This window comes from Burkholderia arboris (genome assembly GCF_902499125.1).
Classification (GTDB): Bacteria; Pseudomonadota; Gammaproteobacteria; order Burkholderiales; family Burkholderiaceae; genus Burkholderia; species Burkholderia arboris.
In genome coordinates this window covers 114,741-172,411 of sequence record NZ_CABVPX010000009.1, presented here as the reverse complement: position 1 = coordinate 172,411, position 57,671 = coordinate 114,741, and the positions used below count along the sequence as shown (strand labels likewise).

45 protein-coding genes and 1 pseudogene (1 of these 46 only partly in view) are annotated in these 57,671 nt (G+C 65.7%); 19 read left to right on the top strand and 27 right to left on the bottom strand.

Going from position 1 to position 57,671, the window contains the following annotated elements:
- Nucleotides 1-254: 254 nt before the first annotated feature.
- The 5 genes from BLA15945_RS13710 to BLA15945_RS13690 all read right to left on the bottom strand — a co-directional run bounded on the left by BLA15945_RS13710 (nucleotide 255) and on the right by BLA15945_RS13690 (nucleotide 6,626).
- Nucleotides 255-425 (bottom strand): hypothetical protein, encoded by a 171-nt coding sequence (locus BLA15945_RS13710; protein ID WP_174992629.1) that lies wholly within the window; start codon nucleotides 423-425, stop codon nucleotides 255-257.
- Between the two features lie 127 nt (nucleotides 426-552).
- Nucleotides 553-3,591, bottom strand: coding sequence for an ATP-binding response regulator (locus BLA15945_RS13705; RefSeq protein WP_174992628.1), 3,039 nt, complete (start codon nucleotides 3,589-3,591; stop codon nucleotides 553-555).
- 363 nt (nucleotides 3,592-3,954) lie between these two features.
- A complete protein-coding gene (locus BLA15945_RS13700; protein ID WP_174992627.1) occupies nucleotides 3,955-4,971 on the bottom strand; it encodes a hypothetical protein in 1,017 nt (338 codons plus the stop codon).
- 118 nt (nucleotides 4,972-5,089) lie between these two features.
- A complete protein-coding gene (locus BLA15945_RS13695; protein WP_059237867.1) occupies nucleotides 5,090-5,917 on the bottom strand; it encodes a hypothetical protein in 828 nt (275 codons plus the stop codon).
- Between the two features lie 121 nt (nucleotides 5,918-6,038).
- Nucleotides 6,039-6,626 (bottom strand): tetratricopeptide repeat protein, encoded by a 588-nt coding sequence (locus BLA15945_RS13690; protein ID WP_059237868.1) that lies wholly within the window; start codon nucleotides 6,624-6,626, stop codon nucleotides 6,039-6,041.
- A 362-nt stretch (nucleotides 6,627-6,988) separates the two neighbouring features.
- Here BLA15945_RS13690 and BLA15945_RS13685 point away from each other — a divergent pair, with 362 nt between their 5' ends.
- From BLA15945_RS13685 to atsR, 3 genes are read left to right on the top strand one after another with little or no spacing between them, the layout of a single operon-like run.
- Nucleotides 6,989-7,861, top strand: coding sequence for a response regulator (locus tag BLA15945_RS13685; protein WP_059237869.1), 873 nt, complete (start codon nucleotides 6,989-6,991; stop codon nucleotides 7,859-7,861).
- Nucleotides 7,862-7,916: 55 nt separating this feature from the next.
- Nucleotides 7,917-8,420: a molybdopterin-dependent oxidoreductase gene (locus BLA15945_RS13680; RefSeq protein ID WP_059237870.1), complete on the top strand. Its 504-nt coding sequence runs from the start codon at nucleotides 7,917-7,919 to the stop codon at nucleotides 8,418-8,420.
- Nucleotide 8,421: 1 nt separating this feature from the next.
- A complete protein-coding gene (atsR, locus tag BLA15945_RS13675) occupies nucleotides 8,422-10,242 on the top strand; it encodes a hybrid sensor histidine kinase/response regulator AtsR (RefSeq protein WP_059237871.1) in 1,821 nt (606 codons plus the stop codon).
- Nucleotides 10,243-10,285: 43 nt separating this feature from the next.
- Here atsR and BLA15945_RS13670 read toward each other — a convergent pair whose 3' ends face one another.
- Together BLA15945_RS13670 and BLA15945_RS13665 are read right to left on the bottom strand one after the other, a co-directional pair.
- Nucleotides 10,286-10,705, bottom strand: a complete 420-nt coding sequence (locus tag BLA15945_RS13670; RefSeq protein ID WP_174992626.1) for a secondary thiamine-phosphate synthase enzyme YjbQ — start codon at nucleotides 10,703-10,705, stop codon at nucleotides 10,286-10,288.
- A 10-nt stretch (nucleotides 10,706-10,715) separates the two neighbouring features.
- Nucleotides 10,716-11,042: a thioredoxin family protein gene (locus BLA15945_RS13665; protein WP_059237873.1), complete on the bottom strand. Its 327-nt coding sequence runs from the start codon at nucleotides 11,040-11,042 to the stop codon at nucleotides 10,716-10,718.
- Between the two features lie 228 nt (nucleotides 11,043-11,270).
- Here BLA15945_RS13665 and BLA15945_RS13660 point away from each other — a divergent pair, with 228 nt between their 5' ends.
- Both BLA15945_RS13660 and BLA15945_RS13655 read left to right on the top strand, forming a co-directional pair.
- On the top strand, nucleotides 11,271-11,972 hold the full coding sequence (locus BLA15945_RS13660) for a flavin reductase family protein (RefSeq protein WP_174992625.1): 702 nt from the start codon (nucleotides 11,271-11,273) through the stop codon (nucleotides 11,970-11,972).
- 22 nt (nucleotides 11,973-11,994) lie between these two features.
- Nucleotides 11,995-13,428 carry an MFS transporter gene (locus BLA15945_RS13655; RefSeq protein ID WP_174992624.1) on the top strand — a complete coding sequence of 478 codons (1,434 nt, stop codon included), beginning with the start codon at nucleotides 11,995-11,997 and terminating at the stop codon, nucleotides 13,426-13,428.
- Between the two features lie 99 nt (nucleotides 13,429-13,527).
- On the opposite strand, the gene BLA15945_RS13650 is transcribed toward BLA15945_RS13655, so the two are convergent.
- Together BLA15945_RS13650 and BLA15945_RS13645 are read right to left on the bottom strand one after the other, a co-directional pair.
- On the bottom strand, nucleotides 13,528-14,901 hold the full coding sequence (locus BLA15945_RS13650; protein WP_233464211.1) for an APC family permease: 1,374 nt from the start codon (nucleotides 14,899-14,901) through the stop codon (nucleotides 13,528-13,530).
- 102 nt (nucleotides 14,902-15,003) lie between these two features.
- Entirely contained in the window at nucleotides 15,004-16,563 is a 1,560-nt protein-coding gene (locus BLA15945_RS13645) for a carboxylesterase/lipase family protein (RefSeq protein WP_233464210.1), read from the bottom strand.
- A 174-nt stretch (nucleotides 16,564-16,737) separates the two neighbouring features.
- Here BLA15945_RS13645 and BLA15945_RS13640 point away from each other — a divergent pair, with 174 nt between their 5' ends.
- The 4 genes from BLA15945_RS13640 (at nucleotide 16,738) to BLA15945_RS13625 (ending at nucleotide 19,706) form a co-directional block, all read left to right on the top strand.
- The gene (locus BLA15945_RS13640) at nucleotides 16,738-17,289 is read left to right on the top strand and encodes a TetR/AcrR family transcriptional regulator (RefSeq protein ID WP_059237878.1); all 552 of its coding nucleotides are present in this window, start codon (nucleotides 16,738-16,740) and stop codon (nucleotides 17,287-17,289) included.
- A 367-nt stretch (nucleotides 17,290-17,656) separates the two neighbouring features.
- Nucleotides 17,657-17,989 carry a DUF2322 family protein gene (locus BLA15945_RS13635; RefSeq protein WP_059237879.1) on the top strand — a complete coding sequence of 111 codons (333 nt, stop codon included), beginning with the start codon at nucleotides 17,657-17,659 and terminating at the stop codon, nucleotides 17,987-17,989.
- A gap of 70 nt (nucleotides 17,990-18,059) precedes the next feature.
- The gene (locus tag BLA15945_RS13630) at nucleotides 18,060-18,929 is read left to right on the top strand and encodes a PASTA domain-containing protein (RefSeq protein ID WP_174992622.1); all 870 of its coding nucleotides are present in this window, start codon (nucleotides 18,060-18,062) and stop codon (nucleotides 18,927-18,929) included.
- 144 nt (nucleotides 18,930-19,073) lie between these two features.
- Nucleotides 19,074-19,706 carry a LysE family translocator gene (locus tag BLA15945_RS13625; protein WP_059237880.1) on the top strand — a complete coding sequence of 211 codons (633 nt, stop codon included), beginning with the start codon at nucleotides 19,074-19,076 and terminating at the stop codon, nucleotides 19,704-19,706.
- A 30-nt stretch (nucleotides 19,707-19,736) separates the two neighbouring features.
- Here the strand turns inward: BLA15945_RS13625 and BLA15945_RS13620 are convergent, their stop codons facing one another.
- The 3 genes and pseudogenes from BLA15945_RS13620 to BLA15945_RS13610 form a co-directional block, all read right to left on the bottom strand.
- The gene (locus BLA15945_RS13620; protein WP_059237881.1) at nucleotides 19,737-20,417 is read right to left on the bottom strand and encodes a YebB family permuted papain-like enzyme; all 681 of its coding nucleotides are present in this window, start codon (nucleotides 20,415-20,417) and stop codon (nucleotides 19,737-19,739) included.
- Nucleotides 20,418-20,542: 125 nt separating this feature from the next.
- Nucleotides 20,543-21,103 (bottom strand): annotated as a pseudogene (locus BLA15945_RS13615) (hypothetical protein); the annotation flags it as partial.
- 227 nt (nucleotides 21,104-21,330) lie between these two features.
- Complete coding sequence (locus BLA15945_RS13610; protein WP_059237883.1) at nucleotides 21,331-21,789, bottom strand: Lrp/AsnC family transcriptional regulator; 459 nt, start codon at nucleotides 21,787-21,789, stop codon at nucleotides 21,331-21,333.
- A gap of 125 nt (nucleotides 21,790-21,914) precedes the next feature.
- Between BLA15945_RS13610 and BLA15945_RS13605 the strand changes: the two genes are divergently transcribed.
- The 3 genes from BLA15945_RS13605 (at nucleotide 21,915) to surE (ending at nucleotide 23,930) form a co-directional block, all read left to right on the top strand.
- The gene (locus tag BLA15945_RS13605) at nucleotides 21,915-22,649 is read left to right on the top strand and encodes an AzlC family ABC transporter permease (protein ID WP_059237884.1); all 735 of its coding nucleotides are present in this window, start codon (nucleotides 21,915-21,917) and stop codon (nucleotides 22,647-22,649) included.
- Nucleotides 22,642-22,950 carry an AzlD family protein gene (locus BLA15945_RS13600; protein ID WP_059237885.1) on the top strand — a complete coding sequence of 103 codons (309 nt, stop codon included), beginning with the start codon at nucleotides 22,642-22,644 and terminating at the stop codon, nucleotides 22,948-22,950. The genes BLA15945_RS13605 and BLA15945_RS13600 overlap by 8 nt, the downstream gene beginning before the upstream one ends.
- A gap of 200 nt (nucleotides 22,951-23,150) precedes the next feature.
- Nucleotides 23,151-23,930, top strand: a complete 780-nt coding sequence (gene surE / locus BLA15945_RS13595; protein ID WP_174992621.1) for a 5'/3'-nucleotidase SurE — start codon at nucleotides 23,151-23,153, stop codon at nucleotides 23,928-23,930.
- 67 nt (nucleotides 23,931-23,997) lie between these two features.
- Here the strand turns inward: surE and BLA15945_RS13590 are convergent, their stop codons facing one another.
- From BLA15945_RS13590 to BLA15945_RS13580, 3 genes are read right to left on the bottom strand one after another with little or no spacing between them, the layout of a single operon-like run.
- A complete protein-coding gene (locus BLA15945_RS13590; protein ID WP_174992620.1) occupies nucleotides 23,998-24,819 on the bottom strand; it encodes an SDR family NAD(P)-dependent oxidoreductase in 822 nt (273 codons plus the stop codon).
- Nucleotides 24,820-24,833: 14 nt separating this feature from the next.
- A complete protein-coding gene (locus tag BLA15945_RS13585; protein WP_174992679.1) occupies nucleotides 24,834-26,075 on the bottom strand; it encodes an MFS transporter in 1,242 nt (413 codons plus the stop codon).
- Nucleotides 26,076-26,079: 4 nt separating this feature from the next.
- Entirely contained in the window at nucleotides 26,080-26,820 is a 741-nt protein-coding gene (locus BLA15945_RS13580) for an MBL fold metallo-hydrolase (protein WP_174992619.1), read from the bottom strand.
- Between the two features lie 73 nt (nucleotides 26,821-26,893).
- On the opposite strand from BLA15945_RS13580, the gene BLA15945_RS13575 reads away from it, so the two are divergent.
- A complete protein-coding gene (locus BLA15945_RS13575; protein ID WP_174992618.1) occupies nucleotides 26,894-27,568 on the top strand; it encodes an ArsR/SmtB family transcription factor in 675 nt (224 codons plus the stop codon).
- Between the two features lie 37 nt (nucleotides 27,569-27,605).
- Here BLA15945_RS13575 and BLA15945_RS13570 read toward each other — a convergent pair whose 3' ends face one another.
- The 4 genes from BLA15945_RS13570 to BLA15945_RS13555 all read right to left on the bottom strand — a co-directional run bounded on the left by BLA15945_RS13570 (nucleotide 27,606) and on the right by BLA15945_RS13555 (nucleotide 34,946).
- Nucleotides 27,606-30,272, bottom strand: coding sequence for a GH92 family glycosyl hydrolase (locus BLA15945_RS13570; RefSeq protein WP_174992617.1), 2,667 nt, complete (start codon nucleotides 30,270-30,272; stop codon nucleotides 27,606-27,608).
- A 64-nt stretch (nucleotides 30,273-30,336) separates the two neighbouring features.
- Nucleotides 30,337-32,808 (bottom strand): GH92 family glycosyl hydrolase, encoded by a 2,472-nt coding sequence (locus tag BLA15945_RS13565; protein WP_174992616.1) that lies wholly within the window; start codon nucleotides 32,806-32,808, stop codon nucleotides 30,337-30,339.
- A gap of 329 nt (nucleotides 32,809-33,137) precedes the next feature.
- A complete protein-coding gene (locus tag BLA15945_RS13560) occupies nucleotides 33,138-33,605 on the bottom strand; it encodes a cupin domain-containing protein (RefSeq protein WP_174992678.1) in 468 nt (155 codons plus the stop codon).
- 117 nt (nucleotides 33,606-33,722) lie between these two features.
- Nucleotides 33,723-34,946, bottom strand: a complete 1,224-nt coding sequence (locus BLA15945_RS13555) for a Zn-dependent hydrolase (RefSeq protein WP_059237893.1) — start codon at nucleotides 34,944-34,946, stop codon at nucleotides 33,723-33,725.
- Between the two features lie 144 nt (nucleotides 34,947-35,090).
- Here BLA15945_RS13555 and BLA15945_RS13550 point away from each other — a divergent pair, with 144 nt between their 5' ends.
- Nucleotides 35,091-36,008, top strand: coding sequence for a LysR family transcriptional regulator (locus tag BLA15945_RS13550; RefSeq protein ID WP_174992615.1), 918 nt, complete (start codon nucleotides 35,091-35,093; stop codon nucleotides 36,006-36,008).
- A gap of 3 nt (nucleotides 36,009-36,011) precedes the next feature.
- On the opposite strand, the gene BLA15945_RS13545 is transcribed toward BLA15945_RS13550, so the two are convergent.
- The 6 genes from BLA15945_RS13545 to BLA15945_RS13520 all read right to left on the bottom strand — a co-directional run bounded on the left by BLA15945_RS13545 (nucleotide 36,012) and on the right by BLA15945_RS13520 (nucleotide 50,971).
- Entirely contained in the window at nucleotides 36,012-37,364 is a 1,353-nt protein-coding gene (locus tag BLA15945_RS13545; protein WP_174992614.1) for a pyridoxal phosphate-dependent decarboxylase family protein, read from the bottom strand.
- Nucleotides 37,365-37,384: 20 nt separating this feature from the next.
- The gene (locus BLA15945_RS13540; RefSeq protein ID WP_174992613.1) at nucleotides 37,385-37,684 is read right to left on the bottom strand and encodes an ArsR/SmtB family transcription factor; all 300 of its coding nucleotides are present in this window, start codon (nucleotides 37,682-37,684) and stop codon (nucleotides 37,385-37,387) included.
- A 272-nt stretch (nucleotides 37,685-37,956) separates the two neighbouring features.
- Nucleotides 37,957-39,696, bottom strand: a complete 1,740-nt coding sequence (locus BLA15945_RS13535) for a ShlB/FhaC/HecB family hemolysin secretion/activation protein (RefSeq protein ID WP_174992612.1) — start codon at nucleotides 39,694-39,696, stop codon at nucleotides 37,957-37,959.
- 547 nt (nucleotides 39,697-40,243) lie between these two features.
- Nucleotides 40,244-40,522, bottom strand: a complete 279-nt coding sequence (locus BLA15945_RS13530; RefSeq protein ID WP_174992611.1) for a hypothetical protein — start codon at nucleotides 40,520-40,522, stop codon at nucleotides 40,244-40,246.
- A 9-nt stretch (nucleotides 40,523-40,531) separates the two neighbouring features.
- Nucleotides 40,532-49,672 (bottom strand): hemagglutinin repeat-containing protein, encoded by a 9,141-nt coding sequence (locus tag BLA15945_RS13525; RefSeq protein ID WP_174992610.1) that lies wholly within the window; start codon nucleotides 49,670-49,672, stop codon nucleotides 40,532-40,534.
- 411 nt (nucleotides 49,673-50,083) lie between these two features.
- On the bottom strand, nucleotides 50,084-50,971 hold the full coding sequence (locus BLA15945_RS13520) for a LysR family transcriptional regulator (protein ID WP_174992609.1): 888 nt from the start codon (nucleotides 50,969-50,971) through the stop codon (nucleotides 50,084-50,086).
- A gap of 127 nt (nucleotides 50,972-51,098) precedes the next feature.
- Between BLA15945_RS13520 and BLA15945_RS13515 the strand changes: the two genes are divergently transcribed.
- Both BLA15945_RS13515 and BLA15945_RS13510 read left to right on the top strand, forming a co-directional pair.
- Nucleotides 51,099-52,136: an aldo/keto reductase gene (locus tag BLA15945_RS13515; RefSeq protein WP_059237898.1), complete on the top strand. Its 1,038-nt coding sequence runs from the start codon at nucleotides 51,099-51,101 to the stop codon at nucleotides 52,134-52,136.
- A gap of 296 nt (nucleotides 52,137-52,432) precedes the next feature.
- A complete protein-coding gene (locus BLA15945_RS13510) occupies nucleotides 52,433-52,909 on the top strand; it encodes a GNAT family N-acetyltransferase (RefSeq protein WP_059237899.1) in 477 nt (158 codons plus the stop codon).
- An 18-nt stretch (nucleotides 52,910-52,927) separates the two neighbouring features.
- On the opposite strand, the gene BLA15945_RS13505 is transcribed toward BLA15945_RS13510, so the two are convergent.
- Complete coding sequence (locus BLA15945_RS13505) at nucleotides 52,928-53,653, bottom strand: class I SAM-dependent methyltransferase (RefSeq protein WP_059237900.1); 726 nt, start codon at nucleotides 53,651-53,653, stop codon at nucleotides 52,928-52,930.
- A 190-nt stretch (nucleotides 53,654-53,843) separates the two neighbouring features.
- Between BLA15945_RS13505 and BLA15945_RS13500 the strand changes: the two genes are divergently transcribed.
- The 3 genes from BLA15945_RS13500 (at nucleotide 53,844) to BLA15945_RS13490 (ending at nucleotide 57,034) form a co-directional block, all read left to right on the top strand.
- Nucleotides 53,844-54,845, top strand: coding sequence for a hypothetical protein (locus tag BLA15945_RS13500; RefSeq protein WP_059237901.1), 1,002 nt, complete (start codon nucleotides 53,844-53,846; stop codon nucleotides 54,843-54,845).
- A 221-nt stretch (nucleotides 54,846-55,066) separates the two neighbouring features.
- Nucleotides 55,067-55,657, top strand: a complete 591-nt coding sequence (locus tag BLA15945_RS13495; RefSeq protein ID WP_059237902.1) for a DUF4410 domain-containing protein — start codon at nucleotides 55,067-55,069, stop codon at nucleotides 55,655-55,657.
- Nucleotides 55,658-56,224: 567 nt separating this feature from the next.
- Nucleotides 56,225-57,034, top strand: coding sequence for a TlpA family protein disulfide reductase (locus tag BLA15945_RS13490; RefSeq protein ID WP_059237903.1), 810 nt, complete (start codon nucleotides 56,225-56,227; stop codon nucleotides 57,032-57,034).
- Nucleotides 57,035-57,073: 39 nt separating this feature from the next.
- Here the strand turns inward: BLA15945_RS13490 and BLA15945_RS13485 are convergent, their stop codons facing one another.
- On the bottom strand, nucleotides 57,074-57,671 hold the 3' portion of the coding sequence (locus BLA15945_RS13485) for a LysR substrate-binding domain-containing protein (protein ID WP_174992608.1). It continues 320 nt past the right edge of the window; 598 of the gene's 918 nt are visible here — the last part of the coding sequence; its start codon lies off the right edge, out of view; the stop codon is at nucleotides 57,074-57,076.

Sequence of the window (57,671 nt, the reverse complement as noted above, 5' to 3'; positions counted from 1 at the left end):
GCGCCATCGCGTCGATGGCTGGCCGTGATCGGCACACCGGACAAAAGGTGACTCAATTTTAAGATAAATCCCGTTTCGCCTCTCCATCGGCACCATCCCCGTGGCGATCAGGCATTCGATGCACCCCCACACCCCGCGCGCATGACGCATTCGCACGACTTCTTCGCACGATTCGCCGAACCTCGCAATTGGTCCGGCGCCGCTACTGGATACCGCGACGGCACCCGAGCCCCATCGCGCCCCATCGCGATCGGCTATCGACCATCCGGATTGACGGGCAGGTCTTGCGCGTGGCCATCCGCTCTGCTTTTCCATTCGCTGATCGCGCGCCGCTTCTGTGCCGGCGACATCAACAAAAACTCGTTCATCGACGTCAGAAATTCCCGGCGGGATTTCTCCGGGAGCGCGGCAAACTCAAGCAGCATTGTGAATGTCTTCCTCGCATGGCGCACGACCTTCCCCTCCAAGGTTGATTGGAAATCTGCCGCGCGACATGCGCCGGCATCCTGCCTTCTTTTTCTTGACCCGCACTCGCACGCCTGCGGTCGATCGTTATTCGTCGCACCACGCTGTTGCGTGATCGGCCGGCCCCGTTGGCCCGGAAACCGCGCGCGCCGAAGCGGCACCGCGCTGCCACACCGGCGCGAGCGCGCCGCGCAAGCGTGCGAGCGTCACGGGTTTCGTCAGGACGCGCCGCACGCCTGCCGCCACGCAACGGCGCATGCTTTCGGGCGTCAGGTGCGACGTCACGACCAATACGTCGCAACCGGCGGCGGCGGCGCGCGCGGCCTCGGCCAGTTCATACGCGCGCATGTCGGGCAGATCCGCGCCGATCAACAACACGTCCCAGCCGCCGCCCATCAACGCTTCAAGCGCCGCGTGTCCGGCCCTCACTTCGGCCACCATGCAGCCGAGCGCATGCAGTTGCTCGCGGAAAATCGAGCCGTCGACGGCTTCGTCGTTTGCCACCAGCACGCGCGGCCCGCGGCCGGCGCCCGGCCGCTCGCCGGACGACGAAGCGTCGAGCGAGCCTTCGCCGGCTGGCGGTCCGCCCTGCGTCAGCACCGCGCGCAGGCCGCCGAGCGCGTAGCTCGACACGCGTACGGTAGCGCCCGCGCGGTACGGTTCGAGCGGCCCGTCGCGCGTGGCGAGAATCAGCGGCGTACAGCCGCGCAGGCTGTCCAGGTCCGCCTGCGACCATGCATCGGCATCGCCGAACAACACGATCGGCCCGCGCCACGCGGCGTCGCGCGGCAGGTTCGACGGGCTGTCGTACACGACGACGTCGAATCCCCACGCATCCAGGTGCGGCCACGCGAAATCGCGCCACTCGGGTTGCGCGGCGATCAGCGTCAGCGTGCCTACCCGGCAGCCGCGCGGCCGGCCGAGCGCGACGACCGTCGCACCAAGCGGCAGGCGCACCGCGAAGCAACTGCCGACGCCAACCTCGCTCGCCACCAAGATGCGGCCGCCCATCGCGGTGACCAGCCGGTCGCACAGCGCGAGCCCGAGCCCCGTGCCGCCGTAGCGGCGCGTGATCGACGTGTCGACCTGCGAGAACACCTTGAACAGCTTGTGCCGATGCTCGGCCGCGATGCCGATCCCCGTATCCTCGACCTCGATGGACAGCTCCGGCGCGCCTCGGCCGTTGGCGACGACGGCCACGCGCACGCTCACGCGGCCCGTGTCGGTAAACTTGATCGCGTTGTTCAGCAGATTGGCGAGCACCTGCGCGAGCCGCGTCGGGTCGCCGCGCATCCGCTGCGTGACGCACGCACGAAATTCGCAGAACAGCTGCAGCCCTTTTGCCTTCGCGATCGGCGCGAACGCGTTCAGTTCGCGCTCGACCGTCGCGATCACGTCGAATTCGATCGACTCGACCTGCATCGCGCCCGCCTCGATCTTCGAGAAATCGAGAATGTCGCTGACGAGCGCGAGCAGGTTCGTCGCCGACGAGCGCAGCGTGCGAATGCGGCCGTGCTGGGCCGCGTCGAGCGCCGAGCGTTCGAGCAACTCGAGGTTGCCGAGGATCACGTTCAGCGGCGTGCGGATCTCGTGGCTCGTCGCCGCGAGGAACGACGATTTCGCTGCATTGGCCGAATCGGCCGCACGCACGGCCTCTTCGAGTCGCTGCGTGAGTTGCCGCTTCGCGGTGGTGTCGGCGACCGCGGCAATCAGCACGTCCGCGCCCTGGTAACGCGCGCCGCACGCAATGAATTCGAAATGCGGGTGCGCGGCTTCATCGTCGCCCAGCACGAGATCATCATGCAGCACGCCGCCCTCGTCGCCGCTCGCGACATGCGCTTGCCACGCGGCAGCCACCTGATTCGACAGCGCGTGATAGTCGCCGCCGATCCGCGTGACCATGTCCGTCAACGCAGGGCTCGCGAGCAGGAAATGTCCGTCGTCACGCGCGATCAGCCCGAGCCCGATCGGCGCCATCTCGATCACGCTGCGGCACAGCGCCTCGCTGTCGAACACGCGCTGCGAGCGCGCGTAGAGCGGCGCGAATTCGCGCCGGTGAAAGCGCAGCAGCAACCCCCACATGACCGCGAGCGTGAGCAGCGTTGCCGCCACCAGCGTGCCGGCCGAACGGGCGACGCCGGCCGCAACGTCGCCCCACGACAACGCATACGCGAACGTCCAGCCCGTCGATTCGAGCGTGCCGTGGAACAACAGGAAACCGTCGCGGAACACCGGCGAGCCCGCCGACGCACGGCCCCGCCACGGGGCGAGTTCCAGCAGGCGCGCAACGCGGCCGGCGTCGCCCGCGGCGGGATCCATCGCGACGAGCCGGCCATCGGCCGTCGTGATGTAGAACGCACCTTCGGGACGATAATCGGCCAGCCACGACAGCAGGTAATCGGGCGGGTATTCGGTCGCGAGCACGGCAAACGTGCCGCCGTCGTCATGTGCCTCGGCCGCGATCCGGATGCGCGGCTGCCCCGATACGGGATCGGCGAACGGCGCCAGCCAGCGCACCTGCGGACGGGCATCGACGACACCCGGATACGTACGCCCGAAATCGATATGCAGCGCGTCGAGCACGCGTGCGCGCGCGTCGGGCGACACCAGCGCGGGATCGTCGCGGTTCCGGTTCGGCACCAACCCGAACATGCCCGTGCGCGTGCTGTAGTGGTAACCCTCCAGCGTGCGCCCGCGATTGATCGAGCTCGCCGCGCTGATGCGCGACAGCAGCACCGACAACGACAGGTAGCGCGCGACCTCGGCGCGGTCGCCGGTGTGCCCGGGCACGCCGAGCACAAGCGACGGATGCGGCCGGATCGCGACGCGCTGGTCGTCGCGGAAGAATGCAGCGACAGCCGACTCGGGCGCGCTATCGGCCTCGCGCCAGATCAGCTGCGCATTCGCGACGCCGTTGCGGAACGACGCCTCGCTCACCTGGATCTCGTTGAGCGTCTGCTCCAGCCCGTTCAGGTAGTTGCGCCGCTCGCCCTCGACATGGCCCGAGACGATCGCCACCATCCCGAGACCGCAGGCGATCAGGACCAGGACCGTAACGACGATGCCGCCACCGAACACCGAAATGCTCTGGTAGCGGCGGAGGGATTGAAGCGAACTCTGCGGCATGACGCGCGGCGGCGGCCGCGACCCCGAACACGACCGATTCGGATCGCAAGCGCTCGCCGGAACTCACCATGGAAAGGATGGAATGAATTCCGACGATGCCAAACGCGTGTGCGAGCGTCCACCCCGAATGAACCGTTTCGTACACGTCAGCTTCTATTGGTTGGATATTTAGAACTTGACCTAGATTCGATGCGGGGAAAAACCGTGACAGGACGCGTCCCGGCCGCGCACGAAACAGGCGACGCGTGACCGCGAGGGGAAGAAACGAGGAAAAAAGCGGGGGTGGGCCCGAAAGCGGCGGCCCCCCGCGGAAGCGCCGCGCAAGCGGCGAGGCACATGGACAACCGGCAAGCGACGGCCGGTTCAGTTCTGCGTGAGCGGGTTGAGCGTCGTGCACAGGAAGCCCGTGCAGTTCGTCGGCTTGAAGTAGAACGACGCCATCACCGGGCTGGTCGTACCGAGCGCGAGATCGCCCAGATAGGCGGAACCCTGCGCGCCGAACGTGTTCGACTGCTGGACGAAGGCGGCGCCGGTCGACTGGATCGCGGCCGACTGGTACGTGAAGGTCGGCGACTGCGTCTGGTCCTTCACGTAGACCCACGAGATCGTCGAACCGAACAGCATCCCGCCCTTCGCGCGATAGCCCTTCGCGCCTTCGCTGTTGGCCTGGGCGATGAAGTCGCTGACGGTCGTCGTCGGCACCAGCGCATCGTACGTATAGGTCGCGTTCGACGCGTTGTTCTTCATGTACACGTTCGCCTGCACGGCCCCGATCGCCATCGGGCCGAGGAACCAGTAGCCCGACTGGCCCTGGCCGTTTGCCTGCGTGAGGAACGCGTTCGTGTCGGCCGGCAGGCCCGTCGTCGTGTACGTATAAGTAGCCGACGAGCCGCCGTCCTTGCGATAAAGCTCGCCGAACGTGAGCGGCCCTTCGTAGCGGTAGCCGCTCGCCCCTTGCGCGTTCGCCTGGCTGACGAAGGACGGCATGTCGGCCGCGGCCGTCTGCAACTGGTACGTGTAGGTCTGGGCGGTGCCGTCGTTCACGAAGATCGATTGCGAACCGCCGCTGCCCGCGTTGTAGAAGTAGTCGCCCAGATAGCGATAGCCCTTCGCGCCTTCGCTGTTGACCAGCGTCAGGAAGCTCGCCTTGTCGGCCGCGACGGGCTGCGCCTCGTAGCGCCACGTCAGCGTGCTGCCGCCCGAGCCGCCCGACCCGCCGCTACCGCCGCTGCCGCCACTTCCCGTCCCGCCCGAACCCGACCCGCCGCTGCCACCGTTGTTGCTCGTGCCCGATCCACCGGCGGGCGAGGAATTGTCGTCGCCGCCGCCGCAAGCGGTCAGCGCCAGACAGGTCAATGCGATCAATGCAACGGCCTTCATCGGGATCACCTCACTGCAAAAAAGGACGGACGAAGCCGGTACGCACGGCTCACGCCGCGCGCACGGACAGTCACGAATCAGGAATCGGCCAGCGGCGCTCCGCCGGCCGGGGACGTCGTCAGTTGACCTGGAGCTGGCCACCGCGGCCGAGGCCGCCCTTGACGTCCTGCGCCTTGTAGCTGCGCAGTGCAACGACCATCTTGTTGTATGCGTCGATGAACGCGACGACCGTCGCCTTGCCTTCCGGCGTCGTCGAGAAGCCGGCCAGCGCACCGCCCACGCCGCCGCCGAAGCCGCCCAGCGCCGCACCGTAGTTGGTTGACGTCGAGCTGCCTTCCGACGCCGCGATCTGCACGGCCGAACGCACGTCGAACAGCGTCAGCGTCACGACCGACGCCTTCGTCTGCAGGTGGCCGGCCACCGCCGCCACCGCGCTGTTGCCGATCAGGCCGCCGATCATGCTGCCGATGCCGCCGATCGGCGAATCGTTGATGACGATCTGCGGTTCCATGTAGTAGTCGGCCGCGACACGCTGGCCCTTCTGCTGCTTCGAGCCCGCGCGGTATTCGCCCGAGTTGCGCTGCAGCTGCGTGATGCGCGACAGCCGCGCGTCGCTCTTCTGGTTGCCGATCGACGTGATCACGAAGCAGTTCGACTGCTGGACCGCCAGGCGCAGCAGCGGATCGATCGTCGTCATCTTGGTCGCGCTGCCGAACGGGCCCCACCAGTCGGCATTGCGGCCGTCGTCGACCGCGATCGTGCCGAGCGGCGACGCGCAGCGCTGCAGCCCCGAATCGGCGCCGGCGCTCGTGCCGCCCGCCGCCGCGCCCGTCACGCCGGCGTTCTGGCCGCCGGGCGTCACCATGCCGCCGCAGCCTGCGACGGACGCGCAAAGCGCTGCAACCAGCGCACCTTGAGTGAGACGATGGGAAAGGTTGGTCTTCATGTCGTTGTCGATCGATTAGAGTCGTTGTTCGGCTTATGTGTTCGTGCGAACTTCGATAAGCCCCCCGGCGTGGCGCGCGATGGTGGTCTCCCCGCTGCTGCCCCCGTTGCTTTAGGCCCGGTCAGTAGTACCAGTACGTCTGCTGCCAGACGCCGTAGTACGGATAGCCCGAGTACCAGTAGCCGTAATAGACGTCACGCCATTGCGTGCGCCATTTCCAGTCTTCCTCGTCTTCCTTCTTGGCCTTGCGCGCGAGATCGAGCAGCTTTTTCGATTCCTTGTCGCCGCGGCCCGCCGCGATCGACAGCCACTTCTCCGCTTCGCGCGCGTCGGAGCCCATTTCCTCGAGGCCGAACAGGTAGAAACTGCCGAGCGCCTTCTGCGCCTGGAGGTCGCCGCGTTCGGCGGCCTCGCGCATCCACTTGAGCGCCTGGTAGCTGTCCTGGCGCACGCCGTCGCCGCGGAAATAGCGCAGCCCGAGGTCGTAGGCCGCCTTCGGCTGGGTCTTCGCGGTCTGCTTCAGTGCGGCGATGCGCGGGTCTTCCCGGTCTTCCGTATCGTCCCTTTTTTGATAGGACACCTGATCTTTTGGACGGTCGGAACAACCTGTGTCGTCGCAGATCCGCACCGTGTTGCTGGTGACGGACGGATCCTGCGCGCACGCGGCCAATAGCAACAGCAGCCCCGGTGCGAGTAAACGGCGATACATTGGTACTTTCCTCAAGTTTTATTGGCGCCGCAATTCTTCGAGCTGTCCCACCCCAGGAGCTCGTACCCGGTTGCGCGCGGCGCAGCGGATACAATGCCATCCGCCAACGCCGACACGCGCCCAAGGCTCTCTCAGGTTCTCTCTTCGAATCGTTCCGTCACTGCCTCACTGCTGCCGCTTTTCGCTGTACCTGCTGCTGCCGGCATCGATCTCCAAACATGACGCGACAAACAATAGTGACGTGGTGAGCAATAATAATGGAGAAAAATGGCATGTCAAGGTCATTCGCTTTCTCAAAACTTGCATGATGCGTCAACTTTGATATGCTCTTCCTCGCCACAACCCCCGGAGACCCCATCGAGATGTCCACCACCGAGCAGGCCAATGTCGATCTCATGACCGCCAACAAGGTGCGCGACCTACTGAACCGGAACGGCATTCCGCCGCGAAGTCACAACACGACGATCGCGAACGTGCTCGGCCTGAGCTTCTCGGTCGTCACGCGCAAGATGAAAGGCCTGATCCCGTGGAACCTGTCGCAGTTGCAGGACATCGCGACGCACTTCGGCGTGCCGCCCGCGATCCTGCTCGACGACAAGGGCTCGCAGCCGGCCGCCGCCGAGATGATCGATGCGACGCTCGTGATCGAATCGAAGCGCTTCCGCTGCCGCGCCGCGATTTCGGCGAAGGCCAGCAGCCAGATCGAAACGGATTTCGTCGCGATGCAGTGGCAGGGCGAATGGATCGTCACCGAGCGCCAGCACGCGCGCGAGGGCCGCACCTATCCAGTCGACGTGATCGAGCTGCGCTCGGCCCAGCCGAGCGTGTATGCGGCGCGGATCGCCGTGGTGGACGATTCGCAGGACGTCGCCGAAACGGTGTGTGAATACTTCATCGAAAAAGGCGTGAACGCGATTCCGTACTTCGACGGCGCGACGTTCCGCAAGGCGCTGGAAGTCGAGGATTTCGACGGTTACATCCTCGACTGGATGCTCGGCGACCAGACCGCCGCCGAACTCGTGCGCGGCATCCGCTCGAGCGAGAACAGCGGCGCGCCGATCTTCCTGTTGACCGGCAAGATCTCGACCGGCGAAGCCAGCGAGGACGAAATCGCGCACATCGTGTCGCACTACAACGCACGCTGCGAAGAAAAGCCGGTGCGCCTGCCGATCCTGTTCGCCGAAGTGGCGCGCGAACTGAAGATCGCGCTGCCGGCCGCGGCCGCCGCGAACTGAGAACCGGAACCGGAACGACAACCCGCCAAACGAACCACAATACCGAGGGAAAGACATGCGCGTTTCAACCATCTGGACCAAGAGCGTGCTGGCAGCCTGCCTGCTCGGCATGGCCGCCGCCGCATGGGCCGCTTCGTCGTTTACGTTCACCGTCGACGGCAAGATCGGCAAGAGCAACCAGCAGGGGAAGATGACCTACATCTTTTCCGAGCAGGAACTGATGGCGCTGCCGCAGCACACGATCGTCACGTCGACGAGCTGGACGCCGAAGGCGGCCTTCACCGGCCCGCTCCTGTCCGACGTGCTGAAGACCGTCGGCGCGCACGGCACGCAGATCGAATTCCGCTGCATCGACGAGTACACGTTCACGATTCCCGTATCCGATGCCGACCGGTACGGCGTGATCCTCGCGCGGACGATGAACGGCAAGGTGCTCGGCAACGACAACTACGGCCCGCTGTGGATCATGTATCCGCGCGACGAGTATCCCGACGAGCTGAAGACGCCGCTCGGCGAAGCCAAGTTCGCGTGGCAGATCATCGGCCTGACCGTGAAGTGACATGAAGCGGCGGCGGTGGAAGAACAGAAAGATCATCCTGGTCCTCGGCTCGCTGTGGATCATGGGGTTCGCCGCGTGGGCGTTCCTGCTGTGGGACCTCCTCGCCACCTCGGTCAACGAGGGTGTGCTCGAAGGGCCGCGCGAAGGCGTGTTCTGGACCGCCGCGCAATACCGCAACGTCTACACGCGGTTCGACCGCCAGCTGATTCTCTACGCGACGCACGAGGACGACGATTTCGATCACGTGCAGATGCAGCTCGACAGCCTGTCGGTGTCGTTCGGCTTCCTGCAGCGGCCGTCCGAAGTGTCCGAATACTGGCTGCGCATCCCGCGCGCGCGCAACGAGATCGACGCGCTCGGCGAATTCATGACGCGCCTGAAGCGCGACGTGCCGCTGCTGCGCGACTCGCCGAAGAACGCGCACAAGGTGATCGACGAGGTCGACGCGTACTGGCCGAAGGTCAACGGCCTCGCGAACTACTTCCGCGCGATCGAGATGGCGCAGCGCGACTTCACGTTTCATCAGTTGAAGGAAAAGCAGCGTGCGATCCTGATCCTCGGCATCGTGCTCGGCGTGATCCTGTGCGCGCTGTTCCTGCTGCTGTTCTACACGATGCGCACGCGCGACGACCTGCTCGAACGGCAGGACGCGGCGCTCGACGCCGAACGCAAGGCGTCCGACCGCGCGTTCGAGATGATCGAGGCGAAGAATGCGTTCCTCGGGATGGTGAGCCACGAGCTGCGCACGCCGCTGCAGGCGATCTGCGGGTCGATCGAGATCCTGCTCGCGCGCCCGCAGTCGGACGCGAACCTGAAGACGATCCGGCGGCTGCAGAATTCCGCGCTGTCGCTGGAAGCGCTCGTCAAGGACCTCACCGACTACATCAAGCTGCGCTCGACGAAACGCCTCGCCGAACTGGATACCGTCGGCATCGCGCCGCTGCTCGCCGAAGTGCTCGAACCGCTGCGCGAAAAGATCGCCGCGAAGCGGATCGCGGTCACGCAGCTGGTCGAACCGCCCGGCCTCGCGATCCGCTCCGATCGCAAGCTGCTGAGGCAGGTGCTGTCGAACCTGATCGAGAACTCGGTCAAGTACACGCTCGGCGGCTCGATCCGGGTATCGATCACGCTCGCCGACGCACCAGCCGGCCAGCAGGTGAGGATCGCCGTGCGCGACACCGGCGCCGGCATCGCGAAGCAGCACCTGTCGAAGATCTTCGAGCCGTTCTATCGCGCGAACGACGCGGTCGGGCTGCACGTCGACGGGATCGGGATGGGGCTCGCGGTCGTGCGCGAAATCGTGACGACGCTGCGCGGGCATGTGGACGTGCACAGCGTGGTCGGCGAAGGCAGCGAGTTCGTCGTGACGCTGCCGGCCGAAGTGCCGGGTGTCGACACCGCCGGCCACGCGGCCGGCGACGGGCCCGCGCTGCCGCTCGCGATCCCGCATCACGACCGGCGCGCGCTGGTGGTCGACGACAACGACAACGCGCGCGAAACGCTCGGCGCGATGTTGTCGGCGCTCGGCATCGACGCCGATCTGTGCGGCACCGGGCAGGAAGGCGTCGCGCGCTTCGGCACGGGCCGCTACGACATCGTCGTGCTCGATCTCGAACTGCCCGACCTGAGCGGCTTCGAGGTCGCGCGGCGCATTCGCGCGGTCGCGCAACCCGACGACGACGGCCGCCATCCGGCCATCCTCGGTGTCAGCGCGTACGAATCGGCCGCGTTGCGCGAGAACCAGCGGGTATTCGACGCATTCCTGCCGAAGCCCGTCCACCTGCGCGAACTCGGCGCGCTCGTCGAGAAGCTGCTCGCCTGAACCGGCGGCCCGGCGACCCGGCAGGCTGGCGCCGCGCGCCCGCCTACTCCCCGATCACGTGCAGCACGATGTCGCGCCGGTGCGCGGCACGGCGATGCTCGAACAGATAGATCCCCTGCCACGTGCCGAGCACCATGCGGCCGTGCTCGACCGGAATCGACAGCTGCACCTGCGTGAGCGCCGTGCGCAGATGCGCCGGCATGTCGTCGGCCCCTTCGGTGTCGTGCTCGTAGCGCGTGTCGTCCTCGGGCGCGAGCGTCGCGAAATAGCGTTCGATGTCGCGCCGCACCGACGGATCCGCGTTCTCCTGGATCAGCAGCGAGGCCGACGTATGACGGCAGAACACGGTGACGAGGCCGGTGCGGATCGTCTGCTGGTCGACGAACGCACGCACCTGCGGCGTGAATTCGACGAGGCCGCTGCCGCGCGTGTCGACGCCGATGTGCGTGATGGCCTGTTGCATCGTCGTGATCTCAGGCCAGCGCGGCGAAGCCGTCGGCTTCGATCTGTTGCGCGTCGGCGGGGCGCACGACGCGCGCGACTTCGACGCCGTCGCGCAGGAATACGAGCGTCGGCCACAGCTTCACGCCGAACGAGCGGCCGAGCGGGCGGCCCGGGCCATCCTCGATCTTCAGGTGGCGCACGGCGGGATGCGCGGTGAACGACGCGACGATCGCGGGCTGCGCGCCTGCGCAAATTCCGCACCAGTTCGCGCCGAATTCGATGACGGTGGCGCCGCCCAGTGCATCGACTTCCGCGCGTGTCGGCGCGTTGGCGGTGTAGCGTTGCTCGGTGTCCATCAGGCCCTCGGGTGCGTTGGCGGAACGTGGCCGCGCCCGCGTGCGTGGTGCGGCGGGCGCGGCCTGCGATTTCCTACTGTAGCGGAAAAGCGCACGCGCTGCCGACCGGTCCATTGCGGCGTCATCGCCACCTGCGCACACGTTCGGAATGACACGACAAGATTCGGAGCGCCGCGCCGCGGCGACGCGATCAGCATGTGGACTGATCCGTCACCGAGGGCTCCAGCCATGAATGCACCGCATTGCGTCACCGAACCGAACATCCTCTATTTCGGCACGCCCGTCGTGCTGGTCAGCACGCTGAACGAGAACGGCACGGCCAATCTCGCGCCGATCTCGTCGGCGTTCTGGCTCGGCTGGCGCGGCGTGATCGGCATCGCCGCCAGCTCGCAGACCACCCGCAACCTGCTGCGTACCGGCGAATGCGTGCTGAACCTGCCGTCGTCCGCGCAGGCGAACGCGGTCGACCGGATCGCGCGCACGACCGGCACCTATCCGGTGCCCGACGGCAAGCGCGCGAAAGGCTACGTGTTCGAACCCGACAAGTTCGGCACGGCCGGGCTCACCGCGGCCGCCTCGCAAACGGTCGCGCCGCCGCGCGCGCTCGAATGCCCGGTGCACATGGAAGCGGTCGTCGCGGCCACACACGGAATCGGCGAAGAAGCGCCGGACCTGCGTGGCCATATCCGCGTGTTCGAAGTGCGCATCCAGCGCGTGCACATCCACCTCGACCTGCTGATGGACGGCCAGCCGGACCGCATCGATCCGGACAAGTGGTCGCCGCTGATCATGAGCTTCCAGAAGTTCTACGGGCTGGCGCCGCGGCAGGTGCATGCGTCGCGGCTCGCGGAGATTCCCGAGCGCGCGTATCGCAGCCCCGACATCGAGCGCTCGCGCGACGCGGGCGTACTGAGCGGTACCGGACGGTAATGGGACGCCAAGGGGATTGCCCGTGAACCCGACGCTTCGTCCTGCTTCCACCGGCGCGGCCGATGCCGTCGCGCCCGCCCGGCACCGCCTCGTGCTGCCGGCCCTGTGCATCGCCGTGCTGATCGCGCAGATCGACACCGCGATCGTCAATCTCGCAACCGAACCGATCGGCGCGGCGTTCGGCGCGCGCGTCGGTGCGCTGCAATGGGTCATCGACGCGTACAACCTCGCGTATGCGGTGCTGCTGCTCACGGGCGGCCTGATCGGCGACCTGTTCGGCCGGCGGCGCGCGTTCGTGCTCGGCGCGACCGTGCTGAGCGGCGCATCGGTCGTGTGCGCGCTCGCGCCGACGCTCGGCGTGCTGATCGCGGGCCGCGCGCTTGCCGGGGCCGGCGCCGCGCTGCTGATCCCCGCATCGCTCGCGATCGTCCGCGTGACCTGGCGCGATCCGGCCGGACGTGCGCGCGCGCTCGGCATCTGGGCCGCGTGCGGCGGCATCGCGATGATCGTCGGGCCGACGCTCGGCGGCGTGCTGATCCCCGCATTCGGCTGGCGCAGCATCTTCGGCATCGTGATTCCGTTCAGCGTCGCCGCGATCGTGCTGGCCAGCGCCGTCGTGCCGGAATCGGCCGATCCGCAGGGCCGGCGCTTCGATCCGGCCGCGCAGGTGCTCGGCGCGATCGCGATCGGCTGCGTCGTGTTCGCGACGATCGACGCGCGCCACGCCCCGCTGCGCGCGGTGCTGCTGGTCGCGGCTGCGGCTGCCGCCGTCGCGCTGTTCGTGCGGATCGAACGGCGGCTCGGTACGGCCGCGCTGGTGCCGCTCGACCTGTTCGCGAACCGCGCGTTTCGCGGGATGCTCGTCGGCAACGGCACGATGACGTTCGGCGGCTACGGGATGTTGTTCGTGCTGCCACTCGCGTGGCAGAGCCACCACGTGCTCGACGCCACCGGCGCGGGCCTCGCGCTGCTGCCGATGTCGATCCCGTTCGCGCTCGTGTCGTTCGGCTCAGGTGCGGCCGCAGCCCGCGTCGGCGGGCGCACGGCCGGTGCGGGCGGGGTCGCGCTGATGGGGATCGGGCTCGCCGCGATCGGCATCGGCGCAGCCGGCTCGACGGACCCGCACGCGCCGATGCTGCTGTGGGCCGAGGCGGGGCTCGCGCTGACGGGTACGGGGCTCGGCCTCGCCGTCGGGTCGCTGGCCGCGACGGCCGTCGGCGCGGTCGATGCCGCGCGCGCGGGCACGGCCGCATCGCTGATGAACGTGACGCGGATGATCGGCGCGGTGTTCGGCGTCGCGATGCTGGGCGCGCTGTACGACGCGTGCGGCGGCGATGCGACCGGGTTGCGGGTCGCGATGCTGACGGGCAGCGCACTGCAGCTCGCGGGCGCGGCGCTCGCGTGGCGCACGGCCGGTGCCAGCGTGCCGACCGGTACGACACGACCGGGCGGATAAGTGCTCGAGATCCGTCGTTCCGGCGATCTCCGGACACGCATCATTAATTTGTATACCTAATCAAAAGGAGATCGCCGGTTCCCGCAATATTCCGCGTGATCAGCTGTCGCTCAGGAAGCGTCCCAATCGGGTATAGACCGTCGGCCGCGCATACCGCAGCCACGCCGCGAAGATCGCACCGATGACAGCGATCGCCGGTGTCGTCCACGGCAGCATCGACACGACGACCGACGACGTACCGGCCATCAGCGAGACGTTGCCGATCATCGCGTACAGGAAGTAGCCGAATCCCGCAAAGCTGATGGCCGGGAAAACAGCCCACCGGACAAACCGCGTCTCGCGCTCGCGACGGGCGGCGAAGAACCGGATGACCGCGAGCGCGGTCAGCGCCTGCACGCACACGATGCCGATCGCGGACGGAATGCTCAGATACGGTGCGATCACCATGACCGGGTCGACACGATAGAGGGCAAACAGAACGATCATCGTGACCATGATCGTCGACTGCATGTTCGCAGCGCGGATCGGAAGCCCCTTCTTCACGCTCAACCGCGCAAGCCACTCGAACGCAATGCCGTCGCGGCCGAGCGAATACCAGTAACGCACGGTCGCGTTGTTGAAGCTGATGATCGCGGCCAGCATGCTGGTGATCAGCAGCGCATTGGTGACCACCACCATCTGCTTGCCGAGTACCCGCTCAGTCACGGCGAACCACAGATCCGCCGGGGACTTCACCGCAAGGGCAACGACTTCGGCATAACCGAACGCATTGGACATCTGTACCGTCGACACCACGTAGATCGCCATGATGACCGCAACGCTGACGTACGTGGCGATCGGAATCGACCGGCTCGGGTTCCGAACGTCGTTCGCGTAGATCACGGTCGTCTCGAATCCCATGTAGGCCACCACGACGAACACGAGTGAGGTGCCGAACTTCGCGGTGAATACATTCGCGGGATGCAGCGGTGCGAGACTGAAGTGCTCAACGCCTCCGCCCGTGGCAGCCACCTTGATGTTGAAAGCGACGATCAACCCGATCTCGACGATCATCAACAGGAACAGCACCGCGCCATTGAACTGCACATTGTTGATCGCGAACACGTGCACGACAACCGCCGCGCCCAGCGTGCCGAGCCACCACGGCACGGTCACGCCGGTCAGCGTGCCGATGAAATAGCTGATATAGAAGCCCAGCAGTGCATAGCACGCGAGCGTGATCACGAAATAGGATGCGACAGCCATGAACGCGGCTCCCACGCCCGCCGGCCGGCCCAGACCTTGCCCGACGTAGGCATAGAGCGCGCCGGCATGACTCACGTGGCGGCTCATCGCCGTGAAACCGACCGCGAAGAACAGATAGATCAGCCCCACGCAGAGATAGGAACCGGCGATCCCGATTCCGTTTCCATACGCAACGCCATACGGCACGCACCCGATGAGGCTGGTGAGCGGCCCGTTGGTGGCAAGCACGAAAAATACGATGGCAATCCAGTTCAAAGGCCGCGTGGGTGCGGATGCAGGGGTGGCCGCTGACGTCTCCATGGTGGTTCCTTGTCGATGAGGGGAGGTGCATTACAAGCCCGCGTGCCCGGCGAACAGCGCTCGCCGGCGCTCGGCATCGGGATCCTGGTCGATGCGGCAGGTGCGGTCGAAAATCCGTATCGAACGCGCCTCCGTCGTGTAAAGCGGCCACACCGGGGCGCCGCGCGCCGATGGATCTCCGTATCGGGCGAAATCGGCCCATGCGCGCCGCATGCGCGCGGCCAGTTCGAACCGGTCGCCTCGCGTGTCGCCCGGATACCGGTTGCCCGGAAAATCCGTGCTGTCCCAGGCCGGAAGCGCGTAGTCGAGCGTACCGAATACGAAAGGGATCTCGGCGCCGTGAATGGCGTAGCTGCCGCCGCAGCACGGGAATTCCCAGTCGAACCGGTACATGAATGTGTCCGCCCGCCGGCTGTTGCGCTCCGCCAGCGCCACCGCGGGCATCCAGAACACGGCGTCCGTCAGGTCCCGACCGATCGTGTCGGGTTCGATTTCATGGGTACGCCATGCGGCTCCCACGGTTGCCGTCACCTCGTCCGGGCCGGTGCTGAACGGCCGGACACCGTTCTCCAGCGCGTCGCGATGGCCGGTCGAGTCGAGCGAACCGTGCGCGAGCAACCCGGGTTCCAGAAAGTACGCCGCCTCGTGACGCGTCGTGCCGATCATCATCGGTATCGACGGGCTCCGGCTTCTCGACGCATCGATGACGACACCATCGTCGACGGGCCAGAACGCGGTATAGCCATGACGATCGAACAGGCGTCGCACGGCTTCGAGCACCCGCTCCTCCGGCATCCCGTCGAGCGATCGCGCATCGGCGCCCAGCATCGAAAGGAATTCACCGGCCCTGGCGTTCGCCTGCTCCCGCGACAGCATCGTGAGAAACGCGCCGCTCTGAATGATGGCCTTGTGATACAGGCCGTCGGCTGACGGCATCATCGTCAGCGCGCAGATCTTCCCGCCACCGCCTGATTCGCCAAACAGCGTGACGTTGGTCGCATCGCCGCCGAATGCGCCGATGTTCGCCGCGATCCACTCGAGCGCCAGCACGATATCCTGCTGTCCCACGTTCGCCGCGTGCGAATAGCGGGCATCCTGATCGCACAGGTACAGGTAGCCGAACGCATTGAGGCGATGGTTGACCGACACGACCACTACCTGCTGCTCCTCGGCGAGCATGCGCCCGTCGTACAGCGGCAGGTTTGCGGAACCCGACAGATACGCGCCGCCATGCAGCCACACCATGACGGGCAGACGATCGCCACGCGCGGCCGCGACCGGCATCCAGACATTGAGGTTCAGGCAGTTCGCCGAATGGCCTCCATCGAACTGCCAGGCCGGCAAGTCGTCATTGAACTGCGGGCATGCATCGCCATAAGTGCAGCAATCCCGGATTCCGTCCCATCCCGGTCCGGGCGCAGGCGGCTTGAAACGCAGCTCGCCATTCGTTGGCCTTCCATACGGAATGCCAACGAACCGGATGCTGTCGCCCATGTGGGCGCCGCAGACCTTCCCTTGCGAAAGCGTCAATACGCAGTCGAGACGTTCGGCGCATTCGTCGATCGCGGAGAAACTCGTGTACTCGTTCATCGTTCTATCCAGGCCGGGGCAGATGGGATTCTGATTGGCGTGCGTCTTATGTACCGTCCAGCCGGTACAGTAACGAAATCAAAAAAAATGGCAAAGGGAATTTGTATAATGCACCGTCCAGCCGGTACGGCTCTTTTCGAATCATTTTTACCGCAGTATTCCGCCAGATAGCATATGAACAATGAAATCAGCGATACAAAGAGAAAAATATTCGAAGCGTCGCGAAACATCCTGCAAGACAAGGGCATCCTGGGATTAACCCTTGCAGAGGCCGCGTCGGTTGCCGGCATCAGCAAAGGAGGACTGCTCTATCACTTCTCGAGCAAGTCCGAGCTTCTGGCCGGGCTGCTTCACTTCGAAGCCACCACCTTCGAGCGGGCAGTCACCGAAGCCGCACAGGCCGATGGGCAGCCAGGCGCCTGGACGCGCGCCTACATCATCGCGAGTTCCGAACAGGCGCTGCAAGGGAGAAGCCTTTCCGCCGTGATCGGCAGCCTGCTTCTGGAACCCGGCCTGCTGCCTGTTTACGCGACGCATGCGGCGCGCTGGGCAGAATTGCTGAGCCGCGACCAGTTGCCCGAACGCACCGCTCATATCATCCGCTTCGCGGTGGAAGGGCTGTGGTTCGACGAAGTGTGCGGACTGCGTCCGCTGGGCCCGGCGCAGCGCGAGGCATTCGTCAACTCGCTTCTGGCCATGACACGTCCGGCCGCCTCGGGCCAATAGCCCGCTTCGGAGCGCGCACGCTGGCGGGGCTCGCGAATCGTCGCCCGCGATCACCACTGGCCTCTTCTGTCGACTGCAAGCGTCCTGCCATGCCGCCCACGGTTACGCCAGTGCCAACGACGCGGGGAAGCCTCTGCTGCGCCATCGGGCGCGCCAGACCCGGCCGGCGCCATATTTGCCCTGTCGCGTCAGTCATGCGCCCGGATTCAGGTGCCGTTCACGTCGCCTCGTCCCCGGCGAATCCGTGCCACCGAAGGCGAAGCGCTGTCGAGTCCTCCGCCGCGCCGGCCAGTTCGCCGAAGCCGATCGGATAAGATACGGCCGGCCACGCACTTTGGCCCATGACCGAACCGACGGAGTGTTTTCAGTGATTCAACCGACCCCAGTATTCAAGGACAACCTCGCGCAACTGCCGGCCATCGACGGCGTCGCGCGCATCGATCTCGTCGGCGCGAACGGCGACGTGGTCGCGACCATCGAGAACCAGCCGGGCAAGCAGGGCTCGCTCGCGGTGTACAACTATCTGCGGCAGGCCTTCGGCACGCTCGACGCGAAGGCTGCCGAGCATGGCCTCGCGGTGTTCGCCGAGCATACGGCCGACGCGCGTAACCGCCCGGGCGCGCACCCGAACGTCGATCGTCTGCTGGCGATCGTCGACGGCGGCGCAGCGCTGCGGATCGACGTCGTCGCGAAGGGCTGAGTCGTTGGCGGCACGCGCGCGGAAAATCGCGATCGTCGCGTTCGCCGCCCTTTCGACGAAGACTGCCCGCGTGTTCCGCTTCATCGCTCCGGCCTTGGCCCGCCGTCTCGCCCCTGCAGCCGCGATCGCGGCCGTTGCGTGCGCCGCGCTCGGCGGCACGGCATCGGCCGATACGCTGCGCACGGCCTCCGAGATCGCCGGCGCATCGCTGGTGCCGCTCGGCGTGCTGCCGCATTCGCCGGAGAACGGGTCACTCGATCCGTTTTGCCCGCAATATCGCGCGAAGACCACCACCGCGGCCGGCCGCGAAGTCGCGAAGCGCAACTGGATCGTGACGTCCGAAGCGCCGCTTGGGCGCTACACGGTCGTGACGTTCTCGAGCGGATTCAGTGCCGGCACGAGCGCGATCTGTTTCGCGCGCAACGGCAACGTCGGTGTGTTCGACGGCACGACGCTCGTCGCGCTCGGCTATACCGCTCGCAAGGCCGGCTGGCAGCTCGGCTCGGCCGATCGTCTGGACAACGGCGCGCTGCTGATCTGGGGCGGCGACGGCCCGGCGCCGCCCGTCGGCGAACTGCATGAAGAGAACGGGAGCCTGCGGCTGACCCGCGTCGCCGCCGAAAGCACGCACTGCAACGGCCGCGCGGTCGTGCCGAACGTGTACGGCAAGCCGCTCGACGCGGCACGCAAGATCCTGATCGCGCATGGCTGGCAACCGCTGCCCCCGCGCGAGAAACCGGACGCGATGGACGGTGCGGCAGCGCTCGCAAAGCACGGCATCATCGAAGCCGAAGCGTGTTCAGGCACCGGCATGGGGTATTGCGCGCTGCGCTACCGGAACGCGGCCGGCGTGCTCGGCGTGACGACAGTCGGCGGCGAGCCGGACAAGCCTTCGGCGAACACCGTGATCGACTATCAGGTTGCTTGCCGCAAGCAGTGACGGGTGCGCCGATCGCGCGCGCATGATGATGAGTCACGTTGCGATCTGCGACGCCTGACCATCATCCGCTCGCTCGATTGACCGGCTGCGCGCGCCCTCCTAAACTGACCTCCCTTTTACGTCGCATCGACAAAAGGGACTGCCATGATCGACCTCTCCACGCTCGCGCTATTCTCCGGCGCGTGTCTCGCGCTGACGGCCACGCCCGGCCCCGACATGCTGCTGATCGCGTCCCGCAGCGTGAGCCAGGGCCGGCGCGCAGGCTTCGCCACGCTCGCGGGCATTCAGGCCGGCACCTACTGCCACGCGCTCGCGGCGGCACTCGGGCTGTCGCAGCTCTTCGTCGCGGTGCCGCTCGCGTACGACGCCGTGCGCTTCGCGGGCGCCGCGTATCTGCTGTATCTCGCGTGGAAAACGTTCCGTTCTGATGCGACCGCGCTGTCGCCCGTCGCGTCGCCACGTCGCCACTCGACCGCAACGATCTTCCGTCAGGGGCTGACGACGAACCTGCTGAACCCGAAGATGGCGCTGTTCGTGCTCGCGCTGTTCCCGCAGTTCGTGCGGCCCGAGCACGGTTCGATCGCCGTGCAGATTCTCGTGCTCGCGACGGTGCTGAACCTGATCGGGATCGTCGTGAACGGCGCCGTGATTCTCTCCGCGAGCCGGCTGAGCCAGCGGATCGGCGCGCGCCGCCGGCCGTCGAAGCTGCCGCAGTATCTGCTCGGGTCGGTGTTCGTGGGGCTGGCGGCACGGCTTGCGGTGGCGGGACGGAACTGAGCACGGGCGGTGCGGCGATACACGTGCTCGTCAGTCGGCTCGATCGTTACCCGGATCGCGTGTATCCACCACCACCCGCAATGCGCCGCTGTCGAGCAAGCTCGCCGGCGTCACGGTGCGGCGACGCCACGGAATCCGGCCGAAGTACCAGATCTTCCAGAAACCGAGCGGATGATCGGGATTCCGGCGCAGCAGCATGTCGAAGGTCTCGACGTCGCCGAGCACGATCCGCGTCGCATCGCGCACCACTTCGCGCACGAACCGCGAGCAGAACTGCCGGCGCGACGCGAGATTGAAACCCGTGTCGTAGACCACGCCGATCCGGCGCATCGCCGCGTCGACGAGGCCGCGCCGCTGCGCGGCGTCGAGCGGCTGCCTGAGCCGCGCGATCACGCATGCGCCGCGGTCGGAGCGCGCGAGAAATCGCGACATCGTCGTCACGCGCGACAGCGGAAACGTGCTCTCCGCGATCAGCGCCTCGCCGCCGCGCTCGCCGACGATGATCCCGACGTGATTCGTCCATGAGCGCGTTGCGCTCGCCACCTCGAGAAACGGCCGCACGGTTACACGGATGAACACGATGTCGCCGATCTCCGGGTCGACCGGCAACGGCGTGTCATGCGTTTCGAGAGAAGCAACGGAGAAGAAACGCCGCCGGCCCGCGCCGGGCGAGCGGACCAGGAGCGGCTGGCAGCCAGTGTCGACAACCATACGGACCTCGCGCGAGTGGTGATGGCGCGAGCATGTCAGCAGCGGCCGGGCTCCGCATCCGCTTCGTGTGCGAGGGTGGGGTTTCGCGCCGCCCGGTGCCGGATTTCGATACCGGCGTGAAGCGTCGCGCCGAGCGCCACGCGCAGCCGCTCCATCAACTGCGTGTAATGGCGCAGCACGTCGTCCTTCGGCACGACATTCGCGGTCGCGAAACGGTCGGACCACGCCGGCTTCCAGTCATAAGAACCATGCACGCTGCGATCGCCGTCGGGCGCCTGGATCAGCGAGCGGATCCGCGCGTCGCGGCCCGGGCCCGTATGCACGTCGAACAGCGCGTGAATGTACGTGTGATACGCGTCGTACACGTCGTCGTCGAACAGGTAGCGGTAGATGTGGAACGTGCGGTCGAGGTCGCGCTTCGCACGGATCACGTCGTCCGGCGAGATGTCCTTCCAGTAGCCGATCCACGTGTAGAAGCACAGCAGCGCATTGAGCTGCGGCGCGACGGCATCGTACAGCGCCAGCCGCTTCTCGATCAGCCGCTGGTTGGTCCACTGCACGAGTTCGAGCCGCTTCAGCCGGCGCGCGACGAGCCAGCCAAGACACGCGACCGACAACGGCGTCAGCACGCCGAGCACGAGCTTGACGATTTCCAGCGAATTCCACGGATTGTTGAATGGCTGCATGAATGGCCCGACAAGAAGAAACGCACTCGCTTCAACGCATGACCCGGCGCGGCGCGCCGTGTGCCCGGTCGCGTCGAGACTGACCGTTAGTTGCTTGCGCATCGAACGTTGCACGACGCACGACTGCACCGGCAACCCGTGCGATGCGACTTACCCCGCCAGTTTATCCGCCGATTGTCACCGCGCCATGACCATTCGTCGACGCGCCGCCGCCTACCCGCGTCGCACTACGTCGGCAACGCCGACGTGAGCTTGACCTTCTGCATCGGAATGTCGGTCTTCACGCTGAGCACGCCCGGAATGCGCGTGAGGTATTCCATCTGGAAGCGCCGATAGTCGTCGATGTCGGCCGCGACGACGCGCAGCAGGAAATCGCAATCGCCGGCCATCAGGTGGCATTCGACGACTTCCGGCATCTGCTGGACGGCCTCCGAGAAACGGTTCACCGATTCCGCGTCCTGCCCCTTCAGCCACACGCGCGTGAAGATCGTCAGGCCCTTGCCGACCTTCGCGGGATTCAGCACGGCCACGTATTTCTCGATCACGCCCGCTTCCTCGAGGAGCCGCACGCGCCGCAGGCACGGCGACGGCGACAGCCCGACCTCGTGCGCGAGTTCCACGTTCTGCATCCGGCCGTCGCGCTGCAGCGCGCTCAGGATCCGGCGGTCGATAGCGTCAAGTTTCATTTGGCATCCGATTCCAAAAAATTCATGTATCACGCGTTCAATGCCAAATTCTGAGAAAAATCTGGCCACAACGCAACCCGATTCGAGTCAAAAAAGCAGACAATCCCTCCCCCGAAGGAGGAGTAATGAGCAGTAGCGTTTCAACGTCGTCCGGGCTTCGCGACAAGCCCGCCTATGTCGCCGAGATGGGTCGCGGTTTGCGCGCGGCGCTGCCCGTCATGCTGGGTTTCGTGCCGTTCGCGCTCGTGCTGGGCGCGCAGGCCGCGCAGAAAGGGCTGAGCCTGTTCGAGGTGCCGATGATGACGGGCCTGAACTTCGGCGGCGGCTCGGAATTCGCGGCGATCCATTTGTGGACGTCGCCGCCGCACATCGCGCTGATCGTCGCGATGTCGTTCCTCGTGAATTCGCGCCACATCCTGATGGGCGCCGCATTCGAGCCGTACATCCGGCGCCTGCCGCGCCGCCGCGCGTTCATCGCGCTGTTCTTCATGTGCGACGAGAGCTGGGCGATGTCGCTCGCCGACGCCAGGGCGCGCTCGGCCACGCACATCAGCGTGCCCTATTACGCGGGCATCTGCATGGGGCTCTACCTGACGTGGATCTCGATGACGACGCTCGGCGCAGCAGTCGGCCCGACGATCGGCAACGTCGAGCAGTACGGCTTCGACATGGCGTTCACGGCCGTGTTTCTGGTGCTGCTGCGCGGGATGTGGAAAGGGATGCGCGCGAGCCGCCCGTGGTTCGTGAGCCTCGTCGTCGCGGCGGCCACGCATCTTGCGTTGCCGGGCGCGTGGTACGTCGCGGCCGGCGCGTGCGCGGGACTGATCGCCGCGCTGCTGTGGGAGCCGCGCGATGCCTGAGCTTCCGGATTTCAGCACGGTCGCGACGATCGTGCTGATGGCGTCGACGACGTATCTGTCGCGCATCCTCGGCTACGTGCTGCTGCGCAACCGCACGCTGAGCCCGCGGATGGCGTCGGTGATGGAGAACGTGCCCGGCTGCGTGCTGATCTCGGTGATCGCGCCGGCCTTCGTGTCGACGCGCCCCGCCGACCTGCTCGCGCTCGCGATCACGCTGCTCGCCGCGACGCGCCTGTCGATCCTGCCGACCGTCATCGTCGGCGTCGTCTCGGCCGGCCTGCTGCGCTACCTGCTCGGCTAAGCGGTGCCGGCCCGCCGCATCGCCGGCACATTCGACGACGAACGGGCGCACGAGGCGCCCGTTTTCACGTCCGCGCCGCCGAACGCCGGTGGCGTGACACGACGATCCTCACGCCGCGGTGCTAGCCTTGTGGTTTGCGCCACGCAGGCCGCGGCGCTGCACTCCCCCTCTCATTGTCCATCTCCGCGAGGATCGTCCCGATGCAAGCAACCCGCCCGCTGTTCGACCGTGTCCTGCTCACCAACGACGACGGATTCGACGCCCCCGGCCTTGAAGTACTCGAACAGGTCGCCACGCAACTGGCGCGCGAAGTGTGGATCGTCGCGCCGGCGGAAGACCAGAGCGGCACGTCGCATTCGCTGAGCCTGCACGAACCGCTGCGCGTGCATCGCAAGGGCGAGCGCCGTTTCGCGGTGCGCGGCACGCCCGGCGATTGCGTCGCGATCGCGGTCAGCCACCTGATGAAGGATGCGCGGCCCGACGTCGTGCTATCGGGCGTGAATCGCGGCGCGAACCTCGGCACCGAAACGGTGTTTTCCGGCACGGTCGGCGCCGCGATGACGAGCATGCTGGTCGGCGTACCGGCCATCGCGCTAAGCCAGGCGTTCACCGATCGCAACGCGGTGCCGTGGGGCACCGCACGCGCGCATGCGCCGGACGTCATCCGTCGGCTCGTCACCGCCGGCTGGGACAGCGATGCGTGCCTCAACGTGAATTTCCCGCCGCGACCGGCCGACGACGTACGCGGCCTGAAGGTGACGAACCAGGGCGCCGGCACGCTGCAGGGCGTCGAGATCGTGTCGGGGCGCGATCCGCGCGAGATCGACTATCACTGGCTGAGGCTCGCGCGTGCCCCGCGCGACGACGATGCGGATTCGGAAACGGTTGCGCTCGGCGAAGGCTACATCGCGGTCACGCCGCTGAAGTTCGAGCGCACGCACGACCAGGCGCTCGCGCGGTTGCGGTCGAACCTCGGCTGATCGCCCGACCCTTCCGATCGCCCCGGCGGTTGCGCACGCGACGCGTGCGCGCCGCTGCATCACCCCATCACGTCAGGTTCAATCCGCCGTCGAGCATCACGATCTCGCCCGTCACGTAATCGGATGCGACGAGCATCGCGACCGTCTGCGCGATGTCGTCCGGCGTCGCCGCGCGGCGCATCGGCGCGCGCTCGCGCCACAACTGCTGCGCTTCCGTCCAGTCGGCAGTCAGCGGCGTATCGACGAGCCCCGGCGCCACGGCATTGACGCGGATCGCCGGCGCGAGCGTACGCGCGAGCAACCGTGTCGTGTGATTGAGCGCGGCCTTCGCGGCCGCATACGGAATCGACGCGCCCTTCGGCCGCACGCCCGCATGAGAGCTGACGTTCACGACGCACCCGGCCCGCCCGTGCGACGCGGCCTCGCGCAGCGCGGCCTCCGCTTCGGCGACGAGCCGGAACGGCGCGATCACGTTGATCTCGTGCATCTCGCGCCACACGTCGGGGGTGGCCGCCGCGAGGTCGTCATGCGGAATCACGCGGCTGACGCCTGCATTGTTGACGAGCACGTCGAGCCGCCCGTGCACGGCAAGCGCGCCGCGGATCAATCGCACGCGCTCCGCATCGTCCGCAAGATCGGCCTGCACGTAGGCCCCGCCGAGTTCGCGCGCCATCTCGCGCCCGGTGCTGGCCGAGTGGCGCGAATGCAGGATCACCGCGTAGCCGTCCGCCGCCAGGCGGCGCGCGACGGCCGCGCCGATCCCCGACGTCGAGCCGGTGACGAGCGCAACCGGCCGATGCAGGCGCGACGCGCGCGGCTCGCCGGCGGCTTCGGTTTCAGGGGCCGTTTCGGCAATCGGGGCAGACATCGGCGGGAGCGGCGCGTCCATATCGGGGAACCCTGTCAGTGGCGTTCCCGCATCATAAGCGCGACGACGCCCCCTGACGCGAACGTGACGGCCGCCACCACGAGAATCGCCGCCGCGAAGCCGAAACGATCGGCCATCAGGCCGGCCGACAGCGCGCCGATCGCATAGCCGAGATCCCGCCAGAACCGGTACACGCTCAGCGAACGCGCGCGCCAGCCAGGCTCGGACGCATCGGACACAGCCGCAATCAGGCTCGGATAGACCATCGCCGTGCCCAGGCCGAGCAGCACGCTCGCGACGAGCCACCAGCGGAACTGCCCCGTCAGCGCGGTCAGCGCAAGCCCGGCCGCCTGCACCCACATTCCGGCGACGATCAGCCCCTTGCGGCCCCACCGGTCGCTCAGCGGGCCGGTGACGACCTGGCAACCTCCCCATACGATCGGATAGACGGCTTTCAGGATGCCGATCCGCTCGATGCCGAGCCCGAGCGTCGTGAAGAACAGCGGGAAAATGCCCCAGCTCATCCCGTCGTTGAGGTTGTTGATCATGCCGGCCTGCGACGCCGCGAACAGGTTGCGGTCGCGGAACGACGTCAGCAGGAAAACCTCGCGGAACGACAATGCGGACGCGCCGCCCGGCTTGCCGCTTTCGAGTCGCACATGCTCGCGCGTATCGCGCACGACGAGGATCGACAGCAGCAACCCCGCGATCGCGTAGAACACGCCGAGATAGATCGGCGTCGGCCGCAATCCATGGCGGCTCGCGAGATAACCGGTCGCGAACGCGGTCGCGCCCACCGCGAAGTAGCCGGCGAATTCGTTCAGGCCGACCGCGAGGCCGCGGCTCCTCGGGCCGACCAGGTCGACCTTCATGATCACCGTCATCGACCATGCGAACCCCTGGCTCAAGCCGAGCAGCACGTTCGCGGCGATCACCCATTCCCAGTTCGGCGCCGCGATGATCATGAACGGCACCGGCAGGCCGAGCAGCCAGCCGACGATCAGCACGCGCTTGCGCCCCCACGTATCGGCGAGCTGGCCCGACACGAGGTTGGCGAACGCCTTCACCAGCCCGAAGCTGACGATGAACGACGTGATCAGCGTGGTCGATTCGAGATGGAACTGCTCCGACCCGATCAGCGGCACGACCGTGCGCTCGATGCCGACCATCCCGCCGACGAACGCGTTGACCAGCACGAGCAGCGCGAATTGCCGCCAGTTCGCGCGCAGGCCGAGCGCCACTGCGCGCCCGCCGCGCGCCACCGCTCCATTCGTCATCACGTCAGCCTCCCGCCGCGTCGCGCCCCGCGTTGGCCGCGCGCAGCTGCGCAGCGGCCGGCGGTGCGGGCGGCACGTCGGCCAGCATGAAGCGGACGAACGCGTCTTCGTCGTCGATGCGCAGCGCCGCGTTGTAGCGCTTCTCGAACCCGATCGTCGACGCCGGTTTCCCGCTGAGCCCGCGTCCGCACACGGAGCCCGAGAACGCGCCGGGCAGCACTTCGACGTGGTCGGGCAACGCGGCCAGCCGCCGGACGCTGCGGAACAGGTCGCGCGCCCCCGTTTCGGCGCTGACGGCCAGCTCGGTGCGGCCGACGTCGCCGATCATCAGCGTATGGCCGGTCAGCACGAACCACGGCTCGTCGGCGCGCGTGCGATCCGTCACCAGCAGGCTGATGTGCTCGGGCGTGTGGCCAGGCGTGTGCAGCACGTCGACGGCGACGTTGCCGAGCGCGAGCCGGTCGCCCTCCCCGACGCCGGTAAACGGCACCGCCACATCGGCCCGCGCGGACAGCACGTACGCCGCGCCGGCCACGTCGGCCAGCGCACGGCCGGTCGACAGGTGGTCCGCATGCACGTGGGTATCGATCACGTATGCGATCTTCATGCCGACCGCCTCGGCCGCGCGCAGGTAGTCGTCAGGCGGAGCGACCGGATCGACGACCGCGCCGGCCGCCTTGCCGCCGCAGCCGAACAGGTATGAAATGCCTCCCGTATCGGGATGCAGGAATGGTCTGAGGATCATCGGATTTGCCCCTGTCCCGCGGATGCGGTAACATTCAATCAATTTGATGAATGATTGATCGAGGAGAGGCCACGTGTCAAGCACGGGACCCAAGCAAGCGATTTATGCGAGCCTCGCCGAGGTCGCGCAGGCGATCGGTCACCCGAACCGGCTCGAACTGCTCGAGCACCTCGCGCAGCGCGAGCGGTCGGTCGAGGAACTGACGACGCTGTCGGGGATGACGTTCGCGAACACGTCGCGGCACCTGCAGATCCTGCGGCGCGCACGCCTCGTCGATACCGAGCGGCGCGGCAAGCACATCGTGTATCGGCTCGCCGGCGACAGCGAAGTCGTCGTGCTGATGAAGGCGCTCGGCCGCGTGGGCGAGCGCAATGTCGCGGAGGTCAACCAGGTGCTGGGCGACTACTTCCATGCGCGCGATGCGCTGGAGCCGGTGTCGCGCGGCGAGCTGACCGGCCGGATGGCCGACGGGCTCGTTACGCTGCTGGACGTGCGTCCGCACGACGAATTCGCGCTCGGGCACCTGCCCGGCGCGATGAACATTCCATTGAGCAACCTCGAAGAACGCCTCGGCGAACTGCCGGCCGGCACGGAAATCGTCGCGTACTGCCGCGGCCCTTACTGCGTGCTCGCGTTCGAGGCCGTCGCCGCATTGCGCGCACGCGGCTTCAAGGCCGCGCGGCTCGAAGACGGCTTTCCGGAGTGGAAGGCGGCCGGCCTCGCGATCGAGACCGACACGGCCGAGTGAAGAAACGCGGCCCCCGTCGAAGCGGGCCGCTTGCGGCTTACTTGCCGGCCAGCGCCAGCGACGGCGCGAGCACGCTGTTCGGGTCCTGGCCGTTCCACTGGCCAACCCACGCATCGTTCGGCGTCGAACCCATCACGAAGTCGAGCGTGCCGCCGGCCTTCATCTCGTCATAGGTGATGTACGGCCGGTGCAGCGGCGTGCCATTCAGGCTGACCGACTGCACGTAGCGGTTGACCGGCGACGGCGCGCCGCCGCTCGCCGTATGCGCGCTCACCTTGAAGCGCCGCGTCGCGCCGAACTTCAACACCCCGCCCGCCCCGCTTCCCGACGCAACCGGGATGTCGATCGTCGCTTCCTCGAACAGCGGCGTGCCGAAGTAGAACACGCCGCCGACCGGATTCAGCGAATAGATGCCGAGTGCGGACAGCACATACCACGCGGACAGCTGGCCGCAATCGTCGTTGCCCGGAATCGCCGCATCGCGTACGCGCCGCGGATCGTTCACCGCGGCCTTCAGGCTGTCGCCGCTCAGTAACGCGCGATCGCCGGCCGTCAGCGTCAGCGAGTACATGTCGTCCATCACCGTGCGCACCCGGTCCTGCGTCTTCGACGGCATGCCCGCGACGTCGTACAGGTACGGCAGGTGGTTCGCCGGCTCGTTGCCCGCGAAGAACTGGCCGCTGCGGCCGGTCAGGTCCGGAAAGCCCTGGTTGTTGAGGAAGGTCAGCGGGTTGGACTGATCGAACGTGCGGTCGAGCTGCGCGATGAACTGGCTCTTGCCGCCGAGCAGCGCAACGAGGCCCGGGAAGTCGTGGAAGATGTTCCACGTATCGACCCACGAATTCGATTCGGAGAAGTCCGTCTTCTCGGCGGCCGACGGATCGAAGCCCGCGACCCAGTTGCCTTGCGCGTCCTTCGGCTGCGAGAACTTCCAGCCGTTGTTCGGCACCGGGTTGAACACGTTCCGGTAGTTCTGGCTGCGTTGCAGGTACGGCCGGTAGTCGGCCGCGCTCCTGCCGGCCGCCTTGCCGACCGCGGCCGTCGCCCAGTCGTCGAACGCATAGTCCTGCGTCGTCGACACCGACGCGTTGTCGCCGGCGAACACGTAACCGCTTTGCCGATACTGATCGAAACCGTGCGCGCTTGCGCTCTGCGTGGTCGTCAAGGCGGTCCAGATGTCGTCGATGCCCGCGCTCGTCAGGTGCTTCAGGTACGCATCCGCGATCATCGGGATCGACGGGTGGCCGGCCATCGTGAAGGTTTCCGTTTGCGCGAGCGGCCACACCGGCAGCTCGCCCTTGCCGTTCTGCCTGAACTGCGTGAGCAGCGACTTCACCCAGCCGTCGACGCGCTCGGGCTGCACCAGCGTCATCAACGGCGATTCGGCGCGGAAGGTATCCCACAGCGAGAACGTCGACGAATAGTCGAAGCCCGGGTTCGCATGCTTGCTCGTGGTCGGCGGCGACTTCGTGCCGTCATTGGTCGAATCCATGCCGACGTAACTGCCGTCCGCGTTGTTGTAGACCGTCGGCGCGAGCATCGTGCGGTACAGCGACGTGTAGAACATCGTCCGCTGGTCGGCGGTGCCGCCCTTGATCCGGATCCGGTCGAGCGCGGCGCTCCACACGCGCTCCGCGGCGCCGCGCACCTGGTCGAACGATTTCGTGCCGACTTCCGACGCGAGATTGGCCTGCGCATCCGCGATGCCCGACGGGGAGATGCCGACTTTCACGGTGACCGCGCCGCCGCCGTCGCTGCCGTCGGCGAACGTCAGGTACGCCTTGAAGCCGTCCGCGCTGAACGCGACGTGCTTCGTATCGAACGGCTTCGAGAAACGCGCGACGAAATACGTCGGCTTGTTGTTCGCCCAGTTGTTCGTGAACTGCCAGCCGGCGATCGTCTGCGCGTCGATGACCTGGATCTTGCCGCTCGCGGTCGAGCCGCCGATCGGGTTGTCGATGCTCACGATCATGCTGCGTTTCTGCGTCGCCGCACTCGGGAAGTACGTATAGCGATGGACGCCCGCGTGCGTGGTCGCCGTCATTTCCGCGAGGATCTTCGCGCCCTGCACGTTCCACGGCGTGTTGCCGCTGCCGACCGGCGCCATCTTCACGCGGTAATAGCCGGGGCTCGCGGTTTCGTCGTCGTGGCTGAAGGATGCGTTGTAGGTGATCGTCGCATCCGCGGCGACCTTCGCCAAGGTCGCCTTGTCGACCGGCGCGAGCGTCGGCATGAACCGCACTTCGCCGCCCGAGCCGATGCCGGTGCCCGACAGGTGCGTATGCGTGAAGCCGGTGATGAACGGATCGTCGTACTGGTAGCCCGACGTGCGATCCCAGTTCCACGGCAACGTATGCGCGCCGCCGGTCGTGTCCGGCCCGAGCTGCACCATCCCGAACGGCACGGTCGCGCCCGGGTACACGTGACCGTGCCCGCGCACACCGCTGCCCCAGTCCGCGTTGATGTCGAGGTTCGCGGTGCCGATCATCGGATCGACGCTGCGCAGCACCGACCGCTTGCTCGCGCCGCCGTTCTCGCCTTGATCGTTCTGATCGCCCTGGTCGTTCTGGTTGCCTTGATCGTTCTGGTCGCCCTGCGCGTTCGATATCTGCGCCAGCACGCTCGCATCCGTCGAACCCTGATCGCCTCCGCACCCCGACAACACGGCAAGGCACCCGATACCCACCACATGACGTAGCTTCATCCGTTCGTCCCTCCCTCTCTCTCGTCGATCCTGTTGGCAAGAACCGCTCGTTGATCCCCTGGATTTACTGCGCGCCGCCCGCCCGCGGGAACGACGGCATCGCGGATGCATCGGTGCCCCACGTCGTGGCGCTCGCATCGGCCGTCATCGAATACGACAGCTTCCCGCCCTTCGCGATGCGCTCGAACGGCAGCCACGCGGTCGAGTAAGGTGTGCCGTTCAGCTTCAGCGACTTCACGTAGAACGACGCGCCGTCGCCCGAGCCCGCGCCCGGCGCGGCGATGTGCAGCAGGCGGTAGCTGCCGTCGTGCTGCCCGACGCGCACCGTGATCTTCTCGAACTGCGGGCTCGACAGCGCGACGCCGCTCACGCCCGGTACGACCGGATAGAGACCGAGCGCGGCCCACACGTACCAGCCGGAGATCGCACCGAGGTCGTCGTTGCCGGGCAGCCCTGCCGCACCGGTGCCGAACTCGCTCGCGAGCGACGCGTGCAGCACGCGCTGCGTATGCGACGGTGCGCCGGCCCACGCATAGGCCCACGGCACGGCCATCGTCACTTCGTTGCCGACGTAGAAATACGGCTGCACGGTGCCGATGTTCAGGTGCGTGAAGAACGTGTCGAGCCGCTTCACGACCGGTGCGGCGCCGCCCGCCTGCGCGACCACGCCGGCGAGATCGTGCGGCACGTACCACGTGTACTGCTCGGAATTGCCTTCCATGAAGCCCGAACCGTCGGTCACCCACGCACCGGCCGACGTCTTCGGCCGGATCGCGCCCTGGTCGAACAGGTTTTGCCAGTTGCCGCTCGACTTCAGCAGCGTGCCGGCCGTCGCCGTATCGCCAAGCGCCGTCGCGAAGCGCGACACCGCGAAATCGCGCAGCGCGTATTCGAGCGTGTTCGACGCGGTCTGGTTGTCACCGTTGCCCGATGCCGGCACGTAGCCGAGCCGGTCGTAGTCCGCGCGGCTGCCCATCACCGGCGTGCCCGCGCACGCGGCGCCCGGCGCGGTGCTGGTCTTCATGATCGACAGTGCGGCCTGCGTATCGAAGTTCGTCGCGCCGAACGCATACGCGTTCGCCGTGATGATCGACCCCGCATCGCCCGGCATCACGGCCGTTTCGGTATTGAAGTACGCCCAGCGCGGGAACGCGCCGCACGCCTTCGCATCGAGCACGAGCGACTGCACGATATCGCTGGTGCGCACCGGGTCGAGCAGCGCCTGCAGCTGGATGAACGAGCGGTCGATGTCCCAGCCGGAGAAGTTCGCGTACATCGTGCGGCCCTTGTCGACCTGGCGCGTCGGCGCCGTCGATGCGCCGTTCGACGCGTAGAAGTCCGGATACTGGCCGTTCACGTCGTTGAACACGTTCGGGTGCAACGACGCGTGATACAACGCGGTGTAGAACTTCGTCTTGTCGGCTTCGTTGCCACCCGTCACCTGGATCGCGTTCAGGCGGGCGTTCCATGCGGCGCTCGCTGCGCTGCGCACCTTGTCGAAGCGCCAGCTCCGGCTGCCTTGCGCATCCGTTTCCGGATTCTCCGCGCGCAGGTTCGCCTTCGCATTCGCTTCGCTGACGAACGAGATGCCAAGCTTCATCATCACGTCCGGATGCTTGCGGTCGACGTTGAACGTCAACGTCACGGGGCGGTTGTTCGACAGCGCGGGCTTCGCCGCGAACGGCTGGCTGAATTCCGCGTAGTAGTAGACAGGCACCGCATGCCCGGCCCAGCAGAACCCGCCGCCCGCGATCGTGCCCGACAACGCCCGGTCGCCAACCTGGCTGACCGTGTCGGCCGTCGTGCCCTGCGCACGGTTGTTCAGCACGGTCGGATCGATCGCGATCGTCGCCTGCTGGCCCTGCGCGAGTGCCGGATACGTGAAGCGCGCGAAGCCGGTGCGTACCGTCGTCGTCAGCTCGGCCTTGATGCCGTTGCCGAGCGTGACGCCGTAGTAGCCGGCCTGCGCGGTTTCGTTCGCGTGGCTGAAGCTGGCCGGCGTGCCGGCGTCGCCGGGTGCGAGTTGCGGCATCACGTTCAGGTAGCCGCCGTTCGCCCAGCAGCCGGTGCCGCTCAGGTGCAGGATGCTGAATGCGTCGATCGACGTATCGCCGTACCAGTAGCCGCCGGAGAAGCCGGAGCCGTCGCCTTTGCGGCTGTCGTATTGCGCAGTGGGCGTCATCGGGCTCCACTGCATCATCCCGAACGGAACCGTCGGCCCCGGGAACGTGCCGCCGCCGAGACCCGAGCCGACCGGGTCGGCCGGCTGGTCGGTCGCGTAATCGGTGCCGATCAGCGGATTGACGTACTGGACGACGCGGATGTCGGCGTTTTTCTTCGACGCCTCGTTGCCGTTGCTCTCGTCGTTTCCATTGCGGTTGTCGTCGCCGCCGTTGCCGTCTTCGTTGCCTTGCGAATGCGCCGCGGCCGACAGATTCGAAGCCGCTGCCGACGGCGAATCGCCGTCACCGCCGCATGCAGCCAAGACAACGCACAGCGCCAGCAGCGCCGTTCCCAACCCCCAGTTCCTCGACATCGCCTGTCTCCGTTTCGCTCTTGAATCAAGCTGTTGGTTCGAACTACTGAGCTTCCAGCCAGGAATCTTTTCGTGACTTGCCGCGTACGCAGTCAATCGGTCGAAACTGCCGGACGCGTGTATTTATTGCCGCATTCGGGTGACCGAAAAAAGACGCGCCGGCATGTCGAAATACCGGCGCTCAGGAACGGACAATGCGCACAAGCGTGCCCAAATAAACGCGATTTCTCTACCCCGTATTTTTACGAATTTTTATTTTGTTTATCTAAACAAGATAGAGTTGATTCGATTTTTTATATGGAATCCGGCATCGCGGATGCGATGGGTCTTTACGGCTGTTTCGGCAGCTCGACATAGTCTTCAAGCTCGCCCGCGATATAAAGCCGTTTGCCGATTCGCGGGTATTCGCAGACGTCGTGTTCGAGCCGCTGCCCGCCGACGAGCAGCTCCAGCGGCGCTTCGCCCGTGTTCTGCACCGTATGCGCTTCACCGCCGCGCGGAAAGCCGATGAAGTCGCCCGATCCGATTTCACTGGCGCGTTCGCCGATCGTGACCGAGCCCGTGCCGGACAGCACGTACACGAATTCTTCTTCGTATAGGTGACGGTGATATTCGGCCGATTCGTGACCGGGCATCAGCGTGAGCAGATGGACACCGAATTGCGTCAGACCGGTCAGGTCGCTGAGTTGTCGCTTGAGACGAACGGCATTGGGATTCAGCGAATGCACCGCGCGCGCCGGTTCCATCTTCTCGATATCGGCGGCCTTCAGCAGTTCCCGGGGAAAGGGCGTTGGCATGGGGATCTCGCAAGCGTGAATGCGTCTATTGAACGCGGCGCCGACGTGGCGCGCGCAGCGGCTATTGTCCGACATTTTCACGCTCGAAAGGTACGCCAGGCCGCCCCTGCGATACGGCTAGCGCGCGCAATCGGCCAGCAGGTTCACCAGCACCGACGCGCCCTGAGCGAGGTGCACCGGATCGGCATCTTCCGCTTCGTTGTGGCTCAGGCCGGCCTTGCATGGCACGAACACCATCGCGGACGGCGCGACGTACGACAGGTTCACCGCGTCGTGCCCCGCGCCGCTGCACATCTCCAGGTACGGATAGCCGGCGGCGGCCGTTGCCTGCCGCACGCGTGCGACGCATTCGGCATCGAACACCACCGGCTCGTATTCGGCGATCGTCTGCACCTCCACGCTCGCGCCGCGCAGCGCGGTGCGCTCTACGCAGATCGCTTCGATGTCGGCGACGAGCTGCTGCAATGCAGGCTGCGACGGGTGGCGCACGTCGACGCTGAACCGGACCTTGCCCGGTATCGTGCTCGGCGAATTCGGCTGGCACGCAACATGGCCCACCGTTACGCGCGCATCGGCGTCGAACGCGTGGCCGTGCTCGATGATCGCGGCGATCATCGCGGCCGCCGCCCCCATCGCGTCGCGACGCACGCTCATCGGCGTCGTGCCCGCATGCGATTCGAAACCGGTCACCGTGACGTCGAGTTCGTAGATGCCCTGCACGCCCGTCACGACGCCGATCGGCAAGCCGGCCTGCTCCAGCACCGGCCCTTGTTCGATATGCGCTTCGAAATACGCTTGCGGCATCTGCCGCTCGCGCGCAGGGCCGGCGAAGCCGGTCCGTTCGAGCTCGTCGCGGAGCAGCACGCCCGTCTGCATGCACGGGCGATCCAGTGCGTAGTCGAGATCCAGCGAGCCTGCGTAGACGGCCGAGCCCATCATGCCCGGCGTGAAGCGCGAACCCTCTTCGTTGGTCCATGCGACGACTTCGATCGGATGCCGCGTTTCGATCCCGTGCTCGTTCAGCGTGCGGATCGCTTCGAGGCCCGCGAGCACGCCATAGACGCCGTCGAAGCGGCCGCCGAGCGGCTGCGTGTCGAGATGGCTGCCGCACATCACGGCCGGCAGCTCGGGCTGCGTGCCCGGCCGGCGCGCGAACACGTTGCCGATCGGATCGACGCGGATCTCGCAACCGGCCGCCTCGCACCACGCGATGAAGCGGCGCCGGCCGCGCGCGTCGTCGTCGCTCAGCGCGAGCCGGCAACTGCCGCCATGCGCGGTCGCGCCGATCGCCGCCATCTCCATCAACGAATCCCACAGCCTTTGCTGGTTAACGAGCATCATCGTCGCCGCTCCTGAAAAGCACCGAGCATATACACTCGACCCAATAAGAAAAATCCAAGATTTCGTTGTAGACGATAATTTTTTCTTGTCACCTGGCGTTCCACCCGGAACCCCGCGCTTTCTTCGTCACCGGATCGGTCACCCATGAAGCTCAAGCAGCTCGATGCGTTTCTCGCGGTCGCCGAGCATCGCACCATTCGCGGCGCGGCGCGCGCGCTCGGCGTTACGCAACCGGCCATCAGCAGCATCGTGCGTGAACTCGAACAGGAGCTGGGCGTGCCGCTCGTCATGCGCAGCGTGAAAGGGATCGCACTGACCGACTACGGCAGCGCGTTCGCGATTCGTGCGCGCCTGATCGTCGAGGAGATCCAGCGCACGCGCGACGAAATCGAGCAATTGCGGCTGGGCACGACCGGCTCGGTGTCGATCGCGGTCAGCCCGACGGTCGCGTTGACGATCCTGCCGCGCGCGTTCGCGGCATTCGCGCGCGACCTGCCCGGCGCGACGCTGAACGTCGACGATGCGCTGACCGCGACGGATCTCGCGCGGCTGCGCGACGGTTCGCTCGACTTCATCGTCACGCATCAGCTGTCGAACGCGCTGCCGGACCCCGACGAATTCGTCAGCATTCCGTTGTTCCGGACGGCGTTCGCGGTCGTCGCGAGAAACCGCCATCGGCTCGCACACGCCCGCTCGTTGCGCGAACTCGTCGATGCGCAATGGTGCGTGCCGCGCTACGGCGAAGGCGGGGACGATCTGGTGCGCTCGATCTTCATGCCGTTCGGCATCGACACGCCGAAGCGGGTGGTGCACTGCCCGTCGTTTGCGGCGACGCTCGGGCTCGTGTCGCAGACGGATGCGCTCGGCGTGTTCGCACGGCCGCTCGCCGACGTCGAACGCAAGTCGCGCGGCATCGTCGCGCTGGACCTCGCCGAGCCGATGCCCGCGTTGACGGTCGCGATCGTGATGCGGCGGCATGCGTTGCTGACGCCGGCCGCGCTGCATTTCATCGAATGCCTGAAGGCGGCGTCTGCAACCGTCGTGAATCAGGACGATGCGTGACGTTCAACGCACGTGCACGCCGCGCAGCTCGGTCAGCAACGCGACGAGCCGGTCGATGTGCGCATCTTCCGTGCGCCACGACGATACGCTGATCCGGAACGCCGGCCGCCCCTGCCACACGGTCGCACCGAACCACACGTCGCCCGACGCCTGCGCGGCGTCGAGGATCGCGGCGGTTTCGTCGTCGGTGCCGGCGCGCACGAGCACCTGGTTCAGCACAACGCGGTTCAGCACGTCGTAGCCGGCCGCCCGCAGGCCGTCCGCGACCCGCGCCGCCTGCGCGCAATGCCGCTCGACCAGCGTCGCCACGCCGGCGCGGCCGAGCGAACGCAGCGCGGCCCAGACCGGAATGCCGCGCGCACGCCGCGAGAATTCGAGGTTCAGGTTCTTCTGCGCATCCTGCGCGCCGCTCAGGTAGACGGCGTCGCTGTTCATCGCGGTCGCGAGCGCGGCTGCGTCGCGGCAGATCACCATCGCGCCGTCGTACGGCGTGTTGAGCCACTTGTGGCCGTCGGTCGTCCAGCTGTCCGCGCCGTCGATGCCGTCCGTCAGCGCGCGCTTCGACGAGGCGCGCGCCCACAGGCCGAATGCGCCGTCCACGTGCACCCATGCGCCCGCCGCCTTCGCGGGCGGGATCAGCACCGCGAACGGATCGAATTCACCGGTGTTCACTTCGCCGGCCTGCACGCAGAAAATGGTCATGTCGTCGAGCGGCGGCATCTGCGCGGGGTCGATGCGGCCGTGTACGTCGACCGGCGCGACGACGATGCGCTTCATCCCGAAGCCGAGCACGCGCAGCGCCTTCTTCACCGTGATGTGCGCGAGCGCGGAAATCACGACCTTCACTTCGGGCGCACCGACCAGGCCGTCTTCATCGATATCCCAGCCCTTGCGCGCGAGCAGCGCACGCCGCGCGGCCACCAGCGCGACGAGCGTGCAGGCCGTCGCGCTCGTGCCGAAGCCGACCGCGCTGCCTTCGGGCAACGCGAGCGCATCGACGACCCAGCGCGCGGCCTGCCGTTCGAGCGTCGCGGCCACCGGCGAATTCGCATACGACGATGCGCACTGGTCCCACGCAAGCATCAACCGCTCGGCGGCCGCCGCGGCCGGCAGCGTCGCGCCGATCACGAAGCCGAAGTAGTTCGGGCCGTTCGATGCGACCGTCGCGGGCGTGCCGTGCTCGTCGAGCAGGCGCAGCACGTCGTCGGCCGGGCGGCCCGTATCGGGCAACGGTTCGTCGAACGCGGCGAGGCCAGCCAGCGCGGCCGCGTCGGGAAACGCGCGCCGGTCGGCGGTTGCAGCCAGATACGCGTGCGCGCGCCGGTCGGCGTCGGCCAGCAATGCAAGTTCGTCCATGTCGGTTGCCTCGGTGGGAGTCAGAGTTGCGAGAGATCGTGGCCGAGCTGCTGCAGCGCGCCGTCGATCCGCTTGTAGTACGTGAACTTGCCGACGCGGGTCGCCCGCACGAGCCCGGCATCCGCGAGGATGCGCATGTGGCGCGTGGTCGTGGCCGGCGCGATGCCGAGCTTCTCGGTGATGTACGTGCAGCACACGCCGAGCGCGTCGAAGTCGCCATGCGGCTGCGGCGGGAAATGCCTGCGCGGCTGCTTGAGCCAGCGCAGCACGGCCAGACGGCTTTCGTTGGCCAAAGCGCTGATGCGGGTGACGTCGTCCATGGGGTGCGGTTTCGTTTGACGTTTTGAATATTAGCTAAATGACGAAATGTGGGCAAATGGTTTGGAGGGAGATTTCCGCATCGCCTGTTATTCCCGCACCCGACGGGAGCCATTTCCTTGCGCTTCAGCTGCTACGACAGTTCGGGGGCTCTGATACTCGAGTGCCTGGTAGACCACCTGCGGCAACCAACGGGGCTGATCGGGATCGCGACGATCCCGGCCAGTAGCGTCTCCAACGACAGCAGGCCGGCTATCGGATCGCGGTTACTGCGTCAGAACTGTGCCGTGACCTGAAAACCAACCGTCACGCGTGCCGTCGGGAATCCGGACGGCTTGTAGATCGGTGTACCGGCGAAGAGGTCGTAACCGTAGGCGCCCAATCGGGTCGCGACGCTGCCCTTCACGCCGATCACGGCGCCTGCCAGTTGCGTGCCGACGAGCGTGATCGGCTGCGGCCCCCACACGCGGCCGTAGTCGATGCCGGCATAGACCACCTGCCCGGTTTGGCCGATCGGCGCCTGCAGCTCGTTGCGCCAATAGAAGCCACGGGAGGCGGCCAGCATCGTTTCCCCGTCGAATCCGCGCACCGTGTAACGGCTGCCGATCGTCAGGTCGTCGATGTAGTACAGCGTATTGCCCGTGTACTGACCGTGGAACGTCGTCACGTAGCGGAACGGCTGCTGCTCGATCGCGAACGGCACCGACAGATTCGCGTCGAGCACGGCCATCTTGTAGCGGTAGGTCGGGCCGCCGTCGGCTGCCATTATGTCGTCCTGCGCGCCGAATGCGCCGATGCCCTGCCGGTACGCGAGCGTGCCGTCGAACTGCGCGTTGCCGAAGTAGTGCCGATCGGTCAGGCCAAATTCGACGAACGTGTTGTTGCGCCGCTGCTGCGGAATTTCGGTGTCTTCGATGAAGCTTTGCCCGAACCTGCGCGACAAGCGGAACTGTGCGCCGAACACGTCGTTCTGGCTACGCGACAGCACGCGGTTCAGCTTGAAGTCGATCGTCTTCGAATTGCCGCTCGCGATGAACGTCTGATTTACGCCAGCGATCTGCTGGTAGTACGTGCTCGTGTATGCGGAGAGCGTCGCGGTCCAGTAGCCCCACGGGATCGAATAGAAACCGTTCCAGCCGTGCGAGCCGAGCCGCTTGTCACCGAATTCGAGATCCTGGCTCACGCCGATGTTGAAGATATCGTTCAGGCCGAGCGGGTTGTCGATACCGAGCGACAAGTTGCCCTGTAGACGGCCTGTTGCCCGTGTGCCCGAGTTGTCGATCGAAGCGACGACAGTCAAGGGTTTGCCGCGCTTCACGTCGAGCACGACGTCGCTTTCGCCGGGTACGTCGGCCGGGACGATCTGCATCGATACGTCTTGGCTCGACACGCGTTTCATCTGCTCGAGACCCTGTTCGAGGTCGCGCAGGTTCAGCAGTTCGCCATCGCGGGTCGGGAAGGCGGTTTTCCAGGTGCCGCGGAGTTTGTCGTCGGCGAAGCGGATGTGGCGGATTACGCCGGGGATCAGCGAAAACTTAAGGGTGCCGGTCGACAGATCCTGTTCCGGCAGCAACACGCGTGTCGTGACGTATCCGCGCGCCAGGATCGCTTGCGACAGGCCCTTGACGAGGACGTCAAGACCCTGTTTGCCGACGCACTGGCCGGCATAGTGATCGAGCCATTCCCGCGCGAAAGCGAAACGATCCATCGGCAATGCCGACGCGCCTTGCGATTTCAAGGAAGCGGGTAGCGCATCGGGTACATCGAGCGCGAAACGATCGATGCGGAAGCATGGCATTTCGGATGGCAGCGCTGGAACCTCAGCACTTCGCACCACTTCCGATCGCACCCCGGGCGCAGAGACTACCCGTTCGCGCTCACGTGCCTCTTCCTGCTGTCGGGTTTGCTGGTCGTTGCCCGGAATGATCAGGCGCGGCGCTTCTTGTGCCGACACACTGGCCGCGATAAACAGCAGTGCTGCTGCAGCAGAATTCCCCTGGCGAATAGTTCCCATACTTTTCCGAATTTTATCTTGGATCACACTGCGTCGCTGGCACTATCGGCGCATCACTTAGAATCGATCAAATTGATTTGCATTCACTCCTCACGGCATCACAAACGCAACAGCTTCGACCCATGTGGATATCCATTTTTCTCGGCCGCAATCTCTATTTAAATTTATAATATTTAGCCAAAAAAAATTACATCATCCACTTAGACTGTCGATTGCAAACATATTGCACAGGTCAACGCTGTCAAAATTGCAATAACGACGACCAGTAGCAGGATCACTCTAAATCGCGCTCGTCTTGTGGTTGGCCAAGCGCCAGTCCAGTCCGTGGCGCCCGATAGAACAGCCAACACAAGCGCAATAAGTATCGCAAGCACTAGTGATACCTTTGCGATGATCGTGAAGAAAATCTCTAAAAATCTGCGCAGCCAAGTTTGACGAAAAGGAATTTTGATCGGATCTCGTAGATTAGGTCCGTCATCAAACAAACCTCCACCGTCCCTCGATGAATTTTTAGATTCTAATTTGCAGTCTTGCAGGTCGGTTAGCTCTATTTATTTTTGTGCGTGGCACGCCCTAAATAAGCCACGAGAGTGATGGCAGCAGACAAACCGACAAATACAAGCAGCGCAAAAGGGGTGAATAACTCACCAAATCTAGACGCCGTAGCTTTAAAACCAACGACCACGAGACCTGCCACAAACAATCCTAGATATATAAGTACTATCGACGCAAAAAAAACCTTCCAAGGGCGAAATTTTCCGAGAATTTTCCCAATAACCGGCCCAAATAATCCACCTATAAGGCCACTAACAGATTCAATCGACATGTCCGCTCCTTACTTCTTTTGAGGCTCACCAGACTTCACAATTGCCTGCGCTGCTTTGCCCGCCGTTTGACTTAGTGCAAGACCAACTCCACGAATTACGACCCCCGGAATAGTCGTGATGTTCATGATCGAATTCGGAATCCCCGCCCAGCTCAACATCGATGTAGTAAACATAGAGTTGTAAGCCCCAAATGTCGTCGCAGTCGCCAGTCCGGCTAGTGAAAAATTCTGATTAAAACTATCGTAGAAGTTGTTCCCTTTCAGGGTTGCTAAGCCAGCACCGGCCGCTGCCCCGCCTGTATATGTCGCACCGGAAACTGCTGCTCCAGTCGCAGCCGCTGTTGTCAGTGAGTACCCTGCTTGAGCAGCCTTATAGGCGGCAAACAAGTCTTGAGCATACGATAGCCCCGCCGACCCGCCAGTAATTATTTCTGGGGCAAGGCCAGCAGTAGCAAGGCCACCAACGATCACCAGGCCCGCTGTCGGGTTCGCGACAGATCCAGGCAAAGCGTGCTGCTCCGGCGTCAGCATGCCGTCCTTGTTGCCGTACAGGAACGGGCTGTTGTACTCCGCCGACGTCGCGTGAAACAGCCCGCCACTGTTCTGACTGATATACGCCACCGCCGTGGCATCGCCTCCCGGTCCCTTGCTTGCCGCCGAATCCACCAAACGATAGCCGTTCGCCAGCAGCATATTCTGCGCCTGCTCTGCAGTCAGCGACTTGCCGGTCTTTTCTTCATAGAACTTCGCGAAGTCCTTCGCCTGATCCTTCGTCCACTGCCTTTCGTCGGGGTGGAGCTGCCGGTTAAACCGATCGACGTTGTATCCAGAAAACGCTCCCGATTCCCCGCCCACGGCTGCACCGGCCCCCGTCGCAAGCGCATTCGCCACGATGTTCCCCAGCGCCTGATTCATATTCGCGTTGCCGGTCGGATCACTACCCACGATTGCGCTACTCAGTTCGTTCAGCTTGCCCGACGCGATCGACGCAATCGCCGCGCCGGCTGCGCCACCTACCGCGTTACCGCCTGCCAGCCCCGTCACGAGCGCTGCACCGGCACCTTGCATCAGTGCGCGGTTCGCTCCCCCTTCCTTCCACGAGTCGACACCGGACTGGTCGCCATTGGCCGCGGCATCCTTCATCATCTTGTCCGCGTAATCCCCGATCCGGCGCGACACGGCTTCACCAGCCGCGCTGGCCGCAGCCATCATGTCCGACTGGTTGGCCAGCAAGTTCTGCATGTCGGGGAGTTTGGCGACCGTACCGTTGGTGTTCGCCGTATCGCGATTCAGGCTCGCCACATCCTGCTTCTGGTTCGCCGAATCCGTAATCGTGACCGCCCCCGCACTGACGCCGCTCTTCGTCATAGCGCTATCACTGCCGCTGTCGTTTTCGCCAAGCATGGGCGCGGCGCCCCCCGCATTCTTGCCAGACGTGCTGCCGTGCGTGCTGTAGTTCATCCCGCCGTCACCGGTCGTCGCACCCGCACTAAAGCCGCTTGAGCTTGCATCGTAGTGCGACTTGTTCTGGATGTCCGAGAAGGACAGTGAACCCGTCGTCAGCGAATTCTTCGACGAATCCGCGTCGCTCGCGATCAACCCGCCTTTCAGATCCGTATTGCCGGTGACGTTGATGTTGAAGCCGCCGTCGCCTGCGTGAATCCCTGCTTGCTCATTGACGCCCGCATAGCTGCCCGATGCGTTGCCCCTGCTCTGGCTGAAGTTCGCACTGGCACCACCTTGACTGACGCTGAAACCGCCCCCCGCACTCGACTGATGTGCCGCGCTCGACAACGTATCCTGCACGCTCGCGATGTTCAGGTTTCCGCCCACGTCGGCATTCACCTGATTGCCCTTCACTTTCGAGGCGATGATGTTCGTATCGCCACCCGAGATGATCGTCACGCCGTTTGCGGCGTTCACGTGACTGTTGTTCTGCGTGGCCAGGTCACTATTGCCGTCTCCGTTGGCTTTCGACATCGCCGCCGAAACACCGAACCCGCCCGTGCCAACCGACACACCCACGCTCGCGCTCTTCGATTCATTCGTACTGCGCGTCGAATCCGTATCCGCCGTATTGACGATATTGACCTGATTTTTTGCTGCCAGGATCACGTCGTTTGCGTTCAAGTTCGAGCCGGCGATCGTCACACTGCCGCTGCCGGCCTGACCGTTGCCGGTCGCCGCAAACGCCACCGTACCGCCCGCATTCACATTCGAGCCGCGATTCGTCATGCTGTCTTCAGAGAACGCGCTCTTGCTGTGACTGCTGCCGAGACTGACTTCGACTTTGAACTGAGGCGTTTCGCCTGCCCCAAGCGTCCTGACCAGATCGCCCGCGGCGACGTTCGCATCCCACGCTGCGCTCGCCGCGGCCATACCGTGCAGCGCTGCAGCCCGACCATCCTGGCTGCTGCTGGACGCGCGCGACTGACCCACCGCGTTCGACACCGCGTCGATCACCGGCGCCTTCAATGCCAATGTCAGGCCGCTCTTCGAGACTTCCTGCGTTTCACCGCGGTGGTTCTTGTCTTGCGCCGCATCAATCGTCACGTTCGCGCCTGTCCCGCTGAGATTCTTCGCTGCAATCAGGTCGCTTCCGGTCACATGCAGATCGTTTCCAGCCGTGATACTGAGGTTGCCCTTCAGCGAACCGACTGTACTGCCGTTGTTCGCCACCTCGGTTGTCTGACTCGTCGTCTTCAGTGAACTACTGCCCACCGACACCGACAGTCCCCCACCCGACATCAGCCCCGACTCCTTCTTGTCGTAGTAGTTCGACGACTGCAAGGTATCCTGCGACGTCGTCACCGTCACGTTGCGCGCTGCCGTCAGTGTCACGTCGTTCGTTCCGACGATAGTGCTACCGCGAACATCGACGTCCTTTCCGCTGACGATGTTCACGCCGTCCGCCGACACCAGACTGCCGCGATTGAGCGTCATTGTCTGGTCGATACCACTCGCGACCTTCACGCCGCTCACGACATTGCTGTGGCTGTGCGTCTCGTGCGAGTTCAGCTCGTGCTTTTCGGTTGCCGCACCGACGTTCACATCGCCGGCCGCCAGCAGGTTCGCGTTGCCCTTGTCGAGGCTGATCGCGCTACCGGAGAGCGTAATGTCCTTGCCCGACACGATGTTGACCGTATCGCCGCCCTTGAGTGTCGTCCCGGTCAGCGCCTGGTCGGACGTGTGCAGCGTCTCCGCATAGCTGCCGTGACTGTCGCTGCCCGAACTGTTGCTGTTCACCGTCGACGTGGTGCTCGCCGCGCCGAGCGTGACATTGCCCTTGGCCGCAATCGTGCCGCCCTGACCGAGATCGATCTGCGCGCCCTTCGCCGTCAGATCGCCGCCAACGACTACGTTCGACTGCCCGCCGACCGTCACCGAGCTGCCGGTGACCTTGTTGATGTCGGTGTTGGACACGCCATTCGCACGCTGCACGATCTTGTGCTCGCCGGTCTGCACCGCACCGAGATCCCAGTTGCCGCCGACATTCATCCCGAGGTTGCCGCCGACCGACAGGTTGCCCGCGATCTGCTGGAAGTTGCCGCCCGTCTTAATCGACGCATCGCCCACAACGTCCAGCTTGGCGGTCGGCCCGAGCGTCGTCACCACGCTCGTCGCACCATCACGACTCACCCGCATGCTGGTGTTCGTCGCCGTGTTGAGGATCAGGTCTTTCCCGGCGTCTAGTTGCAGACTGCCGGCCTTCACGTTCGCCGACGTCAGGTCGATGTTGTTCTCGGTCTTCAGCGACATCAGCCCGCCGCTTTGCAGCGCGCCGAATGCGTTGTCGATCTGCTTGCCCTGGATCGCCAGCGTGTTGTCCGCCTTGATCGTGCCGCTGTTCGTAAATGACTGTGCGTTCTGGAAGTCGATGTTCGTCGCGCTGATCAACGGGCCGTCGATATTCTGCTGGCTGGCCTTCGCGAGATACACGACCGGCACGAGCACCGACTGACCGTCGACCACGCGCGTTTCCATCATCACCACATTGCTGGTCAGCTTCGAAACCTGATCGGCCGACAGGCTCGCGCCTACGGCCAAATCGAGCGACTTCGACAGATCCGCACCGGCTGCCATCAGCGATTGATACATCGTCTGCAGATCCGCATACGGCCCGAGCACCGCCTTGCCGGTCAGCGCGGTGACCTCGTTGCGCACGAGATGCTGTTCGTAAAAGCCGTCGCCGAGACGCTTCGGAATATGCGTGAGATCGACGCCGATCTGCCCGAAGAAGTAGTCGCTCGAGATGAAATTCTTCTGGTTCGTGAACGCCGGGTTCGTCTCGATCACGTAGTTCGCGTTCGGCGCGGTAGTCGGCCGGTACAGCCCGCCCTGCGGAATCGTGAGGTTGTTCAGCACGTTGAGTGCCGTCGCACTGGCGATGATCGGATCGACCGGCACCGGCGGGCCGCCGTGCAACGCTGAAGCCCCCGATTTCGCTCCGCTCGCGTTACCGCTCAAATTAGCCGGCGTGAGACCCGGCACCGACTGCCCCGGCAGCAAGCCGAGCGGCGGAATCGAGGCGTTGCCAGCCGTGTTGCTGACGCTCGCTCCCGTGCCCGAAATCGTGCCGTTCGAGCTCGTCGTCGAAAAATAGCCCGGCAGCTTGTAATCCTTGATCGATGCCGGTGCCGCCTGCGTGTAACCGCCCGGTCGCCCCGTCACGAACGGTGCGTTGCCGAACGGCAATTGCCAATCGTGTTCGGTGTTGTCGTAGTTGTTGTAGTGATATTGGCCCGAATAGGAAACCGACACGCCCGGCAGATTCTGACCGGATGCCGCCCAACCGTCGGAGTCGTAGTGGGCCGGCATCTTGATGTCGCCGACTGCCGCGATGTTGCTCCAGTAGTTTTGCAGCGTGCCGACCGACGACGCATCGATCTTTCCACCCGACACGATCTGGGCGGCCGGGCTGATGTCCGTCACGGTCGTCGCCGTCGCGCTGTCCGCATAGTAGGTCGTGAACTGATACGTGCTGTTCCACTGACCACCGTGAGGCGGATCGGTGTAGACACCGCCGATACTGCTCGGATCCTTCACGCCGACCTGGCCCGTGCGGCCGCTGATCGGAATACCGAACTGCGCAAGCGATGCCGGATCCATCTGGCTGGTGGACGTCTTCATCACGCGCCGCGTGCTCGTCACTTTGTCCGCGTGCAGTTCCATGTCGCCGCCCGACTGGATCAACGCCGACACGTTGTTGACCAGCGCCGCGTTCGTGTAATTGCCGCTCGCGCCCTTGCCGCCTGCCAGCACGACCTTGCCCATGCCGAAGATGGCGGTCGTCGCCATCGAGTCGTTCGCGGTCGTGTCGTCGCGGTTTTCGATATCGTGCGCGAGGATTTCGAGCGTGCCGTTGCTGTCCGATGCACCGATCAGTGCAGTTGGCCCGAGATTCGAGATCGTATTCGTCGCGTTGAGCGACGTGCTGGCGCCCACGAGTGCGCCCGTATTGGTCAGGTTGGCCGATTGCGTATGCAGCAGGCCGCCGGCAGTCAGCGCACCGACGTTGACGATGTTGCCCGCGTTGACGCTCAGGTTGTTGACCGATTCAAGATTCGCATTGTTCGTGAAGGTGCCGGGCAGCGTGAAAGCGAGATCGTGACCGACGTTGAACCGGGTATCGGACTCTGTCGTGTAATCACCCTGCAGGTTCACGTTCGCATCATGCGTTGCGCTGTACGTGCCGCCGCCCTGCAGGGTGGCCGCCGCGACCGTCAGGTCGTGCGTCGAGCTGATCTGGCCACCCGTGTTCGTGATCGCGCCGGTCGTCGTGACGTTCACGTCGCCGTTCGAATTCGTCACGTTGCCGATGGTGCCGCCACTGTTGTCGACGGTGTTTGCGTTGACGTGCAGCGAACCGCCGCTGAGCTGACCACCTTGCGTGTTGCTGATCGACGCTGCCCGGGTCGTCACATCGCCGTTGCCGGTGATCGCACCCATGCCAGACACGCCGCCGGCATGACTGTTCGCGATCCGGCTGCCGCCTTGCACCGTCATCTTGCCCGCACCGAGATCGACAATGGCGCCGTCCGCGTTGTCGATCGACGCCGATTGAATGTCGAGCGTGCTGGTGTCGCCGGCGGTCGATTGCCCGGCCTGAACGTGACCGCCACGGTTCGACAATGCACCGCCGCTGGTCAACGACAGTGACGCGTCCGATCGCAGCAGGCCCTGTGCGTTGTTCACGTCGCCCGCAATCATGGCGGTGATACCGCGCTGCGCGGCGAGAATGCCGCTCGCGTTGTTCCAGCTGCTCGCATCGACGATCGCTCGTCCCTTCGTCACGATGGTGCCCGACGCGTTGTTCAATGCGCTCGATCCATTGCCCGGCGCGATCGTCAGCGTGCCCGTGCCGGCGTGCGTAATGGTGCCGCCCGCGTTGTTCAACCCGGCCGGCGTGAGCGTCAGGTCCGTGCTGTTGGTCTGGATCACGCCGGCGGCCGAGTTATCCAGCGTGCCGCTGACGTTGATGCCCATTGCCGACGAGCCGTATTGCGTGATCGCGCCGCCGTGGTTGACGAGGTTGGCGGCCACAAGCGCAAGCTGATTGGCCTCGAGCTTGCCACCGCTGTTGTCGAGCATCGAATCAGCAGTGACAGACAGGTTCGGCGCAACGATCGAGCCACCCTGATTCGTCATGGAGCCTGTGTGGATCGTCGCATTCGTGCCGGCACCGATCTGGCCGCCGTCGTTCGACAGCGTACCGCTGGTAACGCTGACGTCCGTGTTCGACAACAGCCTGCCGCTCGCATTGTTCAACGTGCCGGCGACGGTTGCGGTCAGTCCGTTCTGCGCGTTGATCGAGCCTGCCGTGTTGTTCAACGCGCCGGTTTGCGCGACGACGCGCCCGTTGCTTGCGATCGAGCCGCCCACGTTCGACACCGAACCCGAACCGCTTCCGAGCGTCAGTGTGCCGTTGCCGGCATGCGTGATCGTGCCGCCGTCGTTGACGATCGCGGCCGGCGCGAGCGTCAGGTCGGTACCGTTGGTTTGCAGCGTGCCGCCGTTGGAATTGTCGAGCGTGCGCGACACATTGACGGCTATCGGGCCAGCTCCAGTCTGCGTGATCGTGCCGCCATGGTTCACGAGGCCGGTCGCCGTCAACGACACCTGGCCCGCCTGCACGGTGCCGGCGCTGTTGTCGAGCGTCGCCGCGCTGACCGTTGCCGCCTGGCCGACAATCGAACCACCGCTGTTCGTCAGGTGCGCGCCGGCATCGACCAGGACGTTTTGCGCAGCCTGCAGGGTACCGCTGCCGTTATCGACCGACTGGCCCGCAATACGCAGATTCGTGTTGGACGTGATCGTGCCGCGGTTGACGACGTTTGCGCCGCGGACCGAAACATCACCGTTGCCACCGATGACACCGCCTTGCGCACCGTTCGCGGTAGCGCCCGCTGCGTTGGTCAATTGGCCGCTCGTCGTCACCGACAGGCCATCGCCGTTGAGCGACGTGATCCGACCTGCCGTGTTGTCCAGTGACGCACCGGCCACCGCCATGCCGGCTGCGCTTTGGATGGTGCCCTGGTTGTTCGCGAGGGCACCGCCCTGGATGTCCGCCGTACTCTCCGAGATCAGCTCACCTGACTGGTTGGCGACCTGGCCGGCCACGTTGACCGACAGCGGCCCCTGCGACGAAACCTTGCCGCTCCGGTTCGAGAGCGTGCCACCGGTCAGCGTCGTGCTGCCGCCGCTCGACAGGCTGCCGTGATCGTTGATCACCGTGCCGGATGCATTCGCCTGAATGGCGCGTTGTGCGCTCGTCGTCGCGTTCGACAGATTCAAGTCGCCTGCCGTCGCGTTCAGCGACAGATTGCCGTTTGCCGCCGTCTGGCTGCCGGCGAGATTCACACTCGCGCCGGTCAGCGCCGCATTGCCGCCCGCTACGTTCTGCCCCGCCGCGCTCAACTGGCCCGAGGCCGTCACGCTCAGATCGCCGCCCTGGCCAACCGAACCGTCGTTGTTCACACCCGCGCCAAGCGTGCCGGTCGAATTGACGCTGCCGGCATTGACCGTCGTGTTCTGCTGTGCAGCGAGCGTCCCGGTGTTCGTGAGATCGGCACCTGTGCCGGCCGACAGCGATTGCTGCGCGTATGTGGTGCCGCTGTTCTGGATGCCACCTGCGGCCAACAACGCAACGTTGCCGCTCGCGGTCGTCTTGCCCGTCAGTACGAGCCGGCCGTTCGACTGCAGCGTCAGGTCGCCCGCCTGCGCCGCGATCGTACCGGCGTTGGCCACCCCCACACCGTTCTCGTTCGAGGCGAGGAAGATCCGATTGCTGTACATGCCGCCCAACTGGCTCACGTCGATGGCAACCGCCGGGGCCGCGCCGTCGCCGGCGATCGGTGTCGCCGCGAGCGTGTCGTGGTTGACCTGGGCGGCGCCTGCGATCACGTTCAGATTTTTCGCGTAGACCGCCGCGTTCACCTGCACCGCGCGTGCAATCAGATCGACCTGATCGATATTGGCCGCATTCAGGCCTGCGCCTGCAACGGTCACGAGGCCGCGGTTGACGTTGTAGCCGGCAAGCGCCCCGTCAGCACCGTAGAACGGCACGCCGGTTGTCAGGGTCGCGCGACTGGTATTGAGAAAGCCGCCGCCGTCGACAAAAATCCCGGACGGGTTAGCCAGGACGAGTTCCGCACGGGCGCCCGCTATCTCGACGGTGCCGCGGATCTGCGACGGGTTCGGGCTGTTGACCTGATTGACGATGATCCGCGCAGCCTGTCCGGCTCCGTAATTCGGGTTGCCGTTGATCCAGCCCGCTTGCTGCGTCTGAACCATCGTGGCCGAGTTGTTCAGGATCGCGCCGGCCTTTTGGACATCGAACTGGTTGTAGGTGTTGACCGATACGCCTGCGCCAGAGGGCTTGGCCACGTTGACCTGGGGCAAGCCGTTCGGCGTCTGGATCGCCTGCGTGGTGGTGCCTGGCGTCGGGACGATCTGCGCGCCGGACAAGGCAGGCAACATGCCGAGCACGGCCACGCCCGCCACGACGGCGCGTGTGCAGGATGCCGACGAACGCCGCCGCGCGCGCGCCTCGCCCGTTGCCGATTTCCCCTCAGCCGTCGCCGTCTCCGCGACGGCCACCACCATTCCCCGACGCCTGGAATACACCAGGCGGTGCGTATTCTTGTTCATTCTCGTCGACGCGGCCCGCGTCCATTCGTTTGGTTATTGACCGCGAGCTTACTGAAACATCGAAAAATGACTGTCACAGATTGCCAATCTGTTGAAGGCGAGCCACAAATTTCTAATTTCTGTCTCGTCTGATTGACGCGTGCGCGGACATCTCGGGTGGAACTTTGTAAAGCTGACAGGTGGGTAGAAACACATCGGGAATCGCTGAATTCCGGTTGAATTCAGCAGATGCCTCGACGCTGCGAAGCTCCCTTGAGATCTCTACCAGAAAGGTGAATTAAGGTCGGCTTTTCTCTTGATAATAATAATTATGCATTCCAAATTAAAATTTTCATTCCGGTCTCAGGCGCTGCGTCGCATGAGACGTTACGACTGCGGAATCGGCATTGAATTGCTTCCGGCGCGGCGCGCTCACGCCGCTGTCAGCGCATCCGTCAACCGATCGATCAACTCACGCACCCGCCGCGGCTGCGCGACGCTGCCCGGATAGACGATCTGCAGATCGACATCGCCCGGCGAGATCGCACCGAGCACCTCGACGAGCGCCCCTGACGCCAGATCCCGTTCGACGTCGACCAGCGACTTCAGCGCAATGCCATGCCCCGCGACGCACCACGCGCGCACGAGCGCGCCGTCGTTGGCCACGCGCCGGCCGCGCACCATCACACGCTTCGGTTGTCCATCGATGCTGAACGGCCATTCGGCATACATCTCCTGCCCGAAACGCATCACGATGCAGTCGTGAGCAGCGAGATCGTCCGGATGCGTCGGCGTGCCGTGCGCGGCGAGATACGCGGGTGACGCGCACACCACGCGCCGTGCCCGGCCAAGCGAACGGCTGCGCAGCGAACTGTCGGCCAGCGTGCCGCGGCGGATCGCGAAATCGAGCCCCTGCCCGACGAGATCGACGTAACCGTCGCCGAGATGCAGGTCGACCGTCACGCCCGGATGCTCGGCCAGGAACGCATCGACGACAGGCACGACGCGCTCGCGCCCGAGATCGGCCGGTGCGCTCAACCGCACGGGCCCCGACAGCGTCTGCACGCCCAGCCGCACGCGGCTCTCGAGTTCGTCGGCTTCGGCCAGCAGGCGCCGTGCGCCGTCGGCGAGCGTGCGCCCCTCGTCGGTCAGGCTGATCGCGCGCGTCGTGCGCGTCAGCAGCGCCGCGCCGTAGTGGCGCTCGAGCGCCGTCAGCCGCTCGGACACCGTGGCCGGCGACAGCCCGACCTCGCGGCCGGCCGCGGCCAGCCCGCCCTTCTCCACGATGCGCAGGAACAGCGCGAGGTTGTCGAGCAGCATTGTTCGCCCTTTCCGAAGGATAATTTCGTTATCTTCAGGATTATCAGGAAAAGCCGCAAACGGTACAGTGATCGCCTGACAAACGACACGCGGCCTCGCACCGCGCTCACGACGAAAGGAAGCGCACATGGAATACCGCACGCTCGGCCGCTCCGGCCTCAAGGTTCCCGTCCTGAGCTTCGGCGCAGGCACCTTCGGCGGCACCGGCCCGCTGTTCGGCGCATGGGGCAACACGGGCGTCGACGAAGCGCGCCGCCTCGTCGACATCTGCCTCGAAGCCGGCGTCAACCTGTTCGACACGGCCGACGTGTATTCCGACGGTGCGTCCGAGCGCGTGCTCGGCGCCGCAATCAAGGGCCGCCGCGACCAGGTGCTGATCTCGACGAAGACGGGCCTGCCGACCGGCGACGGCCCGAACGATACAGGCACGTCGCGCGCGCGGCTCGTGCGCGCCGTCGACGACGCGCTGCGCCGCCTCGACACCGACTACATCGACCTGCTGCAACTGCACGCGTTCGACGCGGGCACACCGGTCGAGGAAGTGATGTCGACGCTCGACGATCTCGTGCGCGCGGGCAAGCTGCGCTACATCGGCGTGTCGAACTTTGCCGGCTGGCAGATCATGAAGTCGCTCGCGGCGGCCGACCGGCACGGCTGGTCGCGCTACGTGGCGAACCAGGTCTACTATTCGCTGGTCGGCCGCGACTACGAATGGGACCTGATGCCGCTTGGCGCCGACCAGGGCCTCGGCGCGCTCGTATGGAGCCCGCTCGGCTGGGGCCGGCTCACCGGCAAGATCCGGCGCAATGCGCCGCTGCCCGAAGGCAGCCGCCTGCATGAAACGGCCAGCTACGGGCCGCCGGTCGACGACGAACGTTTGTACGACGTGGTCGATGCACTCGACGCGATCGCGGAAGAAACCGGCAAGACGGTGCCGCAGATCGCGCTGAACTGGCTGCTGCAGCGACCGACCGTGTCGTCGGTGATCATCGGCGCGCGCAACGAGGAACAGCTGCGGCAGAACCTCGGCGCGGTCGGCTGGGCGCTGACCGATGCGCAGGTCGCGAAACTCGACGCAGCGAGCGCGGTGGAAGCGCCTTATCCGTACTTCCCGTATCGCCGGCAGGCGGCGTTCGCGCAGCTCAATCCGCCGATGCGCGGGTAAGCAACCGCGCCGTACCCGTCGCTGCGGTCGAGGTCCGCTCGCCCATGTGCGACTGGAAAGGCCCAACACCGGTATTCGAGGAAGAATCACGATTGCAGTCGGGCCGTCGGCGCATCCCGAAAGCGCTGCCGGCGCTTCACGATCGCGTTGGCCGGATGCCCGGTCCCTGGCGGTGGCACCAGAAAGTGCGGTCGTCATGGGCCTACCCGTCGAGCCGCGAACTTCCTATCGTAGAGGCCTGCGACGTGCCCGCCGGATGGGCAACGCACCCTACCCTCATCGACAGGCTCGCGAACATGAACGTTACCGACACCGACCTGACCGTACGCACGGTCCGGGAAGACGACTACGACCGATGGCTGCCGCTGTGGGACGGCTACAACCGCTTCTACGGCCGCTTCGACACCACCGCGCTGCCGCTGTCCGTCACGCAGCTCACGTGGTCGCGCTTTTTCGACGGCTACGAACCCGTGCACGCGCTCGTCGCCGAACGCGACGGCCGGCTCGTCGGACTCGTGCATTTCCTGTACCACCGCAGCACGACGCACGCGGGGCCGTCCTGTTACCTGCAGGATCTGTTCACGCTCGACAGCGAACGCGGCAAGGGCGTCGGCCGCGCGCTGATCGAGGCCGTGTACGACGCCGCACACCGGCATCGCGCCGAACGCGTGTACTGGCAGACGCACGAGACAAATCACACGGCGCGGCGGCTCTACGACACCGTCGCGGATCGAACAGGCGGGGTGGTGTACAGGAAGGCGCTGCCGCGCTGAGCGTGGCGGGCCGGACGCTCAGCCCAGCGGCCGCGCCTTGATCCACAGAAACAGCGGCACGCGCGCCCACTGCTTCAGCTGATCCGTATCGGCATGATCGGGCGGCGGCTCGCGCAGCGACGCGATCGCGAACCCGGCCGCCTCCAGCGCTTCCATGTACGCCTGCAGCGGCAACGACCACCCCGCGAAATGCATCGACAGCCCGTCGCGCGTTTCCACGCCGTCGAAATGCTCGCGCCCGAAATAGCTGCCCTTCAGCACGAACGGCGCATCGGGTTGCGGCCCCGCGAAGCCGCCGCGATCGCGGAACGGATGCACGAGCGAGATGAACAGCGTCCCGTCCGGCTTCAATACGCGGCGCGCCTCGTTCAACGCGCGCTGCATGTCGTCGAGATCCATCAGCACGTTGTACGCCATCACGAGATCGAAGCTGGCCGCGTCGAACGGCAGCGCCGCCGCGTCGGCCAGTTGATAGCGATGCGCGGAATCGGCGTGGCGTGCCGCGTCGAGCATCGCGGGCACCGCGTCGCTCGCGGTCACGTCGTAGCCGAGCGCCTTCAGCTCGCGGCTCACGCGGCCTTCGCCGCAACCGATCTCCAGCGCGAGGCCGGTGCCGCGGCCAATGTAGGCCGCAAGCCCCGCACGGTATTTCCAGAACGCATCGTGCCCCGGCTTGCCGGCCCAGCCAATCCATTGATCGGCGACCTGCATCCAGTGTTCGGTAATGGCTTTCGTGTCGGTCATGTCCGCTTCCGCCCGGTATTCGTCGTTGCCCAGGATGCGGATGGTAAGCCGAAGCGGCGAACGGCGTGGGCCGGCTACGGCATTGGGCCGGTTTCCGTTTCCGGCCGCAACGTCCTACAGTTACGAGAAACAACCCGCGCCGCCGCGTATCGCCCCCTCGACGATACGCACCCGATTCCGAGGAAAGTCCATGCCGAGCATCCTGGCCGCTCAAGCCAACCTCCCCCCGAGCCCTGTCGCGGCGGAAACACGCATGGTGCACGACGTGGCGACGCTGAAACCGTCCGACTACCATTCGGCGGATGGTGCATCGTGGGTCATCTCGACCGTCACGCCCGCCAAGGACAGCGGAGCGAACGTCACCGGCCCGACGTATTTCGACACCGCAAAAGGCCAGACCGTCGCGGTACCCGATGCGCGCCGCCGCTATGCGAACCGCGGCACGTGGCAGGTCGTCGCGAGTTCGAGCCCCTCCGTGCCCGCGACGGGCCGCTATGACTGGCTGACGCTGTCGTGGCTGCCGATCAACCGGCGGCCGCTGCCGCAAACGCCCGAACACCTGTATTCGCCGTTCATTCGCGGCGGCACGATCGTCTATCGGTGGAATCCGGCGGCGGAAGGCGGCGAGCAGTTCGGCAACGTGCGGATGATCTTTCCGGAATGGACGCAGCAGGTGGCCGCTGCGTTGCGGTCCGCGCCGGGTGCGGCGCCGGATGGCGCGTCGGCCGCACCACCCGCGCTCGATCGCCTGACGGCGGACACGAATCCGATGACCGCCGTGCTCGACTTCGGCGACGCGCTGCGTGAAGAACCGGTCGAGCGGATCGTCGCGCGGCTGCCCGCGTTGCTGCGGGTGAAGGACCTGCATGAACTGTCGGCGATCGTGTTCCTGTGCCTGTCCGGATCGCGCGCCGAAGACCGGCCGCGCTTCGCCGAGACGATCAACGGCGCGATCGCGTCAACCGACGACCACGCACGCCTGCTCGCCATCGCGTACGGCGCGTTCGCGGCCGGCCGGTCGCGGCCCTATCCGTTCAACGATGCGGGACAGACGGCGCGCATCAACGACGTATTCGGCGCGTTGAAGCAGCGGACAGCAGCGCTCGGCGTGCCGGTCGGGGAAGGGTCGCCGTGGTACGAGTTCTTCACCGCGTATCGGCTGGGTGGTGCGGTATCTGCCAACCGACAGTAATCGCACGCAATGGGTCGCCGCCGCGACCGCAAAGGCCGGTCTCCAACACCTGTCGTCCGACACCACGCAGTGCCGCCGCCATTCATCGGCGCTAAGCACCACGATGCATAAACACCGAATCGAATTTCGATCCATTCGACTATCTGGATCGGATCGCGTCGTGTTAGATTCCGGCCCGGCCACAGAGCCAATTCAAATAACCCCAATCAAAAGACCAAACCATGCAATCTCTTTTCCGTCATGCCGCGCTGGCACTGGTGACGATCGGCTTCCTGTCGGGCTGCGCCAGCAGCGTGACACGCGATGCCGGCAATCCGGCGGGGGCCGACGTGACCGCATCGACGACCCAATTCGGTACGAAACCCGTGATCGTCAAGGTCACGCTCGACAATGCTGCGCAGGAGGCGTTGAAAGACAACCTGAAGTTCGACGCCAAAAAGCTGCAGGAGAAAATCGAAAGCGCGCTGGACGCACGCAAGCTTCTGGCAAAGGCGGATTCAACCGATGCGATGCACCTGAATGTCGAAGTCACCGGTATTCGCGTGCGGTCGAGTTTCTCTGCCGTCATGTTCGGCTTCATGGCCGGCAGCGATTACATCGACGGCGCCGTCACGTTTGCCGATGCCGACAATCATCCGGTCGACCACTTCAAGGTGTCGGCGTCGTATGCGCTCGGTGGTATCGCCGGTGTCGACAGCATCCGCATGGACTGGCTGTACGAGAAATTCACCGAGAAGACGCTCGCGACGCTCGATCCGGCGACCGCGGCGCAGCAGGCCACCGCCGCATCGGCAGCGTCCAAGAAACTGTAAGGCCCGATGCCCGACGGAACGCGGATGCGCGGCCCGCCGGGCCATGGCGGTAGACCCCATGCCGCCGCCAACGAGCAGCCTCGCCGGTCGACAACCAACATCATGCGATGCGCGAGTGAATGCCCCGCGCTCGCATCTGGCAGCATTCCTGTTCCGTTGGTCCGGCCGACTGGCATCGGCGCGCGGCCGCGCCCACCGGCCGCCACAAGGCATTCACCCCCGCTCGCACGACGATAAAAAAGCGGCCGCTCGCGAGAGGAGCGGCCGTCAAAGAACGTTCCCGGTTCGGGATACCGGATGACACCACATCTCACCGGCATGCATCTTGTTGATGAGCGAAATGCCGCTGGCCATCAGGCCGGTCTGATTCGCTGCCCATCCGCATGAACATCACGCAGTCCTGATCCACGCGCGTTCGCCGAATCCGCAATACGCCGTTACGTTCTCGAAGGGAACCCCCATACGTGGCAACCGGTCGAATCGCCGACATCACCGTCGACGGTTTCATCGCCGCGGCGGACAATCCCCTCTCCTGCCCCGCTCGTTCACGTCCAACCATTCCCTTTCATGCTGAGCCTCGGTCCCTTCTCGATCCGCGTCGTCGCGGTCGCTGCCGCCGCGCTGCTGGCGTGGCTCGTCGCGCGTGTCATCCAGCGCCGCCCGCCTGACGGACATCACAAGACGGCATCGAGCCTGATCCTCGACGTGCTGCTGCTCGGGTTGGTCGCCGCGCGCGTCGGCTATATCGCGCAGTGGTGGAGCGACTATGCGGCATCGCCGCGCTCGATCGTCGCGCTCGGCGACGGCGGCTTCGACTGGCGCATCGGTCTGGCGGCCGCCCTGGTGTTCGCGGGCTGGCGCCTGCGCCGCTTGCCCGCGCTGCGGCGGCCGGTACTGGCCGGCATCGTCGCGGGCCTCGGTGCGTGGGGTATCGCGCAAGGCACGCTGGCGACACTGCAGCAGAGCGCGCCGCCGCTGGCCGCAATGGAACTCCAGGCGCTCGATGCAACGCCCGTGTTGCCGGCAAGCTTCGTCGGCAAGCCGGTCGTCGTGAACCTGTGGGCGACATGGTGCCCGCCGTGCCAGCGCGAGATGCCGATTCTCGAACAGGCGCAGCGCGACCATCCGGGCATCACCGTGCTGATGCTCAACCAGGGCGAAAATGCGCAGGTCGTGCGCGCGTTCCTCGAACAAAAGGGCCTGCGCTTCGATCACGTGCTGCTCGACCCGTCGCTGCACACGATGCATGCGTACGGGTCGCGCGGGCTGCCGACGACGCTGTTCTTCAATGCGAAAGGCGACCTCGTCGAGTCGCACATGGGCGAGCTGACCGCCGCGCGACTGAAGGACGCCGTCGCGCAACGCTTCGGACAGTAACGCGCGCCGGCAGACGAGAGGCGGCCTCACGCCGCTTCATCACATCCGCGCTTCGACTACCGCCAGCCGGGCAGGCAGGTGCACCAGCAGCGCATCGACCGCTGCGCGGACTTTCAGCGGGAGATGCAGCGTGTAAGGCCATACCGCCTGGATCGGATAGATCACGCCCGGCCGATCGGCCAGCAACTCGCGCAACGCGCCGCTGCGCAACGCATCGCGCGCCAGCCAGTACGGCAGCCACGCCACGCCGAGATCGGCCAGCGCGGCATCCATCAACGCGCGCAGGTCGTCCGACAGCAGCCGAACAGCGGGCTGCAGTTCCACGCGCTGACCGTCGACGATGACGGGCCAGCGATGCACCTGACCAAAGCGCGTGTAGGCCAGCGCCTTGTGCTGTTCCAGTGCTTCATGGGTTCGCGGTTCGCCGTAACGGCTCAGGTAAGCCGGAGATGCGCAGAACGCCATCCGGTGCTCGCCGAGCGGACGCGCGACCAGCCCGCTGCTGTTCGGCAACGTGCCGATGCGCACCGCGAGATCGAAACGCTCTTCGACGAGATCGACAGACCGGTCGCTGAACGACAGGTCCAGATCGAGATCGGGGTGTGCCTTCGCCAGTTCGATCAGGATCGGCGCGAGG

Excerpts from the sequence above, each read along its gene's own strand:
- BLA15945_RS13710 (WP_174992629.1), bottom strand. The coding sequence starts at position 425 with ATGCTGCTTGAGTTTGCCGCGCTCCCGGAGAAATCCCGCCGGGAATTT.
- BLA15945_RS13705 (WP_174992628.1), bottom strand. The coding sequence starts at position 3,591 with ATGCCGCAGAGTTCGCTTCAATCCCTCCGCCGCTACCAGAGCATTTCG.
- BLA15945_RS13700 (WP_174992627.1), bottom strand. The coding sequence starts at position 4,971 with ATGAAGGCCGTTGCATTGATCGCATTGACCTGTCTGGCGCTGACCGCT.
- BLA15945_RS13695 (WP_059237867.1), bottom strand. The coding sequence starts at position 5,917 with ATGAAGACCAACCTTTCCCATCGTCTCACTCAAGGTGCGCTGGTTGCA.
- BLA15945_RS13690 (WP_059237868.1), bottom strand. The coding sequence starts at position 6,626 with ATGTATCGCCGTTTACTCGCACCGGGGCTGCTGTTGCTATTGGCCGCG.
- BLA15945_RS13685 (WP_059237869.1), top strand. The coding sequence starts at position 6,989 with ATGTCCACCACCGAGCAGGCCAATGTCGATCTCATGACCGCCAACAAG.
- BLA15945_RS13680 (WP_059237870.1), top strand. The coding sequence starts at position 7,917 with ATGCGCGTTTCAACCATCTGGACCAAGAGCGTGCTGGCAGCCTGCCTG.
- atsR (WP_059237871.1), top strand. The coding sequence starts at position 8,422 with ATGAAGCGGCGGCGGTGGAAGAACAGAAAGATCATCCTGGTCCTCGGC.
- BLA15945_RS13670 (WP_174992626.1), bottom strand. The coding sequence starts at position 10,705 with ATGCAACAGGCCATCACGCACATCGGCGTCGACACGCGCGGCAGCGGC.
- BLA15945_RS13665 (WP_059237873.1), bottom strand. The coding sequence starts at position 11,042 with ATGGACACCGAGCAACGCTACACCGCCAACGCGCCGACACGCGCGGAA.
- BLA15945_RS13660 (WP_174992625.1), top strand. The coding sequence starts at position 11,271 with ATGAATGCACCGCATTGCGTCACCGAACCGAACATCCTCTATTTCGGC.
- BLA15945_RS13645 (WP_233464210.1), bottom strand. The coding sequence starts at position 16,563 with ATGAACGAGTACACGAGTTTCTCCGCGATCGACGAATGCGCCGAACGT.
- BLA15945_RS13640 (WP_059237878.1), top strand. The coding sequence starts at position 16,738 with ATGAACAATGAAATCAGCGATACAAAGAGAAAAATATTCGAAGCGTCG.
- BLA15945_RS13625 (WP_059237880.1), top strand. The coding sequence starts at position 19,074 with ATGATCGACCTCTCCACGCTCGCGCTATTCTCCGGCGCGTGTCTCGCG.
- BLA15945_RS13620 (WP_059237881.1), bottom strand. The coding sequence starts at position 20,417 with ATGGTTGTCGACACTGGCTGCCAGCCGCTCCTGGTCCGCTCGCCCGGC.
- BLA15945_RS13610 (WP_059237883.1), bottom strand. The coding sequence starts at position 21,789 with ATGAAACTTGACGCTATCGACCGCCGGATCCTGAGCGCGCTGCAGCGC.
- BLA15945_RS13605 (WP_059237884.1), top strand. The coding sequence starts at position 21,915 with ATGAGCAGTAGCGTTTCAACGTCGTCCGGGCTTCGCGACAAGCCCGCC.
- BLA15945_RS13600 (WP_059237885.1), top strand. The coding sequence starts at position 22,642 with ATGCCTGAGCTTCCGGATTTCAGCACGGTCGCGACGATCGTGCTGATG.
- surE (WP_174992621.1), top strand. The coding sequence starts at position 23,151 with ATGCAAGCAACCCGCCCGCTGTTCGACCGTGTCCTGCTCACCAACGAC.
- BLA15945_RS13590 (WP_174992620.1), bottom strand. The coding sequence starts at position 24,819 with ATGGACGCGCCGCTCCCGCCGATGTCTGCCCCGATTGCCGAAACGGCC.
- BLA15945_RS13585 (WP_174992679.1), bottom strand. The coding sequence starts at position 26,075 with ATGACGAATGGAGCGGTGGCGCGCGGCGGGCGCGCAGTGGCGCTCGGC.
- BLA15945_RS13580 (WP_174992619.1), bottom strand. The coding sequence starts at position 26,820 with ATGATCCTCAGACCATTCCTGCATCCCGATACGGGAGGCATTTCATAC.
- BLA15945_RS13570 (WP_174992617.1), bottom strand. The coding sequence starts at position 30,272 with ATGAAGCTACGTCATGTGGTGGGTATCGGGTGCCTTGCCGTGTTGTCG.
- BLA15945_RS13565 (WP_174992616.1), bottom strand. The coding sequence starts at position 32,808 with ATGTCGAGGAACTGGGGGTTGGGAACGGCGCTGCTGGCGCTGTGCGTT.
- BLA15945_RS13560 (WP_174992678.1), bottom strand. The coding sequence starts at position 33,605 with ATGCCAACGCCCTTTCCCCGGGAACTGCTGAAGGCCGCCGATATCGAG.
- BLA15945_RS13555 (WP_059237893.1), bottom strand. The coding sequence starts at position 34,946 with ATGATGCTCGTTAACCAGCAAAGGCTGTGGGATTCGTTGATGGAGATG.
- BLA15945_RS13550 (WP_174992615.1), top strand. The coding sequence starts at position 35,091 with ATGAAGCTCAAGCAGCTCGATGCGTTTCTCGCGGTCGCCGAGCATCGC.
- BLA15945_RS13545 (WP_174992614.1), bottom strand. The coding sequence starts at position 37,364 with ATGGACGAACTTGCATTGCTGGCCGACGCCGACCGGCGCGCGCACGCG.
- BLA15945_RS13540 (WP_174992613.1), bottom strand. The coding sequence starts at position 37,684 with ATGGACGACGTCACCCGCATCAGCGCTTTGGCCAACGAAAGCCGTCTG.
- BLA15945_RS13535 (WP_174992612.1), bottom strand. The coding sequence starts at position 39,696 with ATGGGAACTATTCGCCAGGGGAATTCTGCTGCAGCAGCACTGCTGTTT.
- BLA15945_RS13530 (WP_174992611.1), bottom strand. The coding sequence starts at position 40,522 with ATGTCGATTGAATCTGTTAGTGGCCTTATAGGTGGATTATTTGGGCCG.
- BLA15945_RS13525 (WP_174992610.1), bottom strand. The coding sequence starts at position 49,672 with ATGAACAAGAATACGCACCGCCTGGTGTATTCCAGGCGTCGGGGAATG.
- BLA15945_RS13520 (WP_174992609.1), bottom strand. The coding sequence starts at position 50,971 with ATGCTGCTCGACAACCTCGCGCTGTTCCTGCGCATCGTGGAGAAGGGC.
- BLA15945_RS13515 (WP_059237898.1), top strand. The coding sequence starts at position 51,099 with ATGGAATACCGCACGCTCGGCCGCTCCGGCCTCAAGGTTCCCGTCCTG.
- BLA15945_RS13510 (WP_059237899.1), top strand. The coding sequence starts at position 52,433 with ATGAACGTTACCGACACCGACCTGACCGTACGCACGGTCCGGGAAGAC.
- BLA15945_RS13505 (WP_059237900.1), bottom strand. The coding sequence starts at position 53,653 with ATGACCGACACGAAAGCCATTACCGAACACTGGATGCAGGTCGCCGAT.
- BLA15945_RS13500 (WP_059237901.1), top strand. The coding sequence starts at position 53,844 with ATGCCGAGCATCCTGGCCGCTCAAGCCAACCTCCCCCCGAGCCCTGTC.
- BLA15945_RS13495 (WP_059237902.1), top strand. The coding sequence starts at position 55,067 with ATGCAATCTCTTTTCCGTCATGCCGCGCTGGCACTGGTGACGATCGGC.
- BLA15945_RS13490 (WP_059237903.1), top strand. The coding sequence starts at position 56,225 with ATGCTGAGCCTCGGTCCCTTCTCGATCCGCGTCGTCGCGGTCGCTGCC.